39 protein-coding genes (1 of these 39 running past the window's edge) are annotated in these 43,254 nt (G+C 65.2%); 14 read left to right on the forward strand and 25 right to left on the reverse strand.

All coding sequences use genetic code 11. From position 1 onward, the window contains the following. The 4 genes from QCE64_RS07425 to QCE64_RS07440 form a co-directional block, all read right to left on the reverse strand. Positions 1–606, reverse strand: the start of a protein-coding gene (locus QCE64_RS07425; RefSeq protein ID WP_309916429.1) for an MFS transporter. Its footprint begins 678 nt before the window's first position; only the first 606 of its 1,284 coding nucleotides appear in the window; the start codon lies at positions 604–606; the stop codon falls past the left edge of the window. A gap of 137 nt (positions 607–743) precedes the next feature. Next, entirely contained in the window at positions 744–1,745 is a 1,002-nt protein-coding gene (locus QCE64_RS07430; RefSeq protein ID WP_309916432.1) for a sugar kinase, read from the reverse strand. Positions 1,746–1,803: 58 nt separating this feature from the next. Beyond that, complete coding sequence (locus tag QCE64_RS07435) at positions 1,804–2,625, reverse strand: TIM barrel protein (RefSeq protein ID WP_309916435.1); 822 nt, start codon at positions 2,623–2,625, stop codon at positions 1,804–1,806. A gap of 140 nt (positions 2,626–2,765) precedes the next feature. Next, the gene (locus QCE64_RS07440; protein WP_309916438.1) at positions 2,766–3,656 is read right to left on the reverse strand and encodes a LysR family transcriptional regulator; all 891 of its coding nucleotides are present in this window, start codon (positions 3,654–3,656) and stop codon (positions 2,766–2,768) included. 113 nt (positions 3,657–3,769) lie between these two features. Between QCE64_RS07440 and QCE64_RS07445 the strand changes: the two genes are divergently transcribed. From QCE64_RS07445 to QCE64_RS07460, 4 genes are all read left to right on the forward strand, one after another. After that, positions 3,770–4,846, forward strand: a complete 1,077-nt coding sequence (locus QCE64_RS07445) for a YeiH family protein (protein ID WP_310003267.1) — start codon at positions 3,770–3,772, stop codon at positions 4,844–4,846. A 67-nt stretch (positions 4,847–4,913) separates the two neighbouring features. Continuing rightward, positions 4,914–7,844 carry a molybdopterin oxidoreductase family protein gene (locus tag QCE64_RS07450; protein WP_310003269.1) on the forward strand — a complete coding sequence of 977 codons (2,931 nt, stop codon included), beginning with the start codon at positions 4,914–4,916 and terminating at the stop codon, positions 7,842–7,844. A gap of 11 nt (positions 7,845–7,855) precedes the next feature. Next, the gene (locus QCE64_RS07455) at positions 7,856–8,602 is read left to right on the forward strand and encodes a 4Fe-4S dicluster domain-containing protein (protein ID WP_309916446.1); all 747 of its coding nucleotides are present in this window, start codon (positions 7,856–7,858) and stop codon (positions 8,600–8,602) included. A gap of 19 nt (positions 8,603–8,621) precedes the next feature. Further along, entirely contained in the window at positions 8,622–9,560 is a 939-nt protein-coding gene (locus tag QCE64_RS07460; protein ID WP_309916450.1) for a DmsC/YnfH family molybdoenzyme membrane anchor subunit, read from the forward strand. Positions 9,561–9,614: 54 nt separating this feature from the next. Here QCE64_RS07460 and QCE64_RS07465 read toward each other — a convergent pair whose 3' ends face one another. After that, positions 9,615–10,856, reverse strand: a complete 1,242-nt coding sequence (locus QCE64_RS07465; RefSeq protein WP_310003271.1) for a cystathionine gamma-synthase family protein — start codon at positions 10,854–10,856, stop codon at positions 9,615–9,617. A gap of 189 nt (positions 10,857–11,045) precedes the next feature. On the opposite strand from QCE64_RS07465, the gene QCE64_RS07470 reads away from it, so the two are divergent. From QCE64_RS07470 to QCE64_RS07490, 5 genes are all read left to right on the forward strand, one after another. Continuing rightward, complete coding sequence (locus QCE64_RS07470) at positions 11,046–11,780, forward strand: glutathione S-transferase family protein (protein WP_310003273.1); 735 nt, start codon at positions 11,046–11,048, stop codon at positions 11,778–11,780. A 59-nt stretch (positions 11,781–11,839) separates the two neighbouring features. Continuing rightward, positions 11,840–12,643, forward strand: coding sequence for an aldo/keto reductase (locus QCE64_RS07475; protein ID WP_309916458.1), 804 nt, complete (start codon positions 11,840–11,842; stop codon positions 12,641–12,643). A 173-nt stretch (positions 12,644–12,816) separates the two neighbouring features. Continuing rightward, positions 12,817–14,553 carry a ClcB-like voltage-gated chloride channel protein gene (locus QCE64_RS07480; protein ID WP_309916461.1) on the forward strand — a complete coding sequence of 579 codons (1,737 nt, stop codon included), beginning with the start codon at positions 12,817–12,819 and terminating at the stop codon, positions 14,551–14,553. Positions 14,554–14,781: 228 nt separating this feature from the next. Continuing rightward, positions 14,782–15,048: a hypothetical protein gene (locus tag QCE64_RS07485; protein WP_310003275.1), complete on the forward strand. Its 267-nt coding sequence runs from the start codon at positions 14,782–14,784 to the stop codon at positions 15,046–15,048. Between the two features lie 44 nt (positions 15,049–15,092). Next, positions 15,093–15,335, forward strand: a complete 243-nt coding sequence (locus QCE64_RS07490; protein WP_310003277.1) for a DUF2795 domain-containing protein — start codon at positions 15,093–15,095, stop codon at positions 15,333–15,335. Between the two features lie 652 nt (positions 15,336–15,987). Here QCE64_RS07490 and QCE64_RS07495 read toward each other — a convergent pair. Beyond that, complete coding sequence (locus QCE64_RS07495; protein WP_309916464.1) at positions 15,988–18,351, reverse strand: AsmA family protein; 2,364 nt, start codon at positions 18,349–18,351, stop codon at positions 15,988–15,990. A 134-nt stretch (positions 18,352–18,485) separates the two neighbouring features. Here QCE64_RS07495 and QCE64_RS07500 point away from each other — a divergent pair, with 134 nt between their 5' ends. After that, on the forward strand, positions 18,486–19,193 hold the full coding sequence (locus tag QCE64_RS07500; RefSeq protein ID WP_309919722.1) for an ATP-binding cassette domain-containing protein: 708 nt from the start codon (positions 18,486–18,488) through the stop codon (positions 19,191–19,193). Then, a complete protein-coding gene (locus tag QCE64_RS07505; protein ID WP_310003280.1) occupies positions 19,190–20,005 on the forward strand; it encodes an ABC transporter permease in 816 nt (271 codons plus the stop codon). Before QCE64_RS07500 ends, QCE64_RS07505 begins: the two co-directional genes overlap by 4 nt. A gap of 9 nt (positions 20,006–20,014) precedes the next feature. Here QCE64_RS07505 and QCE64_RS07510 read toward each other — a convergent pair whose 3' ends face one another. The 11 genes from QCE64_RS07510 to QCE64_RS07560 form a co-directional block, all read right to left on the reverse strand. Beyond that, the gene (locus QCE64_RS07510; protein ID WP_309916471.1) at positions 20,015–20,488 is read right to left on the reverse strand and encodes a VOC family protein; all 474 of its coding nucleotides are present in this window, start codon (positions 20,486–20,488) and stop codon (positions 20,015–20,017) included. A gap of 26 nt (positions 20,489–20,514) precedes the next feature. After that, positions 20,515–20,991: a VOC family protein gene (locus tag QCE64_RS07515; protein WP_310003282.1), complete on the reverse strand. Its 477-nt coding sequence runs from the start codon at positions 20,989–20,991 to the stop codon at positions 20,515–20,517. A 141-nt stretch (positions 20,992–21,132) separates the two neighbouring features. Beyond that, positions 21,133–23,070 (reverse strand): response regulator, encoded by a 1,938-nt coding sequence (locus QCE64_RS07520; RefSeq protein ID WP_309930182.1) that lies wholly within the window; start codon positions 23,068–23,070, stop codon positions 21,133–21,135. A gap of 80 nt (positions 23,071–23,150) precedes the next feature. Next, a complete protein-coding gene (locus QCE64_RS07525) occupies positions 23,151–23,615 on the reverse strand; it encodes a response regulator (protein WP_309808453.1) in 465 nt (154 codons plus the stop codon). Beyond that, a complete protein-coding gene (locus QCE64_RS07530) occupies positions 23,608–26,001 on the reverse strand; it encodes an ATP-binding protein (RefSeq protein ID WP_310003284.1) in 2,394 nt (797 codons plus the stop codon). Before QCE64_RS07530 ends, QCE64_RS07525 begins: the two co-directional genes overlap by 8 nt. After that, positions 25,998–26,627, reverse strand: coding sequence for a biliverdin-producing heme oxygenase (locus QCE64_RS07535; RefSeq protein WP_309916483.1), 630 nt, complete (start codon positions 26,625–26,627; stop codon positions 25,998–26,000). Before QCE64_RS07535 ends, QCE64_RS07530 begins: the two co-directional genes overlap by 4 nt. 261 nt (positions 26,628–26,888) lie before the next feature. Beyond that, the gene (locus tag QCE64_RS07540; RefSeq protein WP_309930184.1) at positions 26,889–27,191 is read right to left on the reverse strand and encodes a hypothetical protein; all 303 of its coding nucleotides are present in this window, start codon (positions 27,189–27,191) and stop codon (positions 26,889–26,891) included. A gap of 21 nt (positions 27,192–27,212) precedes the next feature. Beyond that, positions 27,213–29,936 carry a DNA ligase D gene (ligD, locus tag QCE64_RS07545; protein WP_310003286.1) on the reverse strand — a complete coding sequence of 908 codons (2,724 nt, stop codon included), beginning with the start codon at positions 29,934–29,936 and terminating at the stop codon, positions 27,213–27,215. 40 nt (positions 29,937–29,976) lie between these two features. After that, positions 29,977–30,888, reverse strand: a complete 912-nt coding sequence (locus tag QCE64_RS07550) for a Ku protein (protein ID WP_310003287.1) — start codon at positions 30,886–30,888, stop codon at positions 29,977–29,979. Between the two features lie 205 nt (positions 30,889–31,093). Beyond that, the gene (locus QCE64_RS07555; protein ID WP_309916493.1) at positions 31,094–31,645 is read right to left on the reverse strand and encodes a DUF6013 family protein; all 552 of its coding nucleotides are present in this window, start codon (positions 31,643–31,645) and stop codon (positions 31,094–31,096) included. 177 nt (positions 31,646–31,822) lie between these two features. Beyond that, positions 31,823–32,839, reverse strand: coding sequence for a zinc-binding alcohol dehydrogenase family protein (locus tag QCE64_RS07560; RefSeq protein WP_309916495.1), 1,017 nt, complete (start codon positions 32,837–32,839; stop codon positions 31,823–31,825). Between the two features lie 103 nt (positions 32,840–32,942). Here QCE64_RS07560 and QCE64_RS07565 point away from each other — a divergent pair, with 103 nt between their 5' ends. Both QCE64_RS07565 and serB read left to right on the forward strand, forming a co-directional pair. Next, on the forward strand, positions 32,943–33,899 hold the full coding sequence (locus QCE64_RS07565) for a LysR family transcriptional regulator (RefSeq protein ID WP_309808461.1): 957 nt from the start codon (positions 32,943–32,945) through the stop codon (positions 33,897–33,899). A 71-nt stretch (positions 33,900–33,970) separates the two neighbouring features. After that, positions 33,971–34,810: a phosphoserine phosphatase SerB gene (gene serB, locus QCE64_RS07570; RefSeq protein WP_310003288.1), complete on the forward strand. Its 840-nt coding sequence runs from the start codon at positions 33,971–33,973 to the stop codon at positions 34,808–34,810. 53 nt (positions 34,811–34,863) lie between these two features. Here the strand turns inward: serB and QCE64_RS07575 are convergent, their stop codons facing one another. From QCE64_RS07575 to rimO, 5 genes are all read right to left on the reverse strand, one after another. After that, a complete protein-coding gene (locus tag QCE64_RS07575; protein WP_310003289.1) occupies positions 34,864–36,063 on the reverse strand; it encodes a cystathionine beta-lyase in 1,200 nt (399 codons plus the stop codon). Positions 36,064–36,130: 67 nt separating this feature from the next. Beyond that, a complete protein-coding gene (locus QCE64_RS07580) occupies positions 36,131–36,820 on the reverse strand; it encodes a hypothetical protein (RefSeq protein ID WP_310003291.1) in 690 nt (229 codons plus the stop codon). A gap of 47 nt (positions 36,821–36,867) precedes the next feature. Continuing rightward, on the reverse strand, positions 36,868–38,052 hold the full coding sequence (gene bktB, locus QCE64_RS07585) for a beta-ketothiolase BktB (RefSeq protein ID WP_309916505.1): 1,185 nt from the start codon (positions 38,050–38,052) through the stop codon (positions 36,868–36,870). Positions 38,053–38,091: 39 nt separating this feature from the next. Continuing rightward, positions 38,092–39,015, reverse strand: a complete 924-nt coding sequence (locus QCE64_RS07590) for a sugar kinase (RefSeq protein ID WP_309916508.1) — start codon at positions 39,013–39,015, stop codon at positions 38,092–38,094. 4 nt (positions 39,016–39,019) lie between these two features. Further along, positions 39,020–40,357 carry a 30S ribosomal protein S12 methylthiotransferase RimO gene (gene rimO, locus QCE64_RS07595; RefSeq protein ID WP_309930195.1) on the reverse strand — a complete coding sequence of 446 codons (1,338 nt, stop codon included), beginning with the start codon at positions 40,355–40,357 and terminating at the stop codon, positions 39,020–39,022. A 389-nt stretch (positions 40,358–40,746) separates the two neighbouring features. Between rimO and QCE64_RS07600 the strand changes: the two genes are divergently transcribed. Next, positions 40,747–41,112, forward strand: coding sequence for a GNAT family N-acetyltransferase (locus QCE64_RS07600; RefSeq protein ID WP_310003293.1), 366 nt, complete (start codon positions 40,747–40,749; stop codon positions 41,110–41,112). A gap of 453 nt (positions 41,113–41,565) precedes the next feature. Here the strand turns inward: QCE64_RS07600 and phaR are convergent, their stop codons facing one another. The 3 genes from phaR to QCE64_RS37915 form a co-directional block, all read right to left on the reverse strand. After that, positions 41,566–42,138 (reverse strand): polyhydroxyalkanoate synthesis repressor PhaR, encoded by a 573-nt coding sequence (gene phaR / locus QCE64_RS07605; RefSeq protein WP_309916516.1) that lies wholly within the window; start codon positions 42,136–42,138, stop codon positions 41,566–41,568. Between the two features lie 183 nt (positions 42,139–42,321). Next, entirely contained in the window at positions 42,322–43,062 is a 741-nt protein-coding gene (locus QCE64_RS07610) for a 3-ketoacyl-ACP reductase (RefSeq protein ID WP_309916519.1), read from the reverse strand. A gap of 94 nt (positions 43,063–43,156) precedes the next feature. Next, on the reverse strand, positions 43,157–43,254 hold a 98-nt coding region (locus tag QCE64_RS37915), incomplete at its 5' end, for a hypothetical protein (RefSeq protein ID WP_309934219.1).

Here is a 43,254-nt window from a genome sequence, read left to right on the forward strand (position 1 = left end):
GAGCCAGCTGACCTGCGCCGGCTTGTCCTTCACGATGAACCACCAGATCACCGCCCAGACCACGGCCGGCAGGCCTTCCGCGATGAACATGTGGCGCCAGCCGAACGAGTTCACCAGATAGCCCGATACGACCGACATCCACAGCACCGTCACCGGATTGCCGAGGATCAGGAACGTATTCGCGCGCGAACGCTCCGACTTCGTGAACCAGTTGGCGATGAACACGAGCATCGCCGGCATCACCGCGGCCTCGACCACGCCGAGCACGAAGCGGATCGCCATCAGAGACGGAATGTTGCTCACCATGCCGGTGAGCGCCGCGCACCCGCCCCAAAGGATCAGGCTCCAGAACACCAGCTTCTTCACGCTGCGCCGCTCGGCGTAGATCGCGCCGGGAATCTGGAAGAAGAAATAGCCGAGGAAGAACAGCGCGCCGATCAGCGAAGACAGCCCCTTGCTGATGCCTAGATCCTGGTTGATGCCGGCGGCCGACGCGAAACCGTAGTTCGCGCGATCCAGGTAGGCGAGGCTGTAGGTGATGAAGACGATCGGCATGATCGCCCACCAGCGGCGCACGGCCAGCGTGGGAGTGGAGGAAGTCTGCATGGTTGTCTCCTGAAGCAGAACGTTGGGTGCGCGGCATCGTGCATGTTGAATGCCCGATGAATGCACGCTGAGTGCACGGTTTAACGCACTTTGAATGCACGATTCAATTCACGAGCGAAGGCCTCCGCGGCCCTCGTTCAGGCCGGATCAAACGCGGCGCTGGCCGTCCTGTCGCTGGCATCCTGCCGTTCGAGCAGGTCGAGCGCGGCGCGGGTCGGCAGGCCTTCGCTGTCGCCGATCACCTGGATTGCCAGACCGCCAATACGATTGCCGCGCGCAATGGCATGCCGCACGTCGTGTCCTTCCAGCAGCGCGCTCACCACGCCGACGGCAAAGCCATCGCCCGCGCCGACCGTGTCGACCACGTTCGTCACCGGAAGCGCCGGCACGATGCCCTGCTCGTCGCGCGCCGTGCGGAAGTACGCGCCATGCGCGCCCAGCTTCACGACCACGCCCTTCGCGCCGCGCTCGAGATAGAACGCGGCGATGTCCTCGGGCTTCGCGTAGCCGGTCAGCGTCAGGCCCTCGGTCACGCCCGGCAGCACCCAGTCGGCCAGCGCGGCCAGTGCATTGAGCGACTCCGCCATGGCTTCGCGCGACGGCCACAAGGTCGGCCGCAGGTTCGGATCGAACGAGATCGTCTTGCCTGCCGCACGCATTTCGCGGGCCATGTGAAAGGCGAGTTCGCGTGAAGTCGCGGAAATCGCCGGCGCCACGCCCGTCAGGTGCAGATGCCGTGCGCCGAGGACGTAGTCGGCGGCGTAGTCGTCGAGCGACAGGTGACTGGCCGCCGATCCGGCGCGGAAGTACTCGACGGCCGGGTCGCTGCCGTCGTCGCACTTGCCCTTGAGCTGGAAGCCGGTCGGATAGCGCCGGTCCACCGCCACGCGGCGCGCGTCGATGCCCTCGGCCGCGAGCACGTCCAGCACGTAGCGGCCGAACGAATCGTTGCCCACGCGGCTCATCCAGCCCACCTTGAAGCCGAGCCGCGACAGCCCGATCGCGACGTTCAGATCCGCGCCCGCCACCCGCTTGGTGAACTGGCCGACGCGGGCGAGATCGCCGGTCTGGGCCGCGACGAACATCGTCATCGCCTCGCCGTAGGTGACGACGTCCAGGGAGTCGGTCTGAGCTTGCATGTCGGTTCCTCTACAGGTTGATGCTGAATGCAAAATGCACTGCTGAATGCAAAATGCGTTATTCAAAATGCCGCGCAAATGCGCCGATGCGGGCAACCTGGCGCGCCGCGTCGTCCGCGAGCGAGATGTCTGCACCTGCCATGAACGGATATTCGATGCCGCGCGGCACGTCGCCCGGCAGTTGCGCGAGCAGCGTCGCGAAACGCGCGTCGCCGTCGGCCGGCGCGGCGGCGAAGCGGCGCCCGCCCTCGCCCATCACCGCCTTGCAATGCACGTAGGCGACATGCGGCGCGAGCCGTCGGGCGGCATCGAGCGGATCCTGCTCCGCCCACTGCCAGTTGCCGGTATCGAACGTCATCGCCAAGCCACTCTGGCGCGGCAATGCGGCGAACAGCGTCTCGAACGCGCCGATCGTTCCTCCCGCCTTCAGCTGTCCGTTCTCGACCACCACGCGCGCCCGCGACGTCGCGACGCCCGACAGCAGCCGATCCAGCGTGACGCCATCCGTCTTGACTGCGCGCTCCGTGCCGCCGAGTTGCAGCTTCACGAGGCGCGCGCCCAGCGCCGCAGCTTCGTTGATCGCAAGCGCAAGCGCGTCTGAATCGAGCGCGCCGTCGTCACGGAACAGACAGGCGGGCGTGGAATACACGGCCCACAAAGCCCGCGCGCGAATCCGTTCGCCGAGGCGCGCGAGTGCGGATGGCTGGACATCGGCATCGCTGGCGAACAGTTCGCGGCGCACTTCGAAGCCGTGCGCGCCCGCCTTCGCCGCCGCGCTGGCCCAGACGGCGTGACCGTCGCAGCGAATCGCCTCCGCGCCGAACGCGCTCGCGACGATCACCACCTCCGATACCGCTTTCTGTCGAGAAATCTGCTTCACCTGCGCGCCACCATCGAATTCGGTCCGATTCAGCCTGCTGGAACCGGTTCCATTTAAAGATTTCAAAAAAGACGCCGCAGCGTCCTGATTCAGAGCGAATGGTGCGTCAGAGTACGTGAGGCGCGCCATAGTGGAATTCCCTAGCCGATCAGGCCGGGTTCCTCGCACAGTTCCAGAAAGCGCGTGGCGACACGCGAAGGCGTAGCGGCATGCGGCAGCAGAATGGAAAAGCGCCGCGTGAGCGGTTCGGGCGCGAGGCGCAGCCGTTGCAGCGCGTTGTCCTCGTGACGGATCGACATCGCCGAAACGAAACCGATGCCCATCCCCGCGCGCACCGCTTCCTTCACGCCCTCCACGCCTGCGATTTCGAGCGCCGCACGCATTGGCGCGCCGTGTTCCGCGAACGCCCGTTCGACAATCAGCCGCACCCCCGAGCCCGGCTCGCGCAACACGAGCGGCTGCGCCCCCAATTCGTCGAGCGTGACGAATTCTCGGCCGTCCGCGAGCGGATGCCCTTTCGGTGCAATCGCGACGATCTCGTCCTCCCGCCACGACGTCACCGTGGTGCCGAGCGGCAGATCCTGCCCGGCCGGGCCTTCGACCAGTGCAATGTCGAGCGCGCCGAGCGCCGCGACGATGTCGCTGGTATTGCCGTCGATGGTCGTCACGGTGACATCGGGATAGCGCTTGTGAAACGCCGCGATCAGATATGGCAGCAGATAGCTGGCGGGCGTCGTACTGGCGCCGATGCGCAGCGTCCCGCGTTCAAGCCCCCGCAGCGCGTCGCGCAGCGCATGGGCCTGAGCGAAGGTCTCACGTAGCCGCTCCGCATGCCCGAGCAGTTGCTCGCCGGCCGCTGTCAGGCGGATGCCGCGGCCGTCGCGCTGATAAAGCGGCTCGCCGAATTCGTCCTGCAAAAGCCGCAGTTGCCCCGATACCGCAGGCTGCGAGAGATGAAGCGCCACCGCCGCGCGGCTGATGTTGCCGTGCTCCGCTACGGTCGCAAAGGTTATCAGCTGCTCCGGGGTCATCGCTTCCAAATATCCGCTTATCCGATACTTGGCATTCTAAATCACGATTTTTCATATTGATATATCGAGAATAGGATTAGCCCATAGACTCCTACCTATCCTTGAGACCCTCCATGTCCACGGTCCCGTCCGCCTCCCCGCTTGCACCCGCCGCGTCTTCCACACGCGGACAGCTCAACGGCATTCTCTTCGTCGCGCTGTTTGCCGCCGCCGTCACGCGTGTTGCCGCCGTGCCCGCCATCGCGGGAGTCGGAATCAGCCCGCTGATCGTCGGCATCATCGCGGGCGCGCTCTACGGCAATGCACTACGCCACGGCATGCCCGACAGCTGGGCCGCCGGCGTCAACTTCTCCGCGCGCAAGCTGTTGCGCATCGCCGTCGCGTTCTTCGGCCTGCGGGTCAGCCTGCAGGAGATCGCGCAGGTCGGCGCAGCGGGGTTCACGGTGTCGGTGCTGGTCGTCGTCAGCACGCTCGTCGTGGGCACCTGGGCCGGCATGAAGCTCATGAAGCTCGACCGCGACACCGCGCTGCTCACCGCCGCCGGCAGCGCCATCTGCGGCGCGGCCGCCGTGCTCGCCTTCGAATCGACGCTCCAGTCCAAGCCGCACAAGAGCGCGATGGCGGTCGGCAGCGTCGTGCTGTTCGGCACGCTCTCGATGTTCCTCTATCCGCTCGCGCTCAATGCCGGCTGGCTGCATCTCGACGCGCTCGGCGCGGGCGTGTTCTTCGGCGGCACGATCCATGAAGTCGCCCAAGTGGTCGGCGCGGCGAGCAACGTCAGTCCGGAAGCGACGCACATCGCCACCATTGTGAAGATGACGCGCGTGATGCTGCTGGTGCCGGTGCTGCTGGTCATCGGTTTCTGGATCAGCCGCTCGCGCAACGCCGGCGCAGGTCAGGACCCGACCCAAGGCAAAGGCAAGGTCGCGGTGCCGTGGTTCGCGCTCGGCTTCCTCGCACTGGTCGTCGTGAACTCGCTGCACGTCCTGCCCGATACCGCCACCAGCACGATCAACATGCTCGACACCTTCGCGCTCACGATGGCCATGACGGCGCTCGGCATGGAAACCCGCTTCGCGCAGATTCGCGCGGCCGGCCCGCGTGCCCTTGCCACCGGCGCGATCCTGTACGCATGGCTCGTTGGCGGCGGTCTTGCGATCACCCTCGGCGTCGAGCGTCTGTTCGGCTGACCGGGCTGTTGCAGTATCCATCGCGCGAACTCCCCATCGCGCGATGACGCTTTTTGAAGGAGCACTCATGGAACACGGCGCTCGCACCCAGAACGAGACGCTCGATGTCAAGACCACGACGTGCTACATGTGCGCGTGCCGCTGCGGCATCCGCGTGCATTTGCGCGACGGCGAGGTTCGCTACATCGACGGCAATCCGAACCATCCATTGAACCAGGGCGTGATCTGCGCGAAAGGCGCGTCGGGCATCATGAAGCAGTACTCGCCCGCGCGTCTCACCCAGCCGCTGATGCGCAAGCCCGGCGCGTTGCGCGGCGAGGCGCAGTTCGAACCCGTGTCGTGGGACGTGGCCCTCGACACGCTCGAACAACGTCTCGCGCATCTGCGCGCCACCGATCCCAAGCAGTTCGCCCTCTTCACCGGCCGCGACCAGATGCAGGCGCTGACGGGCCTGTTCGCGAAGAACTTCGGCACGCCCAATTACGCCGCGCATGGCGGCTTCTGTTCGGCCAACATGGCGGCCGGCATGATCTACACGATGGGCGGTTCGTTCTGGGAGTTCGGCGGTCCCGATCTCGACCAGTCGAAGCTGTTTTTCATGATCGGCACGGCGGAGGATCATCACTCGAACCCGCTCAAGATCGCCATCTCGAAGTTCAAGCGCGCGGGCGGACGCTTCATCGCGATCAATCCGGTGCGCACGGGTTATGCGGCCATCGCCGACGAATGGGTGCCGATCCGCCCGGGCACCGACGGCGCCCTTTTCATGGCGCTGATCCACGAACTGATCGCCGCCGACGCCTACGACCACGAGTTCGTCACGCGCTACACCAACGCGGCCGAACTGCTCGACATGAACGAGGCGAGCGAGCGCTTCGGCCTGTTCGTCGAGGATGCCAGCACGCCCGAAGGCAACAAGCTCTTCCCGCAGAATCATCTGTGGTGGGACACGAAGACGAACCGCGCGGTCGCGCATCACGCGCCGGACGCCGAGCCCGCGCTCGACGGCCGCTATACGCTCGAAGACGGCACGCCCGTCGCGCCATCCTTTGCGCTGTTGCGCGAGCAGGTCGCGTCCTGCACGCCGGAGTGGGCGGCGGAGATCACCGGCATTCCGGTCGCGACCATCCGGCGACTGGCCGCCGAAATGATCCAGGTGAGCCGCGACCACAAGATCACGCTGCCGATCCGCTGGACCGATGCCTGGGGCAAGACGCATGATCACGTGACGGGCAATCCCATCGCGTTCCATGCGATGCGCGGGCTCGCTGCGCACTCGAACGGCTTCCAGTCGATTCGCGGCCTCGCGGTGCTGATGTCCTTGCTCGGCACCATCGACCGGCCGGGCGGCTTCCGCCACAAGTCGCCGTTTCCGCGCGCGGTGCCGCCGTCCGCGAAACCGCCGAATCATCCCGACCAGGTGCAGCCCAACACGCCGCTCGCCAGCGGCCCGCTCGGCTGGCCCGCCGCGCCCGAGGACCTGTTCATCCACGACGACGGCACGCCGGTGCGCATCGACAAGGCCTTCTCGTGGGAATATCCGCTCGCGGTGCACGGCGTCATGCACAGCGTCATCACGAACGCCTGGCGCGGCGATCCGTATCCCATCGACACGCTGATGATCTTCATGGCCAACATGGCCTGGAACTCGTCGATGAACACGATGGAAGTGCGCAAGATGCTGGCCGACAAGGACGCGAGCGGCGAGTACAAGATTCCGTTCATCGTGGTCTGCGATGCATTCCAGTCCGAGATGACCGCGTTCGCCGATCTCGTGCTGCCCGACACGACCTATCTTGAACGCCACGACGCGATGTCGATGCTCGATCGCCCGATCTCCGAGTTCGACGGTCCGTGCGATTCGGTACGCGTGCCGGTCGTGCCGCGCACCGGCGAATGCCGGCCGTTCCAGGAAGTGCTCGTCGAACTCGGCAGCCGGCTGAAGCTGCCCGCCTTCACGACGCCGGAAGGCACGCGCAAGTATCGCGACTATCCGGATTTCATCGTCAATCACCAGACCGCGCCGGGCTCAGGCGTGGGCTTCCTGATGGGTTGGCGCGGCAAGGACGGCAAGGATGCGCTGGTCGGCGAGCCGAATCCGAACCAGTGGGAAGAGTATGCGAAGCACGACTGCGTCTTCCATTACACGATGCCCGAGGAATTCCAGTACATGCGCGGCCAGAACGGGCCGTATCTGAAGTGGTCGGTCGAAAAAGGCTTCCGCAAGTTCGACACGCCGATCCTGATCCAGCTCTATTCCGACGTGATGCAGAAGTTCCGCCTTGCCGCCCAGGGACGCACGAAGGGCCGGCAGCCGCCGGATCATCTGCGTGCGCGCATCGAACATTACTTCGATCCGCTGCCCTTCTGGTACGCCCCGCTCGAACGCGACACGACCGACCTCGAACGCTACCCGCTCGCCGCCGTCACGCAACGCCCGATGGCGATGTATCACTCATGGGACTCGCAGAACGCGTGGCTGCGGCAGATTCATGGCGAGAACCTGCTGTACATGAATCCGCGCATGGCCCAGGCGAACGGCATCGAGGATGGCGGCTGGATCTACGTCGAATCGCCATGGGGCAAGGTGCGCTGCATGGCGCGCTACAGCGAGGCGGTCGAGCCCGGCACGGTATGGACCTGGAACGCGATCGGCAAGGCCTCGGGTGCGTGGAGCCTCGGCGCCGACGCCAACGAATCGCAGCGTGGCTTCCTGCTCAATCACCTCATCACCGATGAAATCCCCGACCCGCAGCGCGAAGGCGCCCGCTACTCCAATTCGGATCCGGTGACGGGACAGGCGGCCTGGTACGACGTGCGCGTACGCGTCTATCCCGCTGAAGCCGACGCGCGCCATACCCTGCCGCAATTCCCGCCGATGCGCCCCGCACCTGGCATGGCCGGGCCGGTGCAGCGCGTCGTGCAGACCTACTTCGCGGGACGCGGCGAGTTCGCGGCGCGCCTGCGCAACGCGTTGAAGCGCAACCCGGGCAACTGAAGGAGACTCCGATGACCCAGATGGCTCTCGTGATCGATCTGAACGTCTGCGTCGGCTGCCATGCCTGCGTGACGAGCTGCAAGGAATGGAACACCTCCGGCGAAGCGGGCAGCCTCGCGGATCAGCGCCCCTATGACGCCGATCCCTCCGGCACCTTCTTCAACCGCGTGCAGACCTATGAGTCGGGCGAGTTTCCGCTCGCCGACACCATTCACTTCCCGAAGTCGTGTCTGCACTGCGAGGATCCGCCGTGCGTGCCCGTCTGTCCGACCGGCGCGAGCTACAAGCGCAAGGAAGACGGGCTCGTGCTGGTGGATTTCGACAAGTGCATCGGCTGCAAGTACTGCGCGTGGGCGTGCCCCTACGGCGCGCGCGAACTCGACGAAGAACGCAAGGAGATGACCAAGTGCACGCTGTGCGCCGACCGCATCTATAACGAGGCGCTGCCCGAGCGCGACCGCAAGCCTGCCTGCGTGCTCGCGTGCCCGACTTCGGCGCGGCTCTTCGGCGACATCCATGATCCGGAGTCGGTCGTCTCGAAGGCGATCGAGGAGCGCGGCGGTTATCAGTTGATGCCCGAATGGGACACGAAGCCCGCGAATCACTACTTGCCGCGCAATCCCGTGAATGCGTGCGGCAGCGGTTCGTGCGGGTGTAAATCGAATGGCGAGTCGAATGGCAAATCGAATGCCGCCGACGATGACGCGCTCGACGCCCACGGCGAACTGAATCTGGCGGCCATGGCCGCCCGCGTCTGACCTCACACGGAGCATCCTCATGAAACCCGCGTTTTCTGTCGTGTTCCTCACGACCCTGAGCGGCGCCGCGCAAGGCCTGCTGATCGCGCTCGTCGGCGTGGAACTGCTGGCGCGCATCGGCCTGTTCGCCGGGCCGTCGCAGACCTTCTTCGTCATCGGCGCGGCCGTTGCCGTGGCGCTCGGCGGCCTCGGGCTGATCGCGTCGTTCTTTCACCTCGGCCATCCGGAACGCGCGTGGCGCGCCATCGCGATGTGGCGCACCTCGTGGCTCTCGCGCGAATGCCTGGCCCTGCCGGCCTTTCTCGGCTGCGCCGCGCTCTATGGTTTTGCGCACTGGCTCGGCGCGACGTGGTCGCTGGCCATCGGCTTGATCGGCGTGCTCGCGGCGGCCGCGCTGTTCGTCTGCACCGCGATGATCTATGCATGCCTGCGCTTCCTCCAGGAATGGGCAACGCCGCTCACGCTGGTCAACTTCGTACTGCTCGGCTGCGCATCTGGTTTCACGCTCGCCAGCGCTTGCGCCGCATGGCTCGCGCCGTCGCTTGCGGCGGGACTCGCGGCCTGCGCCTGCACGCTGACGCTCGCCGGTTGTGTGGCGCGTGTCGCGTCCTTGCAGCGCAATGCGCGTCTGCGGCCCAAGTCCACCGTGCAGAGCGCGACAGGCATCAAGGGGCCCAACGTCGTGCAGAAATCGCGCGGCTTCACGGCGGGCGCCTTCAACCTGCGCGAGTTCTTCCATGGACAGACCGTGCAGGCGATCCGCCGCATCAAGTGGACCTTCCTGATCGGCGCGTTCGGCGTGCCCTTCGTGCTGATGCTCGCGGGCATCGGCGCGCAGTCCGCCGCGCTGTTCTGCGTGGCCTTCGTCACGCAGTATCTGGGGCTAGTCGCAGAACGCTGGTTCTTCTTCGCCGAAGCGCGCCACCCGCAGAACATCTACTACGCGCGGGCTTCGTGATCGGCTGATCCGCAGCATAAACAACGCGTGCCCGGGAAGGCACGCGTTAGCGGCTTACACGGCCAGCTTGAGCGCCTGATCGAAGTCGGCGATCAGGTCCGCGGTATCCTCGATGCCCGCCGAGAGCCGCAGCATGCCGTCCGAGATGCCCATCGACTTGCGTACTTCGGCGCCGGCTTCGTAAAAGATGGTCGGCGCAACCGGGATGATCAGCGTTCGCGTATCACCGAGTCCGGTCGCCTTGATCGGCAGCTTCAGCGCATTGACGACGTCGATCATGCGGTCCGCGCGACGCAGTTCAAACGACAGCAGCCAGGACGCGCCCTTGAACAGCTTCTGCGCGATCGCATACTGCGGATGACTTTCCAGCCCCGGATAAAATACGCGGCCGATGGCCTCGTGCCCTTCGAGAAAGCGCGCCAGCGCGAGCGCATTGTCGCTGCACCGGGCGACGCGCAGCGCGAGCGTCTCCGCGCCCATCGCGATGGAATGCGCCTGCTCCGACGAAAGCGAGCCGCCCATGTCGCGCAGTCCCTTCTTGCGAACCTGCAACAGCCCTTGTTCCTTCGGCGCAGAGCCGCGGTAATCGTCGGCGATGTTCGGATACTTGCTCCAGTCGAACAGGCCGGTATCGGTCACGGCGCCGCCGAGCGCGGCGCCGTGTCCCGCGATGGTCTTGGTCAGCGAATTGACGACGAGGCTCGCGCCCACGGCCTTCGGCACGAACAGCGCCGGCGACGTGATGGTGTTGTCGACGACATAGGCGAGACCGCGCTCGCGGCACAGTGCGCCGATGCCTTCGAGATCGGGAATCTGCGTGCCCGGATTCGCGATGGTCTCGACGAACACCATGCGCGTGTTCGGCTTGATGGCGTTCGCGACGTTGTCGGCGGAGGTGGCATCGACCGTGGTCACTTCGATGCCGAGCGTCCTGAGCGTGCCGAACACGCTGTTGGTGTTGCCGAACACATAGCGGCTCGACACGAGGTGATCGCCCGCGCGCAGCAGCGTCAGGAACACCGCGGAGAGCGCGGCCATGCCCGTGCCGAAGCAGATGGACCCGACGCCCTGCTCCAGGCTCGTGATCTTGCGCTCCAGCGCGGCCGTGGTCGGCGTGCCCTGACGGGCGTAGTTGAAGCCGCCCTTCTTCGTGCCCTGGAACACGCCGATCAGATCTTCCACGCGCTCGAAGCCATACTGCACCGATGTATGGATCGGCTGACGCACGCCGCCGTGTTCCGCGCCGGGCTGCCTGTCGCCGTGAACGATGCCTGTGGTGAAACCTTGCTTGTCCATTACTTCTCCGCTAGCGAGTCGATCCGAAACCATCGATTTTGCCTGATCTTCAGCCGCTCATGGCATCCACGGCTTACGGGTACGCATGTTGCTCGCCTGTTCCTTCGTCCGCGCCGTTCGCGACGAGCATGATAACGCTGCTCCGCTCGTGAACCCCGGCGCGGCATTCCCCGACAAGGAGCCCAACTCATGCCTTACGAACTCCATTACTGGGACGGATTGCAGGGCCGCGGCGAATTCGTCCGGCTGGCGCTGGAAGATGCCGGCGCGCCGTACATCGAGGTCGCGCGCGAGTCGAAGAAAAGCGGCTACGGCATGAATGCGATGATGAAAATCCTCGACAGCAAGACCGAGCCGCATATTCCGTTCGCACCGCCGTTCCTGAAGGACGGCGAGCTGATCGTGCCGCACGTCGCGAACATCCTGCTCTACCTCGGTCCCAAGCTGGGCCTGGCGCCGCAGAATGAGGGCCTGCGCTACGTGGCCAATGGCCTGCAGTTGACCATCGCGGATTTCGTTGCCGAAGTGCACGACACGCATCATCCGCTGGCCACCGACCTCTACTATGAAGATCAGAAGGACGCCGCGAAGATCCGCACGCGGAATTTCCTCGACAAGCGCGTCCCGAAGTTCATGGGCTATTTTGAACGCGTGCTGAAGCAGAATCCCGCGGGCGACACGCAGATGATCGGCGACCAGACCAGCTATGTGGACCTGTCCATGTTCCAGATCGTCGATGGCCTGCATTACGCGTTTCCGCGCGCGATGAAGCGCTTCGGCGAGCAGTATCCGCGCGTGGCGGCGCTGCACGATGCCGTGCTGCAACGGCCCAACATTGCCGCCTACGTGGATTCGGACCGGCGTCTGCCGTTCAACGAATCCGGCATCTTCAGGCACTATCCCGAACTCGATCAGGACGCGTGAGCCACGATGAACCACGCGCGCCTGACGCCCATCCACTCCCGACTCAGCAAGGAGCCAGCATGATCGAAACGATTCCTTCCTTCGGTCTCGGCACGTTTCGCGTCGATGCCGCCAAGACCACGGAAGCTGTAAAGAGCGCAATCGGCATCGGCTACCGCCATATCGACACCGCGCAGTACTACAACAACGAAGCCGCCGTGGGCCAGGGCGTGCGCGATTCGGGCATCGCGCGCGACGATGTCTGGGTCACGACCAAGGTCTGGTGGGAGCGGCTGTCGCGCGACGCGCTGATTGCCAGCCTGAAGGACAGTCACGCGAAACTCGACATCGGCACGATCGATCTCGCGCTGGTCCACTGGCCGTCGCCCAAGGGCGCGGTGCCGATCGCCGAAACGCTCGCGGCGCTGCAGGAAGCGCAGCAACTGGGGCTGATCCGCCACTACGGCGTGTCCAACTTCACCGCGCCGCTGCTCGAGGAAGCGCTGGCGGCGCCGGGCGGCAAGGACATCGTCACCAATCAGATCGAAGTGAGCCCGTTCCTCGCGAACCGGGCGCTCGTCGATGCGACGCAGAAGTCCGGCATCAAGGTGACGGCGTACATGCCGCTCGGCGAAGGCCGCGCGCACAAGGACATGACGCTCAAGGCGATCGCCGCGAAACACAATGTCACGCCTGCGCAGGTCACGTTCGCGTGGCTGCTGGCGCGGGATATCGTGGTGCTGTCGGCCTCGACGAATCCCGAGCATCAGCAAAGCAACTGGGACGCGCAGAAGCTCAAGCTCGACGCCGACGACATCGCCCAGATCGATGCCCTCGACGAAGGCCGGCGCAACGCCAATCCTTCGTTCGCGCCGAAATGGTGATAGCGATGCGCGGCGCATGCCGCCACGCATAGCATCCGTACATAGCCGCCCGGCTGACGCGTTCGCCGGGCGTTTTTCTTCGATGTCCCGAAGCCCGCAGACCCGCCTTGCAATGCTATCCTTGCGGGCGTCCTTATTCCATTTCCTTCTAAGCTTTCCACGATTTCGCAAAAGTGCTTTCGTTCCTGCTCAAGCTCCGTACCCGCGCCCAACGGCTCTTTCGTCTGTCGGACTCGCATACGATGCTCGTCTGGGCAGTCGTGGTCGGCGTGGCCGGCGCGTTCGCCACGGCGCTGTTTCGCGAAGGCATCGAGATCCTGCAACATCTGCTGGGTAATCGTTCGGAAGGACTCGTGGCGCTCGCGCTCGGCCTGCCCTGGCCCGTGCGCATGCTGCTGCCCGCCGCGGGCGGCGTCATCGCGGGCTTCTGCCTGCTGATCGCGCGCCGCCGCGTCAACAAGAACGCGAGCACCGACTACATGGAAGCCGTCACCATCGGCGATGGCGTCGTGCCGGTCTGGCAGAGCTTCTGGCGCAGCCTGTCCTCGCTCATCACCATTTCGAGCGGCGGTTCGATCGGCCGCGAAGGCTCCATGGTCCAGCTCGCCGCGCTCGTGTCGTCGCTGATCGGCCGCTGGGTCCACTTCGATCCGCCGCGCTTGCGCCTGCTGGTCGCGTGCGGCGCGGCCGCCGGGATCACCTCGGCCTACAACGCGCCGATCGCCGGCGCCTTCTTCGTCACCGAACTCGTGCTCGGCTCCATGGCGATGGAAAGCTTCGGGCCCATCGTCGTGTCGTCGGTGGTTGCCAACATCACGATGCGCGAGTTCGCCGGTTATCGGCCGCCGTACGAGATGCCGGTCTTCCCCACCGTCACCGGTGTCGAAGTGCTGCTCTTCGTCGTGCTCGGCCTGTTTTGCGGCGTGCTCGCGCCGCAATTCCTGCGGCTGCTCAGCGCCTCGAAGAAACGCTTCGCCATGTTGCCGTGGCCCTTGCCCGTGCGGCTCGCGGCGGGCGGGCTGATCGTCGGCGTGATCTCGATCTGGTGGCCCGAAGTCTGGGGCAACGGCTATGAAGTCGTGAATTCGCTGCTGCATGAGCAATGGACCTGGACCACGCTGCTCACGCTGCTGCTCTTCAAGATCATCGCGACGGCCGCCACCGCCGGTTCCGGCGCGGTCGGCGGGATCTTCACGCCGACGCTGTTCTTTGGCGCCGTGGTGGGCTGCCTGTTCGGCATCGGCGCGCATGCCATCTGGCCGCATGCCACCTCGGCGCCCTACGCCTATGCGATGGTCGGCATGGGCGCGTTTCTCGCCGCCGCCACGCACGCGCCGCTGATGGCCATCCTGATGATCTTCGAGATGACGCTCTCGTATCAGGTGATGCTGCCGCTGATGCTGTCGTGCGTGATTGCGTACTTCATTGCGCGCACCTCGGAGCAGACCTCGATGTACGAAGTCACGCTGCGCCGCAACCGCGAGGAGAAGGAGCGCGTGCGTCTGGCCGCCACGCAGATGCGCGAGCTCGTCAAGCCCGCCGATACCGTCGTGCCGCTCACGGCGAACATCAAGGACATGACGCGCGTGTTCCTCGAGTATCCGGTGAAGTACCTGTATGTCGTCGATGAAGCCGGCCGTTTTCGTGGCGTGGTGGCGCTGAAGGACATCACCTCCGACCTGCTCGACGAGCACGACACGCAAGCCAAGACCGCCGCCGACTATCTTCAGCCGCAATTCGACGTGCTGATGCCCGACATGTCGCTCGGTGAGGCGCTGCAGCACTTCCTCGCGTTCCAGGGCGAGCGTCTGCCGGTGGTCGAGAACAAGAGCCAGCCATTGCTGCTGGGGGTCGTGTACAAAACCTCGCTGCTGGACGCATACTTCCGTTTGAATCCGACGTCGCGCTGAAACTGCGCAGCCGTGCAATTTTGCGGCGCGGCGTGCCGCTTGCGTGCGTCATGCGCGCGGTCCGGGTCCACTTCACATTTCACTCGAAGTACGTCCGCGCGACGCCCGCACGTCGCGCCCGTGCGCAGCCGCTCAGGCGGTCGCGGCGCGCGGCCAGGCAGGTCATGCGAGCATCGGCACAGGCTTTGCTTGATGATTCTCGCTGCCTACGTGAGGAGGGGTTGCCCGATGAAGACCTCAACGTTGTTGTCGATGGCCCTGGTGTCGGTCTCGTGCTATGCCGCGCCGCTGCATACGAGTTCCACCGACGAATCCACCGCCGCCGGCACCGCGACACGCGCCGCCCTGCGCGTCAATGTCGCTCCGGTTGCGCCGCCGGCGCCTGAAGTTGCCGCGCAGGACCTCGATCACGCGCGCTGGCGCCACGTGCCGCTGCCGAAGTCGCGTACGCCGAATCACGGTATGGCTAGCCAGCCGGTTCAGGTGCAGACCTGACGGCTGCCTTTCCTTTCGAATCATCAATTCATCGAGCCAGCGCAATGACCGACACGCACGCAAAACACGCCTTGAACGACGAGCCGATCGACGATGAGATCGCTCAAGTGCTGCGCCTCGTGAAGTATCCCGCCAACAAGGACGCCATCGTCGACGCCGCGCGCGAAGCCGGCGTCAGCAATGATGTCGTCACGCTGTTCGACGGGCTGCCCGAGCAGGATTATGCGGATGCGGATTCGGTCGAGCAGTTGCTGGGAAGTAATGGCGGACCGGGGCTGTCGAGTTGAGTGCTGGTGCGCGTATGGAAGCGTAGCGTGCATGTGTGCTGCCCTTCGGGCACGTCATACTAATCGTTCGCCGTCAAAGACTTAGGCCGATCCCCCGGCCTTTTCAACAGCGCTGTCCACAGAATATGTGGATAAGTCAGGCTTCGATTGCAGTGGTTTGCCTGGTGACGATCTTGGTTCGATCCGCACCACGTCTGGATTTCCCAAAGAATTCAAATGACTGAGCAAGTCACCCAGCGGTTTTCCACAGGGCTTTCCACGCGGCCTGTGGAGAACTCCTATTGCATCGCCTCTTTGCGTGCCGCGGAAACGGCTACTAGCCCTCGGCATGTCGATCTTCATCTGCCTGCCATAAAGCAACAGATCACGCCCGTCCGGGACACAATTTCACAAACATAAACACGCAATCAAAAGCAGGTTTGTCCTATTCTGTGAAATCTCATTGCATGCGCAGCGGACAGGTTGGAAGCCTGTAGCAAAGCGGAACCCGCGTCTCGCTCGTGCTGAACGAGCGAGCGCGTCAAGCCTTTATTCGTCTTGCAAGACGGATTGCGTGGTTATCCGCGCCTTGTCGGAGCGAGGCAAGCACGTTCCCCAAGCCTCCCCTTTCTAAAGCGGCGGAATCAGCACTCCCTTGCTGACGCGACGTAAGTCAACTCCCCTTATACTGCGCGGCACTAGCCCCCACCGGCGCCGCCGGCTTCTTCTTCGCGCCCTGATCACTCGCCGCCGCCCCCGACGACATATAAGCCGGCGCCGCCTTGGCCTTCTCCTTCTGTCCCGCAGGCGGCGCGGTCGGTGCCTTGCCGATATCAGCAAGCATCTGCTGGCACGGCAGCGGCTTGTTGTTACTCGGAGCAATCAGCGGAATCAGCGCCGCGAACGGATTGATGAGCCCCAATCCAACCGCCGCCGCGCCGCGTATCGCCAGCACCGGACTCACGCCGATATGCGGATCCTTGAACGTGCCCTTCACATACAGCGGCGAGCGCAGCGAGAAGATCCGCACGCCCTTCGTGTGCGGATGGATCCCGAGATCCATGGCTTCGGTCTTGAGGTTGATCGTGCCGTCGACGTTGATGACCGCGTCATCGGTATCGAGCGCGAAGACGCGTGAATCGAGCACGCCATCCGTCACGACAAAATCCGCCGCCGCGCAGTTGATGTTCACATCACGCTTGCCGAACAGCTTCTCATACACGACATTCGCCACGTTCAACCCGGCTGCTTCCATGTAAAGCCGGCTGACGGTGCCTTCGGTGACCAACGCCTTCACTTCGCCGTTCGATGTCGCCGCCAGCGCCGCCGGCGAATTGCCGGTAGCGGACAACGCCGCATCGCCATTGATTTCACCCAGCGCCGACTGCATTGTCTTGTTGGTCGGGAACAGCTGCTTGAGCTTCAGATGCCGTGCCTGCGCCGACACGCGTCCCTTGAGCGGCGCTGCGCTGCCGTCGAGATGAATGTTCGATGCCAGCGAGCCCCCCGCCACGCCAAACTTCAGCGGCTCGAACGACAACACCCCATCGTTCATCACCACGTGCGTGTACAGGTTCGTGATCGGCAGGTCCGGGTCCTTGATGATGCGTTCGCCGGTGAACTTCACATCGGCGTCGATGGACTTCCAGCGATCGGTCTTGAACTCCTCGGTCGGCAGCGCCTTCGACGATGGCTGCTTCTCCGTCTCGCCGCGCTTGGCCTTGCTCGCGTTGGAATCGGCGCCGATGATCGGCGCGAGATCCTTGAACTGCAACAGATGCGACACCAGTTCGCCCTGCAGCAGCGGACGCGGCTTCTTGCCCGCATAGACCAGCGAACCGTTGATATCGCTGCCGCCCACGCGTCCCGTGAAGTTCTCGTAATGGAACACGTTGCCGTCTTCGCGGAACTGTCCGGTCAGACGCCCTTCGGTTGCGAACGGCGGCGTCTCGGGCAGCGTCACGCCAGTAAATGGATACAGATGCGCCATGCTGACGGCCTGGATCCACAGGCGCAGGTCGAGCGCCGCGAGATGCGCAGGATCGGTCACGGTGCCCACGAAGGCGATATGCGTGTCGCCGAGGCGCACGTCGGCCTGCACAGGGAACGGCCGCTGTGCGTCCTGTACCGCGAGCACGCCGCCCAGCTTGCCGTCGCCGGACACCTTGCCGCCGTTGTACGTCCCCTTCACGGTCCAGCCGAACGCATAGGGGGGAACCGGCGGCTTAGGAGCGTCCTTGGTGGTGATGCTGGTGTTCGCTGACGTGCTCGCCGGATTAGGCGCCGATGCATTCGCCGCTGCCGCAGCGGACGCCGCCGATGCGGCCGACGCTTCCGAAGCCGCCGCCGCATCGGCCTGCTTGTTGAGCTTCGCCGCGCCGCTCTTGCCGACCATCTCGGCCGAAGACTTCGCCGACGCTGCTTCCTGCTGCTTCATGACTTCACCGATGGGCACGGGCTGACCGAGCGTATCGATGACCGCCTGCATGTCAGCCTTGGTGACTTCGTCACGCAGGCTCACGGTGCCCTTCGCGAGCGAAATGTCGCCGAGCTTGAGATTCCACGTGGACGGTTCGTTCGACTGCTTGAACTTGAACGTCCAGTTATTGCGCTTGTCCTTGAGCCGCTCCACATCGATGGACGGATTCACGAGATTGATCGACGGAATCACGATGTCATGCGCGAGCAGGGGCAGCACGGCGACCTGGAAGTCGATCTCGTCGAGCGTCGCGAAAAATTTTTGACGCGTCCAGTCCGGGTTCGCGATGGTGATCTTCTCGGCCGAAAAGCGCGGCCATGGCACCCAGCGTTTCCATCCGGTCTCGTTGGGCGGACGATGCCAGCCCACCTTCAGGTCGCCGGTGATCTCGAAGCGGCGGCCGATGGCCTCGGACACCTTGTCGTCCACCCACGGTCGCAGCCGGTTCCAGTCGAAGGTCAGGAAAATGACCACCAGGATCGCAATCAGCACCGCCAGAATGCCGAAGAACCAGGCGGCGATCTTGCCGATTTTGCGGGTCGTTCCAGCCTGCGCCATGACCTCTCCATGCGTATTATCGTTATTCGGTGCGGCAGCACATAATGTGCCCGGCGTGCGTCCACGCGCCTTCTGGACACCGCTTGAAACTCCGTAAGATGTCGATCTCGACCCCTCCACCTGACATGCATCCGATGCCCGAAGCGACATCGCCCGGCGTTTCCCCGAAGACCGAGCTCGTGACCGCCCACGGCGTCACGCGGCGCGACGCCGTGAGAGGCACGACGCTGCTTCAGCCCACCGATTTCACGCTGTATGGCGGCGAGCGCGCCGCGATCACGGGCCCTTCCGGCTCCGGCAAGAGCGTCTTCCTGCGCACGCTCGCGCTGCTCGACGCCTGCGATGCAGGCTACGTGACCTGGCGCGGGGAGCGGATCGCGCGCTCGCGCATTCCGGCGTACCGGCGGCGCGTGGCCTATATCGCGCAACGTCCCGCGATGCTCGACGGCAGCGTCGAGGACAACCTGCGCTATCCGTTCATGCTCAAGGCCTATCGAGATGTGCGTTTCGATCGGGACATCGCGGCGCGGCTGGCCCAGGCGGCCGGACGCGCCGCCGATTTCCTCGACAAGTCCGCCAGCGAGCTGTCGGGCGGCGAGGCGCAGATCGCCGCGCTCGTGCGCACCTTGCAACTCGCGCCCGACGTGCTCCTGCTCGACGAACCCACCGCCTCGCTCGACCCGGCTTCGGCGCGGTCGATCGAAGCGCTCGTTGCCGCCTGGTTCGATGCCGATGCCGCCCGCGCCTGCATTTGGGTGTCGCACGATCCGGAACAGGCGCGGCGCGTCGCCACGCGCCACCTGACCATGAACGCCGGCGTGCTCGGAGGCGACCTGCGATGAACGGCTATCAGAATCTCGGGATCGTCGATATCGGACTGGCGGCCTTGCTGATCGTGGTGAATGGCGCGTTGTCGGTCGCGCTCCAGCTCAGGCTCGAACGCAAGCTCGCCGTCGCGGCGGTGCGCACCGTCGTGCAGCTGCTGCTGATCGGCTATGTGCTCGGCTGGGTTTTTGCGTTCGACCGCTGGTATGTCGTCCTGCCGCTGATGGCGCTGATGACCGTCATCGCCGGCTTCGCGGCATCCGGACGCGGACGGCGCACTTACGCGGGCCAGCGCGTCGACAGCATCCTGTCGATCTGGGGCAGTTCCTGGTTGATCGGCGCGTTCGGGCTGTTCGTCGTGATCCGTATTCATCCCTGGTACGAGCCGCAATACGCGATTCCGATCCTCGGCATGATTCTCGGCAATACGCTCACGGGCGTGTCCCTCGGCATCGAGCGGATGACCGAGGAACTGACCGCCGGACGCGCCGCCGTCGAGATGTCGCTCGCGCTCGGCGCAACCCGCTGGGAAGCGGCGCAAGGCCCCGCGCGCCAGGCCGTGCGCGCGGGCATGATTCCCACCCTCAACCAGATGGCGGTGGTCGGCCTCGTCAGCCTGCCCGGCATGATGACCGGCCAGGTGCTCGCCGGACAGTCGCCGTTGCAGGCGGTGCGCTATCAGATCGTCATCATGTTCCTGATCGCGGCAGCCTCGGCGCTCGGCGTGGTCGCCGCGATCGTGCTGACCTACCGACGGCTCTTCGCGGGCGACCATCGCTTCATGGCGGCGAAACTCGTGGAGCGCCGCCCGCGCAAGCGCGCCACTTGAATTGTCCGGTCACGCGCCGTTGTAGACCCGCTCCAGCTCGACGAAGTCCAGCTTGATCATGTCCATCATCGCGCGCATCGTGCGGTTCGCCTTCTCCGCATCCGGGTCCTGCAGCATCTTGAGCAAACGCCTCGGCGCCACCTGCCAGACGACGCCATAGCGGTCGGTGAGCCAGCCGCAGGCCATCGACTTGCCGCCGTCCATCAGCTTGTCCCAGTAGTAGTCGATCTCTTCCTGGGTATCGCACTTGATGAACATCGAAACGGCCGGCGTGAAGTCGAACTGCGAATTGCCGTTCAAGGCCATGAAGGCCTCGCCCTCCAGTTCGAACAGCACGGCGAGCACGCTGCCGGCGGGACCGGGACTGGCCTCCGTATGGCGCATGACTTCGGCGATGCGCGCACCCCTGAAGGTCGCGACGTAGAAATTTGCGGCTTCTTCCGCGTTGCCTTTGAACCAGAGGCAGGGTGAGATCTTGTCCATCTGCGGGTCTCCGTTCTCGAATGGGGTCATTGGCCGGGCGCGCAGCCCTTTTCCATCGCGGCCTTCATCTCTTCCGGGTTCACGTCGCGCTTGTGCGTCGCGACCGACCACTGATGCCCGAACGGATCCTCGAGACGGCCATAGCGGTCGCCCCAGAACATGTCGGCGACGGGCATCGTGACCTTCGCGCCGGCCTCGGCCGCCTGCCTGACCGTGGCATCGACATCCGTGACGTAGAGATGCACCGTGACCGGCGAACCCTTGATCGCCTTCGGCCCGAGCATGCCGAATTCAGGATGTTCGTCGACCAGCATCAGCATCGAATCGCCGATCTTGACCATCGCATGCATGAGCCGGCCGTCCGGGCCGGGCATGCGGCCCATTTCGACGGCGTCGAACGCGCGCTTGTAGAAGTCGATGGCCTTGGCGGCGTCCGCGCAGCACAGGTGCGGGGTCAGCGAATGCATGCCGGGAGGAATGGGTTCAGTAGCAGCAGAGGACATGTCGGCTCCGTGAGAGTGGACGAGGCGCGCCAGGCAGTGGCGGCGCTCTCACACCCTACAACGATCCGCGCGGGCGTCAATCGACATGAACGCGCAGCGGCGGCGCAAAAATTTCACGCCGCGCCGGCATGACGCGATAGCCTATTTCGAAGACTGCTCGGCAAGCGATTGAATCAGGCCTTCGAGCCGCGAGAAATTCACGGGCTTGGTCAGATGATCGAGGAAGCCGGCTTCGCGGCAACGGCGAATGTCCTCGTCCATGCCGTAGCCCGTGATGGCGACGGATGGCTTGTTGGGCTGCAGGCTCGTCCAGGCGCGTGCGATGTCGAGTCCGCTGCCGTCCGGCAGTCCGATATCGCTGACCAGCAGATCGAACGACGCGCGCTTCGCGTGTCCGATCGCCTCCGCCACCGTGATGGCGACGGTCACCTGATGGCCCAGCATTTCCAGCACTTCGGCCATGGCGGACGACGTCTGCTCGTTGTCCTCCACCAGCAGGACTCTCAGCGCTCGGCTGTGTTCCTGCTGCGCCGCCTCGACGCGCGGCGCGTCCTCATGCTCCGGCTGCACGCGGGCGAGCGGCAGCGTGAGGGTGAAGCGCGCGCCCTTCTCGCGCCCCTCGCTGTAGGCCGACAGCGTGCCGCCATGCTTCTGCGCGAGCGTGCTGGCGATGGCCAGTCCCAGTCCCAGACCGCCGAAGGAACGGGTGATGGAATCGTCGGCCTGTTCGAACGCCGAGAAAATGCGCGGCAGCGCCTCGGCACTGATGCCGATGCCGCTGTCCGTGACCGAAACCGAAATGGTCGCGGGATCCGGGTTCCAGGTGCGCACTTCGATGCGGCCATTCGCCGGGGTAAACTTCACCGCGTTCTTCATCAGGTTCCAGACGATCTGCTGCAAGCGCGCGGCGTCGCCCAGCACGACGAAGCGGCTCGCGTCGAAGTACGTCTTCAGGGTGAGGCTCTTGGCGCGCAGGTCGGCTTCGGACATGTCGAGCGCGCTCGTCAGCAGCGTGTCCAGCGCGACGTTCGCGAAATTCAGCGAGAGCTTGCCGCGCGCGATGCTCGTGAGATCGAGAAGATCGTCGATCAGGCGCGCTTCCAGTTCGACATTGCGACGGATCAGGTCGAGCGTCGGATGGGCCTCGCGCGGCAGCGCATGCTTCATTTCGAGCAGGCGCACGGCCGCCAGAATGGGCGTGAGCGGCGTGCGCAGTTCGTGCGACAGCACCGCCAGAAAATGGTCCTTCGCGCGGTTGGCCGATTCGGCCTGATCCTTCGCGAGACGCAGCGCGTCGGCGGCCATGTGGGCATCGGTGGCGTCGCGCACGATCTTCGAGAAGCCGATCAGTTCGTCATGCTCGCTGCGGATCGCGGTAGTCACGCCCGACGCGAAGAACGAATGGCCGTCCTTGCGCCACAGCCAGCGGTCGTCGCTTGCGCTGCCTTCGCGGCGCGCGGTGTTCAATTCGGCCTCGAACACGCCGGTCTCGCGGTCTTCCTGGCTATAGAAGATATCCGCCGATTGCCCGAGCACGTCCTGCGCCGGAAAGCCCAGAATGCGCTCCGATGCGGCGTTCCAGGTGCGAATGCGCCCTTCCGGGTCGAGCGTGATGACGGCGTAGTCCTTGAGCGCGTCGATCAGCAGCCGGAAATGGGTTTCGGTTTCGCGCAGCGCGCGTTCCACGGCGATGCGCTGCGCCCGTTCGGCGCTCTCGCGCATCGCGCGGCGCACAACGGCGGGCAGGCGCTGGAGGCGCTGCTTCAGCACGTAGTCGGTCGCGCCGCGCTTCAGCATGTCGACCGCATGTTCCTCGCCGAGCAGCCCCGACACGAAGATGAACGGCGTGTCCGGCGTGCGTTCGCTCGCGATGGTCAGCGCCTCGATGCCCGAGAACGTGGGCATCACGAAATCGGCGAGGATCACGTCGAAACGCTTCTTCTCGAGTTCGGCGACGAACGCCGCGGAGTCGTAGACGATCGACGCTTCGACCGCATAGTCCGCGCGTTCGAGCTGGGCGATCGTCAACTCCGCATCGAGTGCGTTGTCTTCGACGAGAAGCAGATGCAGGGGCTGCATGATCTACACGTCCTCGCCGGAAGTCGGGTGCGGGGACGGGTGCGCGAAGCGGCGGGACGCCGCGGACAGGATCGCTGCGCTCATTGCGCGTTGGGCGGACGGCGCAGGCGCGTCGAGCCCGGCGGCGGCTCGTTGAGCACGGCCCAGAACACGCCGAGATCGCTGATCGCCTCGACGAATTCCGCGAACTCGACCGGCTTCACGACATACGCATTCACGCCGAGTTCGTAGCTGCGAATCAGATCCTGCTCCTCGCGCGACGAGGTCAGCATCACGACCGGAATGCTCTTGAGCGCCGCGTTCGAGCGGATCATGTCGAGCACTTCCAGACCGTCGATCTTCGGCAGCTTCAGGTCGAGCAAAATGACGGCGGGATTGCCCGGCGCGCGCGCCTTCCACTCGCCTTCGGAGGTGAGATAGTCGATCGCTTCCTGGCCGTCGCGCGCCACGATGACCTCGTTGGCGAGCTGGCTCTTGTCGAGCGCGACGAGCGTCAGCTCGAGGTCATTCGGGTTGTCTTCGACAAGCAATATCGGTTTAAGCATGGTCTCTTCGTGACTTTGTTACTGGCGTGCCTTGAGCGCCGTTGGGTCCCTTTGCGCCTTGCGCGGCGCCGATGCTGCGAAACACGACCGGCAGCGAGAAATAGAATACCGCGCCTTGCCCCGGATGCCCTTGGGCCCAGGTCCGCCCTTCGTGCCGTTCGATGATGCGCCGCACATTTGCAAGTCCGATGCCCGTGCCCTCGAACTCTTCCGCGCGATGCAGGCGCTGGAACACGCCGAACAGCTTGGCGCCGTACTTCATGTCGAAGCCGACGCCATTATCCCGGACGCCGATGATGTATTCCTCGCCGCTGCGGCTGGCGAATACCTCGATTTTCGCCGATTCCCGCGTTCTCGTATATTTCACCGCGTTCGACAGCAGGTTGCGCACCGCCAGTTGCAGGAAAGCCGCGTCGCCGGTGACGCGCGGCAGGTCGCCGATCACCCATTCGATATCGCGTCCCGACGCCTCCTGCTCGAACTCCTGCACGACCGAGCGCACCAGCATGCCGAGGTCCACCGGGGCGGGGCGCAGCGCGGCGCGGCCCATCTGCGAAAAGGTCAGGAGATCGTCGACGAGCGTGCCCGCGAAGCGCGCCGAATCCAGCATGTTGTTGAGAAAGCGCCGGCTTTTCTCCGACATGCGCTCGCCCTCCTGCTCGCGCAGCAGGTCGCCGTATCCGGCGATATGGCGCAGCGGCGCGCGCAGGTCGTGCGACACCGAATAGGAAAACGCTTCCAGTTCCTTGTTGGCGCGCGTGAGCTCGGTGGCGAGCGCCGCGCGTTCCTCGGCGCGCCGCAGCACGATGTTCAGGAGCGCGCCGCGCAGCTCGCCCGCAATCTCGATCTCGCCCGCGCGCCAGGGCTTCGAATGCCCGCGCACGGTTTCGAGCCACGGCGAGAAGCTGGTGCGCGGCGCGCTCGCGCCGGCCCCGTCCTCGATCTTGACCGGTTCGCCCGCCCACTTGATGGTCTGCATCACCTCGGGCCTGAACCATAGCAGATAGTTGCGGAAGATCTGCGACACCGGCACCGCCAGCACGCCGCACGCACGGTCTTCGCGCGCCTTGGCGGGCGGCCACTGGCGCGCCAGGGAATCGGTCGCCCAGACGCCGCTGGTATGTTCCGCGAGCCAGTGCGTGAGCGCGCGCACCGTGTCTTCGTCGGGCGTGGCGCCGAGCAGCGTCACCTGATCATCGAACACGATGGCCGCGCCGGCGGAACGCGCGAAGTTCAGCACGTCGGCGGGCACGGACTGCAGTCCGGTCACGAAACGCTCGTGCTCGCCCATCGCGGCGATCAGGCGGCCCATGGTCCGGCGCAGGTCGGTGAGATATTCGCCTTCGGCGCGCTCTTCCTTCGCCTCGATCTGCAAGGACAGCATGTTGCCGAGATGCTCGACCGCGACGCGCGTGTTGAACGGCACGATGCGCGGCGCATGGTCGTGGCACGAGACGAGGCCCCACAAGCGGCCCCGCACGACGATCGACACCGACATCGACGCATGCGTGTTCATGTTGCGCATGTATTCGAGGTGCACCGGCGAGAAGCTGCGCAGCGTCGAATAGGTGAGGTCGGTCGGACGGCCCGTGAGCGGGTTCACATCCGGCACGAGGCGCGCGGGCGTGTAGTTGACGTCGGCGACCAGGCGGATGCGGTTCTTCAGATACAGCGCGCGCGCCTGGCGCGGAATGTCGGAAGCCGGAAAGAACTGATGCAGGAACGACGCGTAGTCCGCCTCGCGGTCTTCCGCGAGCACGTGGCTGCGCCCTTCTTCGTCGAAGCTGTAGAGCATTACGCGGCCGAAGCCCGTGATCGCGCGCACCTCGCGCACCGCGAGTTCCGCCAGTTCCTGGACGGTCGCCGCATCCTGCAGGCCGCGCGCGAAGGTGCGCACGAGCGGATACATCGAGGCGAACGTGTCGCCGCTTGCCGCCGCCGCTTCCATCTCGACGATCAGGATGCCGTCGTGCCGGTGCAGCGTGACATCGAGACGCGCGGAGCCGGGGGGCGCGGCCGGTATCTCGACCGGTCCGACATACAGCGGCGAATCCTCCAGCGCCGCCATGCTGGCCACGTGCGCGATGCGCTGCGCGGCGGCCTCGCCGAGCGCCACCGCGAGCGGCTGGCCAAGCAGCGCATCCAGAGGCGCGCCCGTCAATGCAGGCAGGTTGTCGCTGGCCTGCACGATGCGGAGATCGTCGGCCAGCGCCAGCAGATAGCCATGCGGCTGGATGCCGCCGGGAACGTGGATCGGCTCGGCGTCGCAATCCTTGCTCGCGACGCCCGAACTGAGCGTGAGCCGGCGTGCCTCGGCGTCGGGCGGTCCGTAGCTCCCCGCTCCGGGAGTGAGTGAACCGCCGGATCCGCTGTCCGTCCCGCTCATGTGACGGCTCCCGGTACGGGCGGGACGACGTCGACACCGGCCGCTTCGGGACACAGCCAGGACTGCAGGCTCTCGAAGGTGGCGATGGCGGCCTTCACCGCGTCGTCATGCTGGGCTTCGGGCACCGAGGCGGCGGCGGTTTCGCGGAACGCGTTCCACATGCTGCCGGTGCGCGCGCCATAGCCTTCGAAATAGGCATTGCCCAGGCCTGACGCGAGATCGAGACGCTGCGCGACGTGTGGCGCAATGAACCGTCCGCCGAGCGTGCTGCCTTCCATCACGTACATGGAGCCGAACGCATCGCCCAGGTTGTGGAGGCGCGGCAGGTCATAGCGCGTGTCGGCCTGCGGCACGGAGCCGACCGGCCGGCGTTCGCCAGTCAGCGCGGCGAGATCGGCGGCCAGCAGCGGCGCCTTGCGGCGCTGGTCGAAGAAGACCGACAGCGTGGCCGGCAGGCACGCGGCCGCGGCGTCCTCCCACGGTGCAACATAGCCATAGAATCGTTCGAGCAGCGCGATGTATTCGTCGCGTTGCAGATCGTCCCGCATCAGGTCAAGCGCATTCTCGAGCCGTGCATGACACGCGGCGGTTTCGTTCTTCAGGCGGGACAGAAGGTCGGATTGCATGTTGCGATGAGTGGGCTTAAGGACCGCGAGGCGGACGAATGATGCGGGTATCGGAAGGGCTTACCGGTTCGGGCGCCTGGCTGGGCGTGGGTGTCGGTAGAAATCGCACCGCGAACGCTTGGCGGCGAACGTGATGCGAGCGCTCATTTAAAAAAGAGTCATTCTACGCATCCGGCCTCGCCGCTGCCATGTAAGGCCAGCGGTTATAAGCAATCTGCCGCGCCGTTGCCGGAACAATTCACCGGTCAGTTCAAATTTTTTTCAGGACTTGCGCGGCCGGCCGTCACCGCTATTGACGTTGGCGTGCTCGTCCCGCTGCGTGCCGCGCTGATAGTCGTCGCCGCCGCGCCGGTCGGTATCGACGAGCCCGCGTTCGAGATCCTCGTGCGCCTGCTTGCCGACCTCGCGCGGATCGTGCTCATGCTGCGATTCGACGTTCTGGTCCGCTTCGTGAGGCAACGGTGCGTTCGCGGCATCGTCGCGCGTCCGGGTATTGCGATCGCTGCTCGACACCTCGCGGCCGCGTTCGGGCGCGCTTGCGGGTTCCTTGTTCGACTGCTTCATGATCTTCTCCTGTCGATTGCTTCACTTCAGCCCGAGGCGCTTCTTCATCTCGGCGCTCAGGCGCTTGCACGCCTTGTCGTAGCCGGCCCACGGATCGTGCTTCAATGCGTCGAGCCGTTCGTGCGCATTGCCGATGTTCCATTGATCGCCGCTCGTCACGTCGTCGAGTTCGTCCCAGGCAATCGGCATCGATGCGCCGAGTCCCGGACGCGCGCGCAGCGAGAACGCCGCCACCGTGCTCGAGCCTCGGTTGTTGCGCAGATAGTCGATGAAAATCTTGCCCTTGCGGTTCTGCATGCCCATCTTCGCGGAGAAGAGCTTGGGCAGCGTGCTCGCCATGTGCTGCGCGACCGCTTGCGAGAAGTCCTTCACGTCGTCCCAGCCGGCCTGCTTCACGAGCGGCACGATCACATGGAAGCCTTTGCCGCCGCTCGTCTTGCAGAACGATTCGAGGCCCAGTTCGGCGAGCAATTCCCTGGTGAGTCGCGCCGCCTCGATCATCCGTTCCCAGCCGACGCCCTCGCCCGGATCGAGATCGAACACCATGCGGTCCGGCTTCTCCAGGTTCGATGCGAGCGCGTTCCAGGTATGCAGTTCGATGGTGCCCATCTGCGCACAGCCCGCGAGCGCGCCCGCTGATTCAATGGTGAGCAACGGCGGATGACCGGGATCGATGTCCGGATGCTGCTTGATATGGGGAATGGCGAGCTTCGCACTGTGCTTCTGGAAGAACAGCTCGCCGCCGATGTCCTCGGGCGCGCGCACGAGCGACACCGGGCGGTCCTTCAGATGCGGCAGCATCCATTGCGCGACGCTGGCGTAGTACTCGACCACGTCGATCTTGCGCGAGCCGCTGGACTTGTCGATCACGCGGTCCGGATGGCTGATCTTCACGCCTTCGACTTCCGCCGATGCCGCCTTGGCCTTCTTCGCTGCGGTGGTCTTCCTTGCTGCGGTCTTCTTCGTCGCTGTGGTCTTCTTCGCCGCAACCGGCTCTTCCTTGACGATCTGCCGCGCGGGTTTGTCGTCACGCAGACTGACGAACGATGCTTGTCGCACGATGCGCTCCTTGGTCCATTCCGCGAAATTGCATTCGGCCACGAGTTCGGGCTTGACCCAGTGCACGGGCGTCCGGCTGCGCTCCTGCGGCTCGCTCGCGAAGGGCATGCGCTTCGTCTCGCGTTTGTCGAGTTCCTTCTTCACCGCGACGAGCAGCGCGTGATCGAACCCGGTGCCCACGCGGCCCGCGTATTGCAGCTTGCCGTGCGCGTCGTACACGCCGAGCAGCAGCGCGCCAAACTGGCCGCGGCTGCCTGTCGGCTCGGAATATCCGCCGATCACGAACTCCTGGCGCCGCCGGCACTTGAGCTTGATCCACGCATTGCCGCGCCCCGACACATAGCCGCTGTCAATGCGCTTGCCGATGATGCCTTCGAGCGCCATGTCGCATGCGCTTTTCAGCAGATCGTCGGCGTGGAACGCGAAGTCCTGCGAATAGCGCAGCACCGGATCTTCCGCCGGTTCGACGAGCGCCTTCAGCAGCGCGCGACGCTGCACGAGCGGCACGTCGCGCAGGTCATAGCCGTTGAGCCAGGGCACGTCGAAGAAATACACGACGATGTCCTGCGGACGGCCTGCGTCAAAGGCGTTCTGCAGCGCCTGGAAGTCGGGCAGTCCGCGTGCGTCGAGCACCACGGCTTCGCCGTCGAGCCAGCCGCTCTCGATCTCCAGTTGTTCCAGCGCCTGAACCTGCTTCGGGAATTTCGCGGTCCAGTCGTTGCCGTTGCGCGTGAAAATCGCGATGCGGCGTTTGCCCTTCACCGTGTCGATGCGCGCCAGCACCCGATAGCCGTCGAACTTGATCTCGTAGGCCCAGTCGTCGCCGGAGGGCGCGGCATCGACGAGCGTGGCGAGCTGCGGCTTGAACGTGGCGGGCAGCTTCGCCTTCACCGCGCCCTCGATCGCGGGTTCATGCGACAAGGTCCGCAGCGATTCCGCGCTGCGAGTCGCGACGATGTCCGGATGATCGTGGCCGTTCGCCTGTGCGGCGGAGGTCTTCTTGCGCGCGGGCGTCTTTGCGGGCGCTTTCTTTGCCGCCGCCTTGCGCTCCGATCGTTCGAGCACCGCACCATCCTTGCCGCGCGCGCCGGGCGCATCGGACATCACGCTGCCCGGCCTTTTGAGAAGCACGTCGTATTCGCTCTCCGGGCGCGCCGTATCGTCGCGCTCCTTGATGAGCAGCCATTGCTCCTTGTCGCCGCTGCCGCGCATGTGGCTTTTTACGAGCGTCCAGCCGCCCTGCAGCTTCTCGCCATCGAGCGTGAACTTGAGCTTGCCCTTTTCGTATTCACGCTGTGCATCCGCGAAGCTGCCCGCCTGCGGCGCCCACGTGCCGCGATCCCACACGATGACGCTGCCCGCACCGTAGTTGCCTTCGGGGATCTCGCCTTCGAACGAACCATAGTCGAGCGGATGATCCTCGACATGCACCGCCAGGCGCTTCACCGTGGGATCGAGGCTCGGTCCCTTCGGCACGGCCCATGACTTGAGCGTGCCGTCGAGTTCCAGGCGGAAGTCGTAGTGCAGACGGCGTGCATCGTGTTCCTGGATGACGAAGGACAGGCTGGACTTCGCGGGTGGTTTGGCCGTCTTGCGGGCCCGCGCGGCGCGCTTCGCGGCGCCGGACGGCTCCGGCGTCTTGTCGAACGCGCGCATGCGCTGATAGGTGTCGAGTTTGCCGGCCATCGTCGGAAATCCGCAGTGTCAGAGGCGAGACAGACGCGCTTCACGCACGCTTGCGGCGCGCAGTCTTGCGCGCCGGACGCGCGGCTTCTTCGCCGGAGTCGTCCTCGCCGTCTGCTTCCTCCGCGGCCGCGGCCTTGCCGCGTTTCGCCGGCGCGCCACCCTTCTTGAGACTGCGCTTGAGCAATTCCGACAAGTCGAGGATGTCGGCAGACGACTTCTGTTCCCCGCCCTCTTCCACCTTCATCACCTCGGCCACCTTGCCTTGCTTCACCTTCTTGTCGACGAGCGCCATGATGTCGTCCTTGAAGGTGTCGTGGTACTTCGACGGATCCCAGCTGTCGCTCATGTCGTCGATGAGCCGCTTGGCCATCTCCAGTTCCTTCGGCGTCACGCCGGCCTTCTTCGTGTCTTCGTCGGGGAACTTGAACTCGCCGAAATCGCGAACCTCGTCGCCCCAGCGCAGCGTGTTGAGCGCCAGCGCCGGACCCACCGGAATCAGCGCCGCGAGATGCTGCTTGTTATGCAGCACGACGCTCGCGATGCCGACCTTGCCCGTGTCCTTCAGCGCATCGCGCAGCAGCGCATAGACCTTCTCGCCCTTGCGATCGGGCGCGAGATAGTAAGGCATGTCGAGCGACAGGAACGAGATCTCGGGGGCATCGACGAAGGCGAGAATGTCGACCGTCTGGGTGGACTCCGGATTGGCCGCGCGAATCTCGGCGTCGGTCATCACGACATACTTGCCCTTCTCATACTCGAAGCCGCGCACGATGTTGTCGCGCGTGACTTCCTTGCCCGTGGTCTTGTTGATCTGCTTGTAGCCGATCGGGTCCATGGAGCGCTTGTCGAGCAGGTTGAAGCCGACCTTCTCCGACTGCGTCGCGGGATAGAGTTGCACGGGCACGTGGACCAGTCCGAAGCTGATCGCGCCTTTCCAGATCATGTGCGGCATCGCGGCACCTTGGCGGTCGGGAAGAGTCGATGAACGCGCCTCGCGCCGGGCGGGCGTCGAGGCGTTTTCCGTGCGCGGTTGCGGCACGGTATCGGAAGGAATCGCAGGAAACATGCCAAGGCGGGCGGGCGCGCGGCGTCCGGCGATCTGGGCCGAAGCCGGGCAGGCGTTCTGTAAGCCTTACTGCTCCAGCCGCCCAAAGATGCTATTTGCGGTTGGCGGTCACGGTCAGCTGCGTGCCGTCGTCGAGCGTGACGGTCTTTTTGGAACCAGTGGAAGTCGGCATGGCGAAGCGCACGATCTGGCTGAAGCGGTTGTCCACCGGACATTGCAGGCTCTTCCCGGCCACCGTGACGCGCGATGTGCCCTTCGGCGCATAGGCCCGAAAACTGATCTGCACGTTGGCCGTGCCGTTGTCGCCGACCATCGGCGCGAAGCGGATCTGCACCTGCCGCACCGCCGCGCCGTCGGCGCTCTTCGGCACCGAGGCCGCCTGCGGACAGCCGTCCGGCACGGCCTGCGCGCCGCCGGCGGCGTTGCCTTGCCAGGTGAAGTCATCGGTCTGCCCGGAGCGGATGGTGCGGGTTTCCTGCTCGTTGCCGAACGACTTCGAGGTCATCTTGACCGTGTACTTGATGGGGCCGTCATTGGCCGCCTCGGAGAGCACCTTGATGCCCGGCGTGGCCCGGGCGGTCGCGGCGACCATCGTGAGCGCGGCGACGGAAACGATGCGACGAACGATCGAACGACGATTCATGCCGCCACCTCCGTAACAGGCGCTGTGAGTGAATCCGGCGCGTCTCGCGCACCGGGACGCAGTGTGCGTGCAACGGTCCGGATTCAGTCTAGCGCCACGTTTGACGGGTCATCGTCATGGATAACCCGAGTGCGCGAAGGGCGGCTTGCGCATGGTCAAAAACCTGTCAGCGGCGCCTCAAAAGCCCGTCAGCACCAGCTTGCCGACCGTGCGCCCTTCTTCCAGCAGCCGATGCGCCTCGCGCAGGTTCGTCGCATTGATGGGTCCGAGGTCGCGTCCGAGGGTCGTGCGCAGCGTGCCTGCGTCGATCAGCCGCGCCACTTCCGACAGCAGCTTGTGCTGCTCGATCATGTCGGGCGTGCTGAACATCGCGCGCGTGAACATGAGCTCCCAGTGCAACGCCGCGCTCTTCACCTTCAGCAGTTCCACCGGCAGCGGCCGCGCATTCTCGACGATCGTGCAGATGCCGCCCTGCGGCTTGATGACTTCGGCGGCGGCCGGGAAATGCTTGTCGGTGTCGTTGAAGATCAGCACGTAGTCGACCTGCGGGAAGCCGATCTGCTTCATCTGCGCCGGGATGTCCCCGAAGTGATCGACGATGTGATCCGCACCGAGTTCTTGCGCCCACTTGGCCGATTCGGGCCGCGACGCCGTGGCGATCACCTGCAGCTTCGCCACCCGCTTCGCAAGCTGGATGCCGATCGACCCGACGCCGCCCGCCCCGCCGACGATCAGCACCGACTTGCCCGCGTCCTTGCCTTCCGCCGACACGCCCAGGCGGTCGAACAGCGCTTCCCACGCGGTGATGGTGGTCAGCGGCAGCGCGGCGGCGCTGCTGAAATCGAGCGAGGCCGGCTTCGTGCCGACGATGCGTTCATCGATCAGATGGAATTCGCTGTTCGCGCCGGGCCGGGTGATGTCGCCGGCGTAGTAGACCGGATCGCCGACCTTGAACAGCGTCGCTTCCGGCCCGACGGCGGCCACCACGCCCGCCGCGTCCCAGCCCAGCACGCGCGGGGCCGATTCGACCTTGTCCTTGGGCGCGCGCACCTTGGTGTCGACCGGATTGACGGCGATCGCCTCGACCTTCACGAGCAGGTCGCGTCCGGTGGGCACGGGTTGCTCGAGCTCGATGTCGACCAGCGCTTGCGGGTCGGAAATCGGGAGGTAGCGCGTGAAACCGATGGCTTTCATGGGGTGCTCCATTGAAGTGAGTGAACGGTTGCCCATGGTAAGACGCCTGGGATATCCGGAAAACCGTCATAATCACTGAAACATTTTTCGCCAAATCCATCAAATGGCAAGCGATCTCCTCGCGGACGCCACGCCGCGCGAGCGTCTCGATCTCCTCGATATCGGACTTTTCGTGCGTGCGGCGGCGTTGGCCAATCTGTCCGCCGCCGCGCGCGAATTCGGGCTCTCGCCCGCGGTGGCGAGCGCCCGCATCGCGGCGCTGGAGCGCATGCTCGGCGCGCGGCTGCTGCATCGCACGACCCGGCGCGTCTCGCTGACCCAGGAGGGCGAGATCTTCGCCGACCACGCGCGCGGCCTGCTCGACGCCGCCGACGCGGCGCGCGCGTCGGTCGGACAGGCGCGCGAGCATCCGCACGGGCGCCTGCGCGTGACCATGCCCTCGTCGCTCGGACGCCAGCACATCTCGCCGCTGATGCCCGCGTTCCTGCGCCAATACCCGGGCGTGAGCGTCGATCTGCGCATGACCGACCAGATCGTGGATCTCGTGGACGAGGGCATTGACCTCGCAATCCGCATCGGCGCGCTGAAGGATTCGACGCTGGTGGCGAAGAAGCTCGCGAGCAACCGCCGCGTGCTGTGCGCGTCGCCCGGCTATCTCGCGCGGCACGGCACGCCGCGCCATCCGGCCGATCTCGCGCGCCACGAGTGTGTGATCCTCGCCGATCAGCGCGACTGGAGCTTCGTCACGCCGACCGGCGTGATCGACGTGCGCGTGTCCGGTCGGCTCGTGACCGACAACGGCGAGGTGATCCGCGATGCGCTGGCGGCGGGCATCGGCATCGGGCTGAAATCGACGTGGAGCGTCGCGCCGCTGATCGCGAGCGGCGAACTCGTCACGCTGCTCGACGACTATCCGCCCGCGCAGACCGTGGCGATCTGGGCCGTGTATCCGAGCCGCGCGTTTGTGCCGCCGAAAACGCTGGCCTTCATCGACTTCCTCGCCGGACAGTTCGGCGAGCCGCCCTACTGGGACGTCGATCCCGCGAAGGTGCAGCGTTAGCGCGCGCAAGCCGGCCGGTACAATGGCGCTTTCGCGCGTCCACTGTTTCTTGGCCCTCGACCTCGCCTTCGATGAACCTCGTCATTCAAAGCCTCGCCCCGATCTCCGATTCCCACCTGCGCCCGCTCGCGGCGCTGGCCCGCTCGCAGGCTCCGCAGCGCGTCGATGACACGTTGCTGCGTCTGCCCGGCGCCGACCCGCTGCAACGTCCCGACATCGACGCGTACTGCGGCACGCACGGCCTCGACTACGCCTACATCGCGCCGGATGCGACGCTCGCCGGTTTTGGCCTCGTCGCGATGGACATGGACTCGACGCTCATCACGATCGAATGCATCGATGAAATCGCGGATTTCTGCGGGCTGAAGGCGGAAGTCGCGGCGATCACCGAGGCGTCGATGCGCGGCGAGATCAAGGACTTCAACGAGAGCCTCACGCGCCGCGTCGCGTTGCTGAAGGGACTCGATGCAAACGCGCTCGAACGGGTCTACGAGGAACGCCTGAAACTGTCGCCGGGCGCGGAGCGCATGCTCGCCGGCGCGCGCGCGGCGGGTCTGAAGACGCTGCTCGTGTCGGGCGGCTTCACGTTCTTCACCGAGCGGCTGAAGGCGCGTCTCGGCCTCGACTACACGCGGGCGAACACGCTGGAAATCGTCGATGGCAAGCTGACGGGCAAGGTAGTCGGCGAAATCGTCAACGCGGACGTGAAGGCGCGCACGCTGCTCGACACCTGCGCGCAGATCGGCATCGATCCGCAGCGCGCGATCGCCATGGGCGACGGCTCGAACGATCTGAAGATGATGGCCGAAGCGGGCTTGTCGGTAGCGTTTCGCGCGAAGCCGGTCGTGCGCGAGTCGGCGAGCCTCGCGTTCAACTTCGTCGGCCTCGACGGCCTGCTGCGGTTGTTCTGAACGCTGCGGCTTTCGTGCTTGTCGAAGAACGGCGCCCTCGGGCGCCGTTTGTCTTAACCGAACGCCTTGACCAGCGCCGCTTCGAGATCGGCGCGCAGGTCCGCTTCCGCCTCCAGCCCAATGTAGAACCGCACCAGCACGCCTTCGTGCGGCCATTGCGATGCCGTGCGCATCGTGCGGACGGTGTAGGGCATCGCGAGGCTGTGCGAGCCGCCCCAGCTCCAGCCGATCGAGAACAGCTCGAGCGCCTCGACGAACGCATCGACTTGCGCCGCGCTGTATTGCTTGTCGAAGACGATGGAGAACAGGCCGCCCGCGCCGCCCTTGAAATCGCGCTCGAAGAACGCGTGGCCGGGACAGTCCGGCAGCGCCGGATGCAGCACGGCGGCCACTTCGGGGCGCGTCTTCAGCCAGGTGGCGAGTGCGAACGCCGCGCGGTCGTGGGCCTCGTAACGCGTCTTCATCGAAGGCAGGCTGCGCAATACGAGCGATGCATCGTCCGCCGATACCCCGACACCCAGCTGCATGCGCGCGCGCTTCAGCTTGCTGTGCAAGTCGGCGTTGCGCGTGATGGTCGCGCCCATCAGCACGTCGCTGCCGCCGGACTGATACTTCGTCAGCGCCTGCACCGAAATGTCGACGCCATGTTCGAACGGCTTGAAAGCGAGGCCGGCCGAGAACGTATTGTCGACGGCCGTCACGATGCCCTTCGCCCGCGCGGCCGCGGCGATGGCGGGCACGTCCTGCACTTCCATCGTCACGGAACCGGGCGCTTCGAGCCAGACCAGCTTCGTATTGGCGCGCAGCAAGGTATCGATGCCCGCGCCGATCATCGGATCGTAATACGTCACCTCGATGCCGAAATCCTCCGCGAGCCAGTCCGCGTGATCGCGGTTCGGGCCATAGGCGTTGTCGGGCACGAGCACGTGATCGCCCGTCCGCACGAGACCGAAATAGACATTCGAGATCGCCGCGAGTCCCGAGGGCTGCAACAGCGCGTACTCGCCGCCTTCGATGGCCGCGATGCGCTGCGCCAGCGCGATGGTCGTCGGCGTCCCGTGCAGGCCGTAGCGCCACCTGGAGTCGTCGTTCCAGACGAGCGAGCGCATCGTCGCGAGATCGGGAAACACGACCGTCGACGCCCGCGCCACCGGCACCGAAAACGACTCGAAGCCGGGCGTGATGCGGTCCTCCGGCTGGACGATGCGGGTTTGCAGGTCGCGGTTGGGGGCGTTGTCGTGGGAATCGGTCATGGCGTGGCGTTGAAACGGATCAAGGAAGATGCCGCCGGAGCGCGCCGGCGGCATGAAAGAGACAGGGCTATTCGCCGATGATGACGTTGCTCGTGCCGCCCACGCTGTTCTTCGGCGGTGCGGGCGGCGCCGGTTCCAGCGACGGCGCGGGCGGCGCTTTCGATGCACCCGCCGCGCCCGCTGAACCCGCGGCATTCCCGCCCGGCAGCGGCGGCAGCCCGGCGCCCGCAACGGCGGGCCGAAGCTCGAAGGGCTGTCCGTTGGAATCGTCGGGATCCATGCGTTCGCCGGACACGCTGCCGTCCGGCGCGAACTTGCCGACCCAGTTGCCGGTGATGTGCGTGCCGTCGTTCGATTCCTCGATCTCGAGCGTGTCGCTGTCGCGATCGCCCGCCACGAGAATCACGTTCGGGCTGCCGGCGAAGCGGTACTCGCCGTGGACGCCGGACGGATCGTCGGTTTTCGCGCCGAGCTTCATCTCGACCTGCCTGGTGCCCAGCGTGCCGACATAGCGCGGAAAGCGCGCGTACTCCGGATTGGGCGTCAGCGGCTTTTGCGGCGGCAGCGCCAGTTCGGCGATGGCCGCTTGCGCGCCGTGCGCATCCGCGCCGGCCGGCTCGCGCTGGTCAGGCGGCAGCACGCCGGAGCTCCCTGCGGGCATCGGCGAATTGCAGGCGGCCAGCGCCGCCGTGATGGCCAGCGCCGCCGTGATGGCCAGCGCCGCGATGAGACGCGAGCCGTGCATGCTGTGGATCATCCGTGGTTCCTTCGTTGTGTGCGGGATTCGAGCGCGCATCGGCTGCCTCAGATGCGCTCGAAGATCGCCGCGATGCCCTGCCCGCCGCCGATGCACATCGTCACGAGCGCATAGCGCCCGCCGATGCGCTGCAGCTCGTACAGCGCCTTCACGGTGATCAGCGCGCCCGTGGCGCCGATCGGATGGCCGAGCGAAATGCCCGAACCGTTCGGATTGACCTTCGCGGGATCCAGCTTCAGTTCCTGCGACACGGCGCAGGCCTGCGCGGCGAACGCCTCGTTGGCCTCGATCACGTCGAGATCCGCGACGGACAAACCCGCGCGTTCCAGGACCTTCTGCGTCGCGGGCACCGGGCCGATGCCCATGAGCTTCGGATCGACGCCCGCGTGCGCGTAGGCGACCAGCCTGGCCAGCGGCTGCGCGCCGCGCTTCTCGGCGACGCTGCGCTCCATCAGCACGACGGCCGCCGCGGCGTCGTTGATGCCCGATGCATTGCCCGCCGTCACCGTGCCGTTTTCTTTCGCGAACACGGGCTTGAGCTTCGCGAAGTCCTCGGCAGTGGCGTTCATGCGCACGTGTTCGTCGCGCTCGAACACCGTGTCGCCTTTCTTCGACGCGAGCGTGATCGGCAGGATCTGCTCCTTGAAGAAACCGGCCTCGATGGCGTGCGCCGCGCGCTTGTGCGATTCGAGCGCGAGCGCGTCCTGCATCTCCCGCGTGATGCCGAACTGGCGCGCGACGTTCTCAGCGGTCACGCCCATGTGAATCTTGTCGAACGGATCGTTCAGCGCGCCGACCATCATGTCGACGATGCGCGCGTCGCCCATGCGCTGGCCGAAGCGCGCGGCCGGCATGATGTAGGGCGCGCGGCTCATGCTTTCCGCGCCGCCGCCGATGGCGACATCCGCATCGCCGAGCAGGATGCTCTGCGACGCCGATACGATCGCCTGCAGGCCCGAACCGCACAGGCGGTTCACCGTGAGCGCGGGCGCGTGCTGCGTGACGCCGCCGTCGAGCGCGGCGACGCGGGCGAGATACATGTCGCGCGGCTCGGTCTGGATCACGTTGCCGAACACTACGTGGCCGACTTCATCGCCCTGCACGTTCGCACGCGACAAGGCCTCGCGCACGACGCGCGCGCCGAGATCGGTCGGCGTGAAATCCTTCAGCGCGCCGCCGAAATCGCCGATTGCCGTGCGCACGCCGCTCACCACCACCACTTCACGTTGCATGTCGTCTCCGCTGTCGGGTTGCTGTTGCTGGATTGACGCTCAGGCTTTCAGCGCGCGCTCCACCGCGGCCTGATCAGGAATCGGCGCGACCGCGCCAAAGCCTTGCGTCGACAAGGCGGCCGCCGCGTTCGCATAGCGCGCGGCCGCGAAAGGATCATCGCCGGCGACGATGCGCGCAATGAACGCGCCGCCAAAGCAGTCGCCCGCGCCGGTGGCATCGACCGCCTGCACGACGCGGCCGGGCACCACGCGCCGCTCGGCGGGCGTGGCGATGTACGCGCCCTCGCGGCCCAGTTTCAGCGCGACGATCTTCGGACCGAGCGCCAACAAGGCGTCGACGATCGCGTCCTTGTCTTCGTGGCCCGTGAGCAGCGTGACGTCGTCCCAGCTCGGCAGGCAGATGTCGGCCGAGCGGATGGCTTCGAGCATCACGGCGCGAGCGCGCGCGAGCGGCCACAGCTTGAGGCGCAGGTTGGTGTCGAAACTGACGGTGACGCGGTGCGAGCGCGCATGGTCGATGGCGGCGAGCGCGGCATCGCACGCGGCCACGCCGATCGCCAGGCTGATTCCCGACAGATGCACGACGCGGGCGGCCGCGATGGCGTCGAGCGGCAGGTGCGACGGCGCATAGCGGCTCGCCGCCGAGCCCGCGCGCAAGTAGTCGAAGCGATGCCCCTGCTCGCCGTGCGACACGAAATACACGCCCGTGGGCGCGTCCTGATCGATGCGCACCGTGGAGGTGTCGACGTTCTCCGCGCGCCACAGGTCGAGCAGCAACTGGCCGAAGTGATCGTTGCCGACGGCGGAAACGAAGCCGGTCGAGGCGCCCTGCCGCGACGCCGCGATCAGGAAGTTCGACACATCGCCGCCGAAACCTTGCAGATAGCCGGGCTGGCCGCGCTGCGACTGATTGAACTCGATCATCGCCTCGCCGAGGGCGAGGACCTGCGGAGCGTGCGGCATGGTGTCAGACCTCGCCCCAGAGATCGTGGCCGTCGGCGCCGGTGATTTTCACGGAGACGAAATCGCCGGCCTTGTAGCGCTTCGATGCCTTGGTGGCCGGCGCGATGTACACGACGCCGTCGATTTCCGGCGCATCCGCCGCCGTGCGGCCGATGCCGCCGTCCGTGCCGATCTCGTCGACGAGCACCTTGAGCGTCTTGCCCACTTTCTTTTTCATGCGCTTCGCCGACAGTTCCTCGGCGAGTTCCATGAAGCGCGCGCGGCGCTCTTCGCGGACTTCATCGGGCAAGGCGCCGTCGAGTTCGTTGGCGCTCGCGCCTTCGACCGGCGAATACGCAAAGCAGCCGACGCGGTCCAGGTCCGCTTCCGCGATGAAGTCGAGCAGGGTCTGGAACTGCTCTTCCGTTTCGCCCGGAAAGCCCGCGATGAAGGTGCTGCGAATGGTCAGGTCGGGACAGATTTCGCGCCACGTCCGGACGCGCTCGAGCACTTTCTCGGCGTTGGCCGGGCGCTTCATGCGCTTGAGCACCTCGGGATGCGCGTGCTGGAACGGCACGTCGAGATACGGCAGCACGTGGCCCTTGAGCGGGCCTTCGGCCATCATCGGGATGACTTCGTCGACGCTCGGGTACGGATAGACGTAATGCAGGCGCACCCAGGCGCCGTATTGGGCGGCGAGTTCGCCGAGCGCGCCGACCAGGTCGGTCATGCGCGTCTTGAGCGGCTTGCCGTTCCAGAAGCCGGTGCGGTACTTGACGTCGACGCCGTACGCGCTCGTGTCCTGCGAGATCACGAGCAGTTCCTTCACGCCGGACTTGAAGAGATTCTCGGCTTCGAGCATGACTTCGGCGACGGGACGCGAGACGAGATCGCCGCGCATCGACGGAATGATGCAGAAGGTGCAGCGATGATTGCAGCCTTCGGAGATTTTCAGATAGGCGTAGTGGCGCGGCGTGAGCTTGATGCCGGCGGGCGGGACGAGGTCGGTGAACGGATCGTGCGGCTTGGGCAGATACGTGTGCACCGCGTTCATCACTTCGTTGGTGGCGTGGGGGCCGGTGACCGCGAGCACCTTCGGATGCACTTCCTCGATCAGGCCGCCGCCGCTCGCGCTCTTTTTCGCGCCGAGGCAGCCGGTGACGATGACCTTGCCGTTTTCGGAGAGCGCCTCGCCGATGGCGTCGAGGCTTTCCTGCACAGCTTCGTCGATGAAGCCGCAGGTGTTGACCACGACGAGGTCCGCGCCGTCATAGGTGCCGGAGATCTGATAACCCTCGGCGCGCAGCTGGGTGATGATCTGCTCGGAGTCGACGAGGGCTTTCGGGCAGCCGAGGGACACCATGCCGATTTTGGGGGCTGGGGCCTGGGCGGTTGATTCCAAAGAGTTTTTCACGGGGAGAGACGATGTTGTGGGGCTCGGCCGAAGGCGTCGGGCGAATCCACTATTTTACATCGGAGCGGTGGGGAGGCGGTTTGGAGGGCGGTGGGTGGTGCGGATTGGTTCAAGCGGAGGATCACCCAGGCATTCGCTGTGACACTGTTTGCTGAAAACGAACCCCTTTTCACAACACAGTCTGCGTTTGTCGTTCAGACTGGCTTACATCCGCGAGGCTCGAAACTTGAAATACGACGCGAAATGCCATGAGAAGGACAGCAATACAGATCCGCGCTGCAACCGTCGAAGACGTGCCCCGGCTTTTCGATGTTCGCACTAGCGTCCGTGAGAACCGCATGTCCATCGAAGAACTGGCATCCGTGAATATCACGCCGGTGACCATTGCCGCCATGCTGACCGGCGAAGGCCGCGGTTGGGTTGCGGAAGATGCTGCAAAGGTTGTGGCATTCGGCATGGCAAACGCGGCAGACGCAACGATCTACGCGCTGTTTGTTCGACCCGAATATGAAGGAATCGGCGTGGGCCGACTGCTCATGAACGCAGCGGAACAATGGTTGTTCAGCCGAGGATGCGGCGAGATCTGGCTGCGGACTGATCGGAATCCAGCAGTCCGAGCGAACGGCTTTTATCAGCGGCTTGGTTGGAAAAACGGGGGGGTTAGGGAAGACGGCCAAAATCAATATACGAAGTGCCTATCTTGATACTGCACCTGCGGCACTTGAACGATTTTCCGGCGAACTCGGCGCGAGACGTCGCGAGACGTTGAATCCTGAAGCACAACCCGCTTGCAATGCCGAGCAGCGGCTGGTTGCAGGTCTCGCTGGAAAGCAACGATGCGCCGTTTCCTGCCTCATCGATATAGCAGATCGATATAGCAAATGTACGTCACAGTCTTGCGTCCGCGGATATGAAAACAGCCGCTTGAAGCGGCTGTTTGGCGGCCTGCGGCCGTATTTGCCGCCAGGTTTCCCCGTTCGACGAGCGTTTCAGGCATCGCCTGAAACGTAGGTATAGCTTAGGGGCGCGCCATACCGAGCGTCAACGAAATCGCGAACGCATTTCTGTGAAATTACTTCCTCAACGTTCCGCCGCTGACCCTGATCCCCCGGCTGGCGATGCGCGCCACCCGCGAAGCCTGCCCGGATACGAGCCCCCTACTTCTTTTCCGTAGTCGGCCCCGTAGGCGCCTGAAACGGAAACGTATTGAACATCGTCTTCGCCTGCGATTGCATCTGCTCCTGCATCTGCACGAACATGTTCTTCGACTGCTCGATATAGCTCGTCATCATGCCCTGCATCATCGGCGCCTGCATGTTCATGAACTGCGACCAGACCTCGGGATTCAGCGCGTTGCCGTCGTAGATGCCCTTGCTCTGCTCGGACAGCTTCTGCTGGATGTCGATGAACGCCTGGATGTTCTTCTCCAGGTACGTGCCCATCATGCCCTGCATCGCGTGGCCGTAGAAGCGGATGATCTGCGACAGCATCACCGAGGAGAACATCGGCAGGCCGCCGCTCTCTTCCTCAAGAATGATCTGCAGCAGGATGCTGCGCGTGAGGTCGTCGTTGGACTTCGCGTCGAGCACCTTGAACTCTTCCTGATCGAGCACGAGTTGCTTCACATCCGACAACGTGATGTAGGTGCTCGTCTCCGTGTCATACAGCCGACGGTTCGGATACTTCTTGATCAGTCGCTCGGCGGATTTCTTTGTAGTAGTAGTGGTCATTGAACGCCTTTAAACGCAAAACTTTACTGCGATGGCAGCAAGCAGGTCTTGCGTCGTCGCAAAAAAGCGCTGCTGCATGTTCGCCGCATCGTTGAAAAAATCCGGCGAGTGGCGGCCCGCCCGGATGCACGTAATGCATGCAACGCACGCAATGCACGCCGCACCCGGACGAGCCTCCGCCCGTCAGCCCATATGCAAGCCGCCGTTCAGCGAGAAGTCCGCGCCGGTCGAGAAGCCCGATTCATCGGAGGCCAGCCACGCGCAGATCGAGCCGATCTCGTCGGGCGTGCCCAGACGCCGCACCGGAATGGTCGCGACGATCTTCTCCAGCACTTCCGGCCGGATGGCCTTCACCATGTCCGTGCCGATGTAACCCGGCGACACCGTGTTGACCGTCACGCCCTTGGTCGCCACTTCCTGCGCGAGCGCCATCGTGAAGCCGTGAATGCCGGCCTTGGCGGTCGAATAGTTGGTCTGGCCGAACTGTCCCTTCTGCCCGTTCACCGACGAAATGTTGATGATGCGGCCGAAACCCCGCTCCACCATGCCGTCGATGACCTGCTTGGTCACGTTGAACAGGCTCGTCAGGTTGGTGTCGATGACGGCCGTCCAGTCCTCGTGCGTCATCTTGCGGAACACGACGTCGCGCGTGATGCCTGCATTGTTCACCAGCACGTCGACTTCGCCGACTTCGGATTTGACCTTGTCGAACGCGTTCTTGGTCGATTCCCAGTCGCCGACGTTGCCTTCCGAGGCAATGAAGTCGAAGCCGAGCGCCTTCTGGTCTTCCAGCCATTTCACCCGGCGCGGCGAGTTGGGGCCGCAGCCCGCGACCACCGTGAAGCCATCCTTGTGCAGGCGCTGGCAGATGCTGGTGCCGATGCCGCCCATGCCGCCGGTTACATACGCTATGCGCTTCGTCATACCTCACTCCATTTTCGTTATGCGGACGGCGATCTCCAGGCCGCCCGCCAATCCTTCCCAGTCCTGCCCTGCGTACTTGTGCCGCGCGTCCTGCTTACGGCCGTTCCACCGCCAGCGCCACGCCCATGCCGCCGCCGATGCACAGCGACGCCAGACCCTTCTTCGCATCGCGCTTCTGCATTTCGTGCAGCA

It is taken from the genome of Caballeronia sp. LZ043, from assembly GCF_031451075.1.
In the GTDB taxonomy this organism is placed as follows: Bacteria; Pseudomonadota; Gammaproteobacteria; order Burkholderiales; family Burkholderiaceae; genus Caballeronia.

What these genes read in the sequence shown, in the direction of transcription:
- QCE64_RS07470 (WP_310003273.1), top strand. Translation starts at nt 11,046, where the DNA reads ATGCCTTACGAACTCCATTACTGGGACGGATTGCAGGGCCGCGGCGAA.
- rimO (WP_309930195.1), bottom strand. Translation starts at nt 40,357, where the DNA reads ATGGTGTCCCTCGGCTGCCCGAAAGCCCTCGTCGACTCCGAGCAGATC.
- QCE64_RS07490 (WP_310003277.1), top strand. Translation starts at nt 15,093, where the DNA reads ATGACCGACACGCACGCAAAACACGCCTTGAACGACGAGCCGATCGAC.
- QCE64_RS07525 (WP_309808453.1), bottom strand. Translation starts at nt 23,615, where the DNA reads ATGCTTAAACCGATATTGCTTGTCGAAGACAACCCGAATGACCTCGAG.
- QCE64_RS07560 (WP_309916495.1), bottom strand. Translation starts at nt 32,839, where the DNA reads ATGAAAGCCATCGGTTTCACGCGCTACCTCCCGATTTCCGACCCGCAA.
- QCE64_RS07465 (WP_310003271.1), bottom strand. Translation starts at nt 10,856, where the DNA reads ATGGACAAGCAAGGTTTCACCACAGGCATCGTTCACGGCGACAGGCAG.
- QCE64_RS07590 (WP_309916508.1), bottom strand. Translation starts at nt 39,015, where the DNA reads ATGCCGCACGCTCCGCAGGTCCTCGCCCTCGGCGAGGCGATGATCGAG.
- QCE64_RS07475 (WP_309916458.1), top strand. Translation starts at nt 11,840, where the DNA reads ATGATCGAAACGATTCCTTCCTTCGGTCTCGGCACGTTTCGCGTCGAT.
- QCE64_RS07440 (WP_309916438.1), bottom strand. Translation starts at nt 3,656, where the DNA reads ATGACCCCGGAGCAGCTGATAACCTTTGCGACCGTAGCGGAGCACGGC.
- QCE64_RS07430 (WP_309916432.1), bottom strand. Translation starts at nt 1,745, where the DNA reads ATGCAAGCTCAGACCGACTCCCTGGACGTCGTCACCTACGGCGAGGCG.
- QCE64_RS07450 (WP_310003269.1), top strand. Translation starts at nt 4,914, where the DNA reads ATGGAACACGGCGCTCGCACCCAGAACGAGACGCTCGATGTCAAGACC.
- QCE64_RS07500 (WP_309919722.1), top strand. Translation starts at nt 18,486, where the DNA reads ATGCCCGAAGCGACATCGCCCGGCGTTTCCCCGAAGACCGAGCTCGTG.
- QCE64_RS07550 (WP_310003287.1), bottom strand. Translation starts at nt 30,888, where the DNA reads ATGCCGCACATGATCTGGAAAGGCGCGATCAGCTTCGGACTGGTCCAC.
- ligD (WP_310003286.1), bottom strand. Translation starts at nt 29,936, where the DNA reads ATGGCCGGCAAACTCGACACCTATCAGCGCATGCGCGCGTTCGACAAG.
- QCE64_RS07455 (WP_309916446.1), top strand. Translation starts at nt 7,856, where the DNA reads ATGACCCAGATGGCTCTCGTGATCGATCTGAACGTCTGCGTCGGCTGC.
- QCE64_RS07565 (WP_309808461.1), top strand. Translation starts at nt 32,943, where the DNA reads ATGGCAAGCGATCTCCTCGCGGACGCCACGCCGCGCGAGCGTCTCGAT.
- QCE64_RS07610 (WP_309916519.1), bottom strand. Translation starts at nt 43,062, where the DNA reads ATGACGAAGCGCATAGCGTATGTAACCGGCGGCATGGGCGGCATCGGC.
- QCE64_RS07520 (WP_309930182.1), bottom strand. Translation starts at nt 23,070, where the DNA reads ATGCAGCCCCTGCATCTGCTTCTCGTCGAAGACAACGCACTCGATGCG.
- QCE64_RS07495 (WP_309916464.1), bottom strand. Translation starts at nt 18,351, where the DNA reads ATGGCGCAGGCTGGAACGACCCGCAAAATCGGCAAGATCGCCGCCTGG.
- QCE64_RS07555 (WP_309916493.1), bottom strand. Translation starts at nt 31,645, where the DNA reads ATGAATCGTCGTTCGATCGTTCGTCGCATCGTTTCCGTCGCCGCGCTC.
- QCE64_RS07460 (WP_309916450.1), top strand. Translation starts at nt 8,622, where the DNA reads ATGAAACCCGCGTTTTCTGTCGTGTTCCTCACGACCCTGAGCGGCGCC.
- QCE64_RS07600 (WP_310003293.1), top strand. Translation starts at nt 40,747, where the DNA reads ATGTCCATCGAAGAACTGGCATCCGTGAATATCACGCCGGTGACCATT.
- QCE64_RS07510 (WP_309916471.1), bottom strand. Translation starts at nt 20,488, where the DNA reads ATGGACAAGATCTCACCCTGCCTCTGGTTCAAAGGCAACGCGGAAGAA.
- QCE64_RS07485 (WP_310003275.1), top strand. Translation starts at nt 14,782, where the DNA reads ATGAAGACCTCAACGTTGTTGTCGATGGCCCTGGTGTCGGTCTCGTGC.
- phaR (WP_309916516.1), bottom strand. Translation starts at nt 42,138, where the DNA reads ATGACCACTACTACTACAAAGAAATCCGCCGAGCGACTGATCAAGAAG.
- QCE64_RS07575 (WP_310003289.1), bottom strand. Translation starts at nt 36,063, where the DNA reads ATGACCGATTCCCACGACAACGCCCCCAACCGCGACCTGCAAACCCGC.
- QCE64_RS07540 (WP_309930184.1), bottom strand. Translation starts at nt 27,191, where the DNA reads ATGAAGCAGTCGAACAAGGAACCCGCAAGCGCGCCCGAACGCGGCCGC.
- bktB (WP_309916505.1), bottom strand. Translation starts at nt 38,052, where the DNA reads ATGCAACGTGAAGTGGTGGTGGTGAGCGGCGTGCGCACGGCAATCGGC.
- serB (WP_310003288.1), top strand. Translation starts at nt 33,971, where the DNA reads ATGAACCTCGTCATTCAAAGCCTCGCCCCGATCTCCGATTCCCACCTG.
- QCE64_RS07515 (WP_310003282.1), bottom strand. Translation starts at nt 20,991, where the DNA reads ATGTCCTCTGCTGCTACTGAACCCATTCCTCCCGGCATGCATTCGCTG.
- QCE64_RS07530 (WP_310003284.1), bottom strand. Translation starts at nt 26,001, where the DNA reads ATGAGCGGGACGGACAGCGGATCCGGCGGTTCACTCACTCCCGGAGCG.
- QCE64_RS07445 (WP_310003267.1), top strand. Translation starts at nt 3,770, where the DNA reads ATGTCCACGGTCCCGTCCGCCTCCCCGCTTGCACCCGCCGCGTCTTCC.
- QCE64_RS07535 (WP_309916483.1), bottom strand. Translation starts at nt 26,627, where the DNA reads ATGCAATCCGACCTTCTGTCCCGCCTGAAGAACGAAACCGCCGCGTGT.
- QCE64_RS07580 (WP_310003291.1), bottom strand. Translation starts at nt 36,820, where the DNA reads ATGATCCACAGCATGCACGGCTCGCGTCTCATCGCGGCGCTGGCCATC.
- QCE64_RS07505 (WP_310003280.1), top strand. Translation starts at nt 19,190, where the DNA reads ATGAACGGCTATCAGAATCTCGGGATCGTCGATATCGGACTGGCGGCC.